Origin of the sequence: Flexivirga caeni (assembly GCF_003724155.1) — a bacterium.
Classification (GTDB): domain Bacteria; phylum Actinomycetota; class Actinomycetes; order Actinomycetales; family Dermatophilaceae; genus Flexivirga; species Flexivirga caeni.
This window is the reverse complement of sequence record NZ_RJJQ01000006.1, coordinates 1-53,740: the sequence shown is the minus strand read 5'-3', so window position 1 is coordinate 53,740 and position 53,740 is coordinate 1. Positions and strand designations below refer to the sequence as shown.

57 protein-coding genes, 1 tRNA gene and 2 pseudogenes are annotated in these 53,740 nt (G+C 68.4%); 21 read left to right on the top strand and 39 right to left on the bottom strand.

Translation table 11 applies throughout. The features are described 5' to 3' along the window. Positions 1–602 precede the first annotated feature (602 nt). The 4 genes and pseudogenes from EFY87_RS08000 to EFY87_RS21325 form a co-directional block, all read left to right on the top strand. Entirely contained in the window at positions 603–893 is a 291-nt protein-coding gene (locus tag EFY87_RS08000) for a type II toxin-antitoxin system VapB family antitoxin (RefSeq protein WP_123270954.1), read from the top strand. 196 nt (positions 894–1,089) lie between these two features. Continuing rightward, positions 1,090–1,476 (top strand): helix-turn-helix domain-containing protein, encoded by a 387-nt coding sequence (locus tag EFY87_RS07995; RefSeq protein ID WP_123270953.1) that lies wholly within the window; start codon positions 1,090–1,092, stop codon positions 1,474–1,476. A 28-nt stretch (positions 1,477–1,504) separates the two neighbouring features. Continuing rightward, positions 1,505–2,137, top strand: coding sequence for an ImmA/IrrE family metallo-endopeptidase (locus EFY87_RS07990; RefSeq protein WP_123270952.1), 633 nt, complete (start codon positions 1,505–1,507; stop codon positions 2,135–2,137). Then, positions 2,134–2,973, top strand: a pseudogene (locus EFY87_RS21325) (recombinase family protein); the annotation flags it as partial. The gene EFY87_RS07990 and the pseudogene EFY87_RS21325, both read left to right, overlap by 4 nt. Here the strand turns inward: EFY87_RS21325 and EFY87_RS07980 are convergent. From EFY87_RS07980 to EFY87_RS07965, 5 genes are all read right to left on the bottom strand, one after another. Beyond that, positions 2,887–3,117: a hypothetical protein gene (locus tag EFY87_RS07980; RefSeq protein ID WP_158607549.1), complete on the bottom strand. Its 231-nt coding sequence runs from the start codon at positions 3,115–3,117 to the stop codon at positions 2,887–2,889. The pseudogene EFY87_RS21325 and the gene EFY87_RS07980 overlap by 87 nt on opposite strands. 153 nt (positions 3,118–3,270) lie before the next feature. Beyond that, positions 3,271–3,480, bottom strand: coding sequence for a hypothetical protein (locus tag EFY87_RS07975; RefSeq protein WP_123270950.1), 210 nt, complete (start codon positions 3,478–3,480; stop codon positions 3,271–3,273). A 72-nt stretch (positions 3,481–3,552) separates the two neighbouring features. Continuing rightward, complete coding sequence (locus EFY87_RS20280) at positions 3,553–3,720, bottom strand: hypothetical protein (RefSeq protein WP_158607548.1); 168 nt, start codon at positions 3,718–3,720, stop codon at positions 3,553–3,555. A 163-nt stretch (positions 3,721–3,883) separates the two neighbouring features. Beyond that, a tRNA-Ala gene (locus EFY87_RS07970) sits at positions 3,884–3,959 on the bottom strand. 77 nt (positions 3,960–4,036) lie between these two features. Next, positions 4,037–4,852, bottom strand: a complete 816-nt coding sequence (locus EFY87_RS07965; protein WP_123270949.1) for a siderophore-interacting protein — start codon at positions 4,850–4,852, stop codon at positions 4,037–4,039. Between the two features lie 168 nt (positions 4,853–5,020). On the opposite strand from EFY87_RS07965, the gene EFY87_RS07960 reads away from it, so the two are divergent. Next, positions 5,021–5,752: a hypothetical protein gene (locus tag EFY87_RS07960; RefSeq protein WP_123270948.1), complete on the top strand. Its 732-nt coding sequence runs from the start codon at positions 5,021–5,023 to the stop codon at positions 5,750–5,752. 4 nt (positions 5,753–5,756) lie between these two features. On the opposite strand, the gene EFY87_RS07955 is transcribed toward EFY87_RS07960, so the two are convergent. The 6 genes from EFY87_RS07955 to EFY87_RS07930 form a co-directional block, all read right to left on the bottom strand. Next, positions 5,757–6,272 carry a DUF4442 domain-containing protein gene (locus EFY87_RS07955; protein WP_245988537.1) on the bottom strand — a complete coding sequence of 172 codons (516 nt, stop codon included), beginning with the start codon at positions 6,270–6,272 and terminating at the stop codon, positions 5,757–5,759. Next, on the bottom strand, positions 6,269–6,916 hold the full coding sequence (locus EFY87_RS07950) for a histidine phosphatase family protein (RefSeq protein ID WP_123270947.1): 648 nt from the start codon (positions 6,914–6,916) through the stop codon (positions 6,269–6,271). The genes EFY87_RS07955 and EFY87_RS07950 overlap by 4 nt, the downstream gene beginning before the upstream one ends. Continuing rightward, positions 6,913–7,269 carry a ribosome silencing factor gene (gene rsfS, locus EFY87_RS07945; RefSeq protein WP_123270959.1) on the bottom strand — a complete coding sequence of 119 codons (357 nt, stop codon included), beginning with the start codon at positions 7,267–7,269 and terminating at the stop codon, positions 6,913–6,915. Before rsfS ends, EFY87_RS07950 begins: the two co-directional genes overlap by 4 nt. Positions 7,270–7,271: 2 nt before the next feature. Continuing rightward, entirely contained in the window at positions 7,272–7,880 is a 609-nt protein-coding gene (gene nadD, locus EFY87_RS07940) for a nicotinate-nucleotide adenylyltransferase (RefSeq protein WP_281276180.1), read from the bottom strand. Then, positions 7,877–8,071, bottom strand: coding sequence for a hypothetical protein (locus EFY87_RS07935; RefSeq protein WP_123270945.1), 195 nt, complete (start codon positions 8,069–8,071; stop codon positions 7,877–7,879). The genes nadD and EFY87_RS07935 overlap by 4 nt, the downstream gene beginning before the upstream one ends. 68 nt (positions 8,072–8,139) lie before the next feature. Further along, positions 8,140–9,441, bottom strand: coding sequence for a glutamate-5-semialdehyde dehydrogenase (locus EFY87_RS07930; protein WP_123270944.1), 1,302 nt, complete (start codon positions 9,439–9,441; stop codon positions 8,140–8,142). 50 nt (positions 9,442–9,491) lie between these two features. Between EFY87_RS07930 and EFY87_RS07925 the strand changes: the two genes are divergently transcribed. From EFY87_RS07925 to EFY87_RS07915, 3 genes are all read left to right on the top strand, one after another. Further along, positions 9,492–9,731 carry a hypothetical protein gene (locus tag EFY87_RS07925; RefSeq protein WP_123270943.1) on the top strand — a complete coding sequence of 80 codons (240 nt, stop codon included), beginning with the start codon at positions 9,492–9,494 and terminating at the stop codon, positions 9,729–9,731. A gap of 165 nt (positions 9,732–9,896) precedes the next feature. Further along, positions 9,897–11,027 (top strand): flotillin family protein, encoded by a 1,131-nt coding sequence (locus EFY87_RS07920; RefSeq protein WP_220093559.1) that lies wholly within the window; start codon positions 9,897–9,899, stop codon positions 11,025–11,027. Positions 11,028–11,108: 81 nt separating this feature from the next. Next, the gene (locus EFY87_RS07915; protein ID WP_123270941.1) at positions 11,109–12,353 is read left to right on the top strand and encodes an MFS transporter; all 1,245 of its coding nucleotides are present in this window, start codon (positions 11,109–11,111) and stop codon (positions 12,351–12,353) included. A 113-nt stretch (positions 12,354–12,466) separates the two neighbouring features. Here EFY87_RS07915 and EFY87_RS07910 read toward each other — a convergent pair whose 3' ends face one another. The 8 genes from EFY87_RS07910 to EFY87_RS07875 all read right to left on the bottom strand — a co-directional run bounded on the left by EFY87_RS07910 (position 12,467) and on the right by EFY87_RS07875 (position 21,105). Continuing rightward, positions 12,467–13,258 (bottom strand): SDR family oxidoreductase, encoded by a 792-nt coding sequence (locus EFY87_RS07910; protein ID WP_220093558.1) that lies wholly within the window; start codon positions 13,256–13,258, stop codon positions 12,467–12,469. Next, complete coding sequence (locus EFY87_RS07905) at positions 13,255–14,052, bottom strand: DedA family protein (RefSeq protein ID WP_158607547.1); 798 nt, start codon at positions 14,050–14,052, stop codon at positions 13,255–13,257. Before EFY87_RS07905 ends, EFY87_RS07910 begins: the two co-directional genes overlap by 4 nt. Before the next feature lies 1 nt (position 14,053). Next, positions 14,054–15,235 carry a glutamate 5-kinase gene (gene proB, locus EFY87_RS07900; RefSeq protein WP_123270939.1) on the bottom strand — a complete coding sequence of 394 codons (1,182 nt, stop codon included), beginning with the start codon at positions 15,233–15,235 and terminating at the stop codon, positions 14,054–14,056. Next, complete coding sequence (gene obgE / locus EFY87_RS07895) at positions 15,228–16,763, bottom strand: GTPase ObgE (RefSeq protein ID WP_123270938.1); 1,536 nt, start codon at positions 16,761–16,763, stop codon at positions 15,228–15,230. The genes proB and obgE overlap by 8 nt, the downstream gene beginning before the upstream one ends. A 107-nt stretch (positions 16,764–16,870) precedes the next feature. Next, positions 16,871–17,137, bottom strand: a complete 267-nt coding sequence (rpmA, locus tag EFY87_RS07890; protein ID WP_123270937.1) for a 50S ribosomal protein L27 — start codon at positions 17,135–17,137, stop codon at positions 16,871–16,873. A gap of 44 nt (positions 17,138–17,181) precedes the next feature. Then, positions 17,182–17,490, bottom strand: coding sequence for a 50S ribosomal protein L21 (gene rplU, locus EFY87_RS07885; RefSeq protein WP_123270957.1), 309 nt, complete (start codon positions 17,488–17,490; stop codon positions 17,182–17,184). Between the two features lie 143 nt (positions 17,491–17,633). Then, positions 17,634–20,060 (bottom strand): ribonuclease E/G, encoded by a 2,427-nt coding sequence (locus EFY87_RS07880; protein WP_245988536.1) that lies wholly within the window; start codon positions 20,058–20,060, stop codon positions 17,634–17,636. Positions 20,061–20,394: 334 nt separating this feature from the next. Further along, positions 20,395–21,105, bottom strand: a complete 711-nt coding sequence (locus tag EFY87_RS07875; RefSeq protein ID WP_245988535.1) for a TIGR03936 family radical SAM-associated protein — start codon at positions 21,103–21,105, stop codon at positions 20,395–20,397. 43 nt (positions 21,106–21,148) lie between these two features. Between EFY87_RS07875 and EFY87_RS07870 the strand changes: the two genes are divergently transcribed. Further along, complete coding sequence (locus EFY87_RS07870; protein WP_123270934.1) at positions 21,149–22,270, top strand: glycosyltransferase family 39 protein; 1,122 nt, start codon at positions 21,149–21,151, stop codon at positions 22,268–22,270. A 58-nt stretch (positions 22,271–22,328) separates the two neighbouring features. Here the strand turns inward: EFY87_RS07870 and EFY87_RS07865 are convergent, their stop codons facing one another. Next, the gene (locus EFY87_RS07865; protein WP_123270933.1) at positions 22,329–23,831 is read right to left on the bottom strand and encodes an MFS transporter; all 1,503 of its coding nucleotides are present in this window, start codon (positions 23,829–23,831) and stop codon (positions 22,329–22,331) included. A gap of 89 nt (positions 23,832–23,920) precedes the next feature. Here EFY87_RS07865 and EFY87_RS07860 point away from each other — a divergent pair, with 89 nt between their 5' ends. Together EFY87_RS07860 and EFY87_RS07855 are read left to right on the top strand one after the other, a co-directional pair. After that, positions 23,921–24,553 (top strand): TetR/AcrR family transcriptional regulator, encoded by a 633-nt coding sequence (locus tag EFY87_RS07860; RefSeq protein WP_148043285.1) that lies wholly within the window; start codon positions 23,921–23,923, stop codon positions 24,551–24,553. Between the two features lie 101 nt (positions 24,554–24,654). Beyond that, positions 24,655–24,942 carry a DUF1905 domain-containing protein gene (locus EFY87_RS07855; RefSeq protein ID WP_123270931.1) on the top strand — a complete coding sequence of 96 codons (288 nt, stop codon included), beginning with the start codon at positions 24,655–24,657 and terminating at the stop codon, positions 24,940–24,942. A gap of 21 nt (positions 24,943–24,963) precedes the next feature. Here the strand turns inward: EFY87_RS07855 and EFY87_RS07850 are convergent, their stop codons facing one another. The 7 genes from EFY87_RS07850 to EFY87_RS07820 form a co-directional block, all read right to left on the bottom strand. Next, positions 24,964–26,919 (bottom strand): TIGR03960 family B12-binding radical SAM protein, encoded by a 1,956-nt coding sequence (locus tag EFY87_RS07850; protein WP_123270930.1) that lies wholly within the window; start codon positions 26,917–26,919, stop codon positions 24,964–24,966. Between the two features lie 148 nt (positions 26,920–27,067). Continuing rightward, positions 27,068–28,900 carry an AMP-dependent synthetase/ligase gene (locus tag EFY87_RS07845; RefSeq protein ID WP_123270929.1) on the bottom strand — a complete coding sequence of 611 codons (1,833 nt, stop codon included), beginning with the start codon at positions 28,898–28,900 and terminating at the stop codon, positions 27,068–27,070. Positions 28,901–28,945: 45 nt separating this feature from the next. Beyond that, on the bottom strand, positions 28,946–29,899 hold the full coding sequence (locus EFY87_RS07840) for a bifunctional riboflavin kinase/FAD synthetase (protein WP_123270928.1): 954 nt from the start codon (positions 29,897–29,899) through the stop codon (positions 28,946–28,948). A gap of 106 nt (positions 29,900–30,005) precedes the next feature. After that, on the bottom strand, positions 30,006–31,130 hold the full coding sequence (nicT, locus tag EFY87_RS07835; protein WP_245988534.1) for a Nickel transporter NicT: 1,125 nt from the start codon (positions 31,128–31,130) through the stop codon (positions 30,006–30,008). A 48-nt stretch (positions 31,131–31,178) separates the two neighbouring features. Next, positions 31,179–32,066: a tRNA pseudouridine(55) synthase TruB gene (gene truB, locus EFY87_RS07830; RefSeq protein WP_123270927.1), complete on the bottom strand. Its 888-nt coding sequence runs from the start codon at positions 32,064–32,066 to the stop codon at positions 31,179–31,181. After that, positions 32,063–32,491 (bottom strand): 30S ribosome-binding factor RbfA, encoded by a 429-nt coding sequence (gene rbfA / locus EFY87_RS07825; protein WP_123270926.1) that lies wholly within the window; start codon positions 32,489–32,491, stop codon positions 32,063–32,065. Before rbfA ends, truB begins: the two co-directional genes overlap by 4 nt. Before the next feature lie 52 nt (positions 32,492–32,543). Beyond that, a complete protein-coding gene (locus EFY87_RS07820; protein WP_123270925.1) occupies positions 32,544–33,572 on the bottom strand; it encodes a TRM11 family SAM-dependent methyltransferase in 1,029 nt (342 codons plus the stop codon). 195 nt (positions 33,573–33,767) lie between these two features. Here EFY87_RS07820 and EFY87_RS07815 point away from each other — a divergent pair, with 195 nt between their 5' ends. Together EFY87_RS07815 and EFY87_RS07810 are read left to right on the top strand one after the other, a co-directional pair. Beyond that, on the top strand, positions 33,768–35,588 hold the full coding sequence (locus EFY87_RS07815) for an amino acid permease (RefSeq protein ID WP_123270924.1): 1,821 nt from the start codon (positions 33,768–33,770) through the stop codon (positions 35,586–35,588). Beyond that, a complete protein-coding gene (locus tag EFY87_RS07810; RefSeq protein ID WP_123270923.1) occupies positions 35,585–36,478 on the top strand; it encodes a universal stress protein in 894 nt (297 codons plus the stop codon). The genes EFY87_RS07815 and EFY87_RS07810 overlap by 4 nt, the downstream gene beginning before the upstream one ends. Positions 36,479–36,484: 6 nt before the next feature. Here the strand turns inward: EFY87_RS07810 and EFY87_RS07805 are convergent, their stop codons facing one another. Continuing rightward, positions 36,485–37,324 (bottom strand): helix-turn-helix domain-containing protein, encoded by an 840-nt coding sequence (locus EFY87_RS07805; protein WP_123270922.1) that lies wholly within the window; start codon positions 37,322–37,324, stop codon positions 36,485–36,487. Between the two features lie 60 nt (positions 37,325–37,384). Here EFY87_RS07805 and EFY87_RS07800 point away from each other — a divergent pair, with 60 nt between their 5' ends. The 4 genes and pseudogenes from EFY87_RS07800 (at position 37,385) to EFY87_RS07790 (ending at position 39,372) form a co-directional block, all read left to right on the top strand. Continuing rightward, on the top strand, positions 37,385–37,768 hold the full coding sequence (locus EFY87_RS07800; protein ID WP_123270921.1) for a VOC family protein: 384 nt from the start codon (positions 37,385–37,387) through the stop codon (positions 37,766–37,768). Between the two features lie 60 nt (positions 37,769–37,828). After that, a pseudogene (locus tag EFY87_RS21320) lies at positions 37,829–37,915 on the top strand (benzoate/H(+) symporter BenE family transporter); the annotation flags it as partial. Between the two features lie 32 nt (positions 37,916–37,947). Continuing rightward, positions 37,948–38,388 carry a benzoate/H(+) symporter BenE family transporter gene (locus EFY87_RS07795; RefSeq protein ID WP_425459356.1) on the top strand — a complete coding sequence of 147 codons (441 nt, stop codon included), beginning with the start codon at positions 37,948–37,950 and terminating at the stop codon, positions 38,386–38,388. A gap of 9 nt (positions 38,389–38,397) precedes the next feature. Next, positions 38,398–39,372, top strand: a complete 975-nt coding sequence (locus tag EFY87_RS07790) for a zinc-binding dehydrogenase (RefSeq protein WP_123270920.1) — start codon at positions 38,398–38,400, stop codon at positions 39,370–39,372. Between the two features lie 3 nt (positions 39,373–39,375). On the opposite strand, the gene EFY87_RS07785 is transcribed toward EFY87_RS07790, so the two are convergent. From EFY87_RS07785 to EFY87_RS07740, 10 genes are all read right to left on the bottom strand, one after another. Then, positions 39,376–39,594, bottom strand: coding sequence for a hypothetical protein (locus EFY87_RS07785; RefSeq protein ID WP_123270919.1), 219 nt, complete (start codon positions 39,592–39,594; stop codon positions 39,376–39,378). Continuing rightward, on the bottom strand, positions 39,587–40,477 hold the full coding sequence (locus EFY87_RS07780; protein WP_123270918.1) for a Gfo/Idh/MocA family protein: 891 nt from the start codon (positions 40,475–40,477) through the stop codon (positions 39,587–39,589). Before EFY87_RS07780 ends, EFY87_RS07785 begins: the two co-directional genes overlap by 8 nt. Before the next feature lie 121 nt (positions 40,478–40,598). Then, the gene (gene infB / locus EFY87_RS07775; protein WP_123270917.1) at positions 40,599–43,463 is read right to left on the bottom strand and encodes a translation initiation factor IF-2; all 2,865 of its coding nucleotides are present in this window, start codon (positions 43,461–43,463) and stop codon (positions 40,599–40,601) included. A gap of 195 nt (positions 43,464–43,658) precedes the next feature. Beyond that, a complete protein-coding gene (locus EFY87_RS21315) occupies positions 43,659–43,982 on the bottom strand; it encodes a YlxR family protein (protein WP_123270916.1) in 324 nt (107 codons plus the stop codon). A 16-nt stretch (positions 43,983–43,998) separates the two neighbouring features. After that, on the bottom strand, positions 43,999–45,009 hold the full coding sequence (gene nusA, locus EFY87_RS07765) for a transcription termination factor NusA (RefSeq protein ID WP_123270915.1): 1,011 nt from the start codon (positions 45,007–45,009) through the stop codon (positions 43,999–44,001). Next, a complete protein-coding gene (gene rimP / locus EFY87_RS07760) occupies positions 45,009–45,548 on the bottom strand; it encodes a ribosome maturation factor RimP (protein ID WP_123270914.1) in 540 nt (179 codons plus the stop codon). Before rimP ends, nusA begins: the two co-directional genes overlap by 1 nt. 217 nt (positions 45,549–45,765) lie before the next feature. Beyond that, complete coding sequence (locus EFY87_RS07755; protein WP_123270913.1) at positions 45,766–47,049, bottom strand: sulfate adenylyltransferase subunit 1; 1,284 nt, start codon at positions 47,047–47,049, stop codon at positions 45,766–45,768. A 2-nt stretch (positions 47,050–47,051) separates the two neighbouring features. Further along, positions 47,052–47,966, bottom strand: coding sequence for a sulfate adenylyltransferase subunit CysD (gene cysD / locus EFY87_RS07750; protein ID WP_123270912.1), 915 nt, complete (start codon positions 47,964–47,966; stop codon positions 47,052–47,054). 15 nt (positions 47,967–47,981) lie between these two features. Beyond that, the gene (locus EFY87_RS07745) at positions 47,982–48,674 is read right to left on the bottom strand and encodes a phosphoadenylyl-sulfate reductase (RefSeq protein WP_123270911.1); all 693 of its coding nucleotides are present in this window, start codon (positions 48,672–48,674) and stop codon (positions 47,982–47,984) included. Beyond that, on the bottom strand, positions 48,671–50,314 hold the full coding sequence (locus EFY87_RS07740; RefSeq protein ID WP_245988532.1) for a nitrite/sulfite reductase: 1,644 nt from the start codon (positions 50,312–50,314) through the stop codon (positions 48,671–48,673). The genes EFY87_RS07745 and EFY87_RS07740 overlap by 4 nt, the downstream gene beginning before the upstream one ends. Before the next feature lie 115 nt (positions 50,315–50,429). Between EFY87_RS07740 and EFY87_RS07735 the strand changes: the two genes are divergently transcribed. The 4 genes from EFY87_RS07735 (at position 50,430) to EFY87_RS07720 (ending at position 53,507) form a co-directional block, all read left to right on the top strand. Next, positions 50,430–51,335, top strand: coding sequence for a DUF4439 domain-containing protein (locus EFY87_RS07735; RefSeq protein WP_123270910.1), 906 nt, complete (start codon positions 50,430–50,432; stop codon positions 51,333–51,335). 98 nt (positions 51,336–51,433) lie between these two features. Further along, a complete protein-coding gene (locus EFY87_RS07730) occupies positions 51,434–52,198 on the top strand; it encodes a DUF4185 domain-containing protein (RefSeq protein WP_123270909.1) in 765 nt (254 codons plus the stop codon). Next, the gene (locus EFY87_RS21120; protein ID WP_158607546.1) at positions 52,198–52,533 is read left to right on the top strand and encodes a DUF4185 domain-containing protein; all 336 of its coding nucleotides are present in this window, start codon (positions 52,198–52,200) and stop codon (positions 52,531–52,533) included. The genes EFY87_RS07730 and EFY87_RS21120 overlap by 1 nt, the downstream gene beginning before the upstream one ends. A gap of 53 nt (positions 52,534–52,586) precedes the next feature. Further along, a complete protein-coding gene (locus EFY87_RS07720; RefSeq protein ID WP_123270907.1) occupies positions 52,587–53,507 on the top strand; it encodes an aminoglycoside phosphotransferase family protein in 921 nt (306 codons plus the stop codon). A 10-nt stretch (positions 53,508–53,517) separates the two neighbouring features. On the opposite strand, the gene EFY87_RS07715 is transcribed toward EFY87_RS07720, so the two are convergent. Next, the coding region (locus EFY87_RS07715; protein WP_158607545.1) for a DsbA family protein at positions 53,518–53,740 on the bottom strand (223 nt) is incomplete at its 5' end.

Genomic DNA, 53,740 nt, shown 5'->3' with positions numbered 1-53,740 from the left:
CCGATTAGTGTGTCAACCCACCCCAGCCCACGCCGCTGACCAGCACAAACACAAACCGAACCCGCGATTCCTCACAAAGTGGCACGACTCAGGTGGAGCTACAGGCAAATTACACCCGTGTCATACCCAGCACAAGGGGTCGCGAGACCAAAAGCCCTCCCGCGGGAACAGGAGGGCCTAGGCACAGCCGGTAAGACTGCTAGTCGCTTCGGAGCCCGCAGCGCGGTTCCTGAGCACTCATATAAATTTGGCCGCCGATCGGCGGACCGAAGCAGCCTGCAAGCCGCCTCTGCGCGACAGGATGGCACATAACCGCCCGTTTGGGAAGCAGGCCAAGCTCCGATGGTCTATTCAGCCTCCTGGCACAGCTCCTCGTCGGCACAGCTCGACTGATCCGTCAGTTACCGCTGCAACTTGGTGGACTGCCGCGCATGTCGCGGCCAGCACCGGTGAGCGCTCGATGCCCGATTGCTACGGCTTCCTCGGGAATCTGCAACCACTTCACATCATCACGACGTGGAGGGCTGCACCACCCCGAGGACGGTGGGAACTTGCACCAATTGCTGCAAGTCGCAAGAACCCTCAGGAAGGAGAAGGTCGTCATGTCTGACGTGAAGACGCTGGCGATCCGCCTGGACGGTGACCTGCACAACCAGCTCACCATTCTGGCCAAGCTCACCGGCATCTCGATCACCGATGCGATCCGCACCGCGATCGAGAAGGAAGTCGAGGCGATGGCAGCCAACCCGGAAACCGCCGCCAAGGCGAGCAAGTTCCAGGACGCCATCGCCCGGCAAGCCGACGAGCAACGCGCGGCCATCGAGGCGCTGTTCGGCACCACGCCGGTGGAGCCGAGCAAGCCACGTACCGCACGCAAGTCCGCGACCAGCTGATCCGTTCAGCTGGCTCGCAACCTCCATCCACTCACCGGTCGGAGTCAGGTAGAGCATTCACGCTCCCTGACTCCGACCCCAACAAAATGGGCGAACGGAGGAGAGGAAATCCTTGGTTCAATAACGTTGTGGAATTTGCCAAAATCGTTCTATTCGCAAAACGGTGGGCGTATAATTGACAATGTAAGGAATTCCCATGAACCTAGACACCCCGCAACGAAACAAAAAACTTGCCAACCTCGTCAGCGAGGCTCGTACGGAGAAGCGATTATCGTACGGACAGTTAGCGGCTCTGACCAGCATCTCTAAGGGCACGCTCTTCAAGATCGAAGACGGCAGCACCGTGCAACCCGACCAATCATCACTGCAGCGACTCGCTCAAGCACTTGATCTGCCACTCGCCGATTTGTACCTCGCGGCTGGCTACGAACAGTCAGGTGATCTGCCGACCCTCACGATGTACTTCCGCAGCAAATACCCCAAGATGCCAGACACGGCCCTGCAACAAATCGCTGACATCACCAAAAAATACGGCATCGAGCCGAACAACTCCGGTCCTCGTCCCGGCGAAGACGAAATCTAACCAACCTGATAACCGAAAGGAGGCTCCCATGAACCAACCAGCACCACAATCGAAATCTATCCTGATGAGCCTCCGCAGCCTCACACCGTTCGGCCACATCGACTACGACGACGCCCGCACTCTTGCTGAACGGCAAGCCGTCCACCTCGTGGAGCTCCTTCACGCGAGCCACGACGGCATCCACGAACATGACCTGGCCGAACTGCCGTTCCTGACAATCGTGCGCGAACCACTGCCAACCAGCGGCCTCAGCTGCTGGGACGGCCACACGTGGATTATCGCGCTCAACGAGAGCGACAGCATGGCACGGCAACGCTTCACGTTGCTCCATGAACTGAAGCACATCATCGACCACGCCTCCGCTAAGCGTCTCTACCGCTCCGAATGGCAAGCCGAACGCGCTGCTGACTACTTCGCCGCCTGCGCCCTGATGCCGAAGCGGGATCTGAAACGCGTCTTCTGCACCGTCACCCAGCGGACCGATCAACTGGCCAGATACTTCGGCGTCAGCCAAGAAGCCGTGCGCGTGCGACTCGAACAGACCGGGCTCGTCGATCCACAGATTTTCACCCGTCCGCCACGCTGCGCCCGTCCGGTGTCGACGACACCCGGGCACGACCAACGCTTTCGTCCAGTTCACCTCACGAGGAGTCACGCATGAGCAGCCACCGGCAGTACCAGCGCCGCGCCCAAACCGCTGGGCTCACCGAAAAGAAGGACGGTGTGCACTACCTACGTGTGTCGTCAGTCCGGCAGACCCACACTGCCGCAGATATTGACCGCGACGGCAACTCCATCGCGACCCAGCGTGAGGAATGCGACCGCAAAGCCGCCAACATGAACGTCCCCATCGTCGAGGAGTTCGTCGAGCCCGGCAAGTCCGCGCAAACCATCGAGAAACGACCAGAGTTCCGCCGACTGCTCGCATACCTCGCCGAACACCCCAACGTCGGGTACGTCTTCGTCTACGCGCGCTCACGTGCCTTCCGCAACGTCGAAGACGCCGTGCTCACGCGCAAAACACTCCGCGCACTCGGCGTCCGCATCGTCTCGACCAAGGACGATTTCGGCGAAGGCATCCAAGCCGAAGCCATGGAAACGATGCAGGACGTCATGAACGACAGCCAGAACAAGCAGTCCGGGCAGGACATCAAGCTCAAGATGGCACACAAGGCCAAGAACGGCGGCACCATCTCCCGTGCGCCGATCGGCTACCTCAACGCCCGCATCGACATCGGCGACGGCAGACAGGTCAACACCGTCATCATCGACGAGCAGCGAGCACCTCTGGTGCGCCTCGCCTTCGAGCTCTACGCCACGGACAAGTACAGCATCGAAGCTCTTCAAGAGGCCATGGACGATCACGGCCTGCATGCTCGGCCCGCAGGCAGGTGGAAGGCCGAGCGGCCGCTATCCGCAAACACCCTCCATCGAGTGCTCACCGACCCGTACTACGCCGGATACACCTCCTATGAGGGCGAACTGTACGACGGCAACCACAAGCCAATCGTCGACCACGATCTGTTCGAGCGGGTTCAAGAAATCTACGAGCGCCGCTCCGCCAAGGGCAATCGTGACCGCATCCTCGAGCACTACCTCCGCGGTCAACTCCGCTGCCACCGCTGCCACACCGAGCGACACCGCGAAACCAGACTCGTTTACACCGAAGCCACCGGACGCAACGGCGACCGCTACGCCTACTACTTCTGTCGCGGACGGCAGATCGGCGACTGCGACCTGCCGTACCTGCCGGTACAACTCATCGAGCAGAAGCTCAGCGACATCTACCGCGAACTAGCACTCACCCAAGACTTCACCGACGGCTTCAAGGGCACCCTCGAAGACGCTGTTGCCAACCACGACGCAACAACGCGCCAGATGCGCAGCTCTCTGAACAGCGAACTCCAGAAGCTCGACGAGCGTGAGCGTAACCTCGTCGATGCCGTCATGGACGCCACCCTCGATCGCGTCATCGTTCGCCAGAAAATGAACGAGATCCGCCAACGCCGCGACAGCGTCGCCATACGCCTCACTGACATCGACACCGAACTGACGACCGGCGCACGCATCCTGACCTCAGCAGCGAGTCTGGCTTCTGACATCGACACCCTCTACGAAGGCACCATCGACGAGATCCGCCGCCACCTCAACTACGTCTTCTTCAAAGCCCTCTACGTCGACGATCACCACGGCGCCGATCAAGCAGTCGTCAACGACCCCTTCCTGACCCTCCTTGACGTCCACACGGAGTGGCTCCGCATCGAGGGCACCAAGATCCGAGGGGCAACCCCAACCACACGAAAGGGACAAAAAAGCGCCTCCGTGAGGGAGGCGCTCCTTGCTTGGGATGAACCAAACCGCACCACTCGCGACGTTCAGGACGTCGTTGGTTCGAGTAGGACGGTTCTGGTGGAGCATAGGGGATTCGAACCCCTGACCTCTTCCATGCCATGGAAGCGCGCTACCAACTGCGCCAATGCCCCAGAGTGGGTGATCACCGGAGAACCGGCGACCGCCATACTCTAGCCAGCCACGGGAGGCTGCACCAAATCGGCTGCCCTCAGGCGCTCTTCGCGTCCTGTTCGGCGAGGTCGCGCTTCCAGGTGCGGAAGGCTTCCTCGGTGCGGCCGTGCCGCCAGTAGCCCGAGATCGAGGCGAGCGCGGCCGGGACGTTGCGCTCCCCACGGAAGTAGGGGCGCAGGCCGCGCATGGTGAGTTCGGCCTCGCCGTGCGCGAACACGTGCACGGCCCCGTCGGGCCACGGGGCGGACACGACCGCGTCGCGCAGCGCACTGTGGTCCTCACCGGTGCGCCGCACGTAGTGCACCTCGAAACCGTCCGGCAACGGAAGCTCGACCTCGTCAGCGACATCACCGGTCTCGGCATACACAACGCCACGGGCGCCGGACGGCATCGCCTGCAGCGCGGCGCTGATCGCGGGCAGCGCGGTCTCGTCGCCGACCAGGAAGTGGAAGTCGGCATCCGCGCTCGGCGAATAGCCGCCGCCCGGGCCCATCATCGGCAGCCGGTCCCCCGGCTGTGCGGATGCCGCCCACGGTCCGGCGATCCCCTCGTCGCCGTGCACGACGAAATCGATGGCGAATCGGCGGTTTTCGTCATCCACCTGCTGGATCGTGTAGGTACGCAGCGTCGGCTGCGCCTCCGGCGGCAGCGTCTCCTGCACGACGCCCAGGTCGAGCGGTTGCGGGTAATCGAAACCGTCCGCGAGGAAGACCAGCTTCACGTAGGCGTCGGTCTCGGTGCGTGCCGCGATCGCGTCGAAACCCGGCCCGGTGAACCAGACCCGGGTCAGGTGCGGGGTGACGTTCTCGGTCGAGACGACGTGCAGTTCGTGCGGCATACGCGAACGGGGCATTGAGCACTCCTTGAGTTTAGGTAGACCTAACTTACCGGTGAGTCTGGAGCACGACGAGTCGCGGCACCTCCGACTGCGGAACGAGCGAAGTGTCAGGAACCGTCCATACGGTGTGCCCGTGCCCAAACCTGCCCGACCGTCAGACATCCTCTGCCCGGGCTCGGGCTGGTGATCGTGCTCGGAACGGCGGTCGACATACCCGACGCCACCACGCCGGTGCGGCTGCTCTTCGGAACGTGCCTGCTCTTCGTGATGTTCGCCACGGCGGGCATCTACCTGCTGCTGCTACCGCGACAGGTGCGCCGCATCGCGCTGGCCTGGCTGCTGTGGATTCCCGGGGCCGCATTCGTGCTCGTCGGTGCCAGTCCGATCGCCAACTGGCACCCCTGGGTGGTGCAGCACTCGTCGCGGGCCGGCAGCAAGGTCGTCACCTCGAGCCACAGCGAGCTCGTGGCCGAGGGCACCGTGCTGATCGCGATCGGCGCGTTCCTGCTCGCGACGTGGGCGGTGTTCGTGATCCGCGACCTCCGGAAACACCCAGGGCGGACACCGCGCCGAATCGTGTTTGCTACCAATGTGATTGCGCTCGTCGTACTCATCGCCTTCGGCGCCTGCGAGGTTGTCAGCCTGCGCCTGGCGAACCGCGAACCGGCCGGGCTAGCAACCTACGGACCGACCGTCGGACTGCAGCCAGGCGCGTCGATGTCGCGGGCCGCAGCCACGGCGGAGTTGAACCGCTATTACGGCGATTTCACGCCATTCACCCGCACGGGCGCCAGCAATGCGGACAGCATCCCGGCCAGCGCCACGCCCAACCAGCCCGCAACCCAGTTCTCCATGCCCGCAGGGCCGGTGCCGGTGGTGGTCGAGGGGCAAGGCCACTGGACCCTCACGCCGTGACCGCTCACCGCGAGTCGGAGCGCCTGCGCACGTAGACCTGTCGACGCACGTGTGCGACGACCGTGCCGTCGTCCAGGGTGAGGTCGGTTTCGAACCAGCGCAACACCTTGTCGCCGGATGCCGCTGCGGCGCGGACCTCCTCAGCCACCTCACGAGGCACTTCGAAACGGCCGTGCACCGTGCCGGTGCCGGGGCTGAGGTAGTCGATCTCGGCCTTGGTGTCCCAGACGTAGTAGCCCTTGCCGAGCTGGTTCCAGAGCAGCAGCGCGAAGAACGCGTCGGACATCGAGCCGATCGAGCCGCCGAACGCCGTGCCCTGCTGGTTGCGGTTGAGCCGGTTCAGCCGCAGCTCGGTGCGGCACACCGTCCAGTCGTCGGAGAACTCCACGACCCGGATGCCGGCACCTAGCAACGGCGGGTAGAGACTCATCGCCCGCGCGAACCAGCGCGGCGAAATCGTCCGGCGCGCAGCGAATTTCGACGATTTCACGCCTCGCGCCGCAGCGCCGATGCGGCTCATCGCGACCGAACTCCGGCCAACGCGTCCACCGGCTGCCGGAGGTTCCAGCCGGCGAGGTGCCAGCCTCCGGCATACTCCACGAGCATCGCCCAGTGACAGTTGCTCATGCCCTGCAGCGCGTCGATCGCGACCTGCTGCGGTATGCCGGTGAGCGCGGCGCAGAGCGCACGCCCGGCGAATCCGTGGGTCGCGATGACGGCGGTCTCCCCCGGCGCCATACCGGCGACGAGGTCGGACGCGCCCTCCTGCACCCGCTGCGCGACCTCGGCGACCGTCTCGCCGGTCTCCCCGCGTCGCAGATCCTCACCGGCGGTAATGCGATTGTGGACGTCTCCGAAGCGGGCGCGCACCTCGCCGCCGGTGAGCCCCTGCCAGATCCCTGCGTTGATCTCACGGAACCGCTCGTCGAAGCGCAGCGGCAGCTCGGCATACTCCGCGAGCGCCCGCGCGGTCTCCGCGGCCCGGCTCAGGTCGGATGCCACGATCTGCGAAATGCCATATGCCGCAAGGGCTTCCACCGCTTGGGCAGCCTGCTGCTTGCCGCGGTCGGACAGCGGGACGTCGAGCTGTCCCTGCCAGCGGCCGGTCGCGTTGTAGGTGGTTTCGCCGTGGCGCCATACGACCAGGCGACGCGGCTCGCTCATTGGGTGAGATCGATGGTCGGGCAGTCGCGCCACAGCCGGTCGAGGGCGTAGAACTCGCGCTCCTCGTCGTGCTGTACGTGCACCACGATGTCGCCGAAATCGAGCAGCACCCAACGGTCTTCGCGGTTGCCTTCCCGGCGGACCGGCTTGGCACCGAGCTCGTGCAGCCGCTCCAGCACCGCGTCCACGATCGCGGTGACCTGGCGGTCGGTTTCACCGGAGGCGACCACGAAGACGTCGGTCAGGGCGAGCTGATCGCTCACGTCGATCGCGATCACCGACGTGGCGAGCTTGTCCTCCGCTGCGGCGGCTGCGGCCTTGGCCAGATCGACGGCCCGGACGGTCGCGGTCACCTTCATGCCTCCTTCGTTGCGCCGGATTTCGGCTGGTAGAGCTGGTATTTCGCAATGTACTGGACGACGCCGTCGGGGACGAGGTACCAGACGGGCTCGCCGTCGACGACGCGCTGCCGGCAGTCGGTGGAGCTGATCGCCATCGCCGGCACCTCCATCAGCTGGACGTGTTCCCGCGGCAGTCCCTTGTCGGACAGCACGTGCCCCGGGCGCGTGACCCCGATGAAGTGCGCGAGCGGCCACATCTGCGCGACACCGTGCCAGGAGAGGATCTGCGCGAGCGCGTCGGCTCCGGTGATGAAGAAGAGCTCGGCGTCAGGACGCTCACGCCGCAGGTCGGTCAGCGTGTCGAGCGTGTAGGTCGGTCCCGGCCGGTCGATGTCGACGCGGCTGACGGTGAAGCGTGGGTTGGAGGCGGTCGCGATGACCGTCATGAGGTAGCGGTCCTCCGCCGGGGTGACGTTGCGGCCTTCCTTCTGCCACGGCTGGCCGGTCGGCACGAAGATGACCTCGTCCAGGCCCAGCTGGGTCTGGACCTCGCTGGCGGCGACCAGGTGGCCGTGGTGAATGGGGTCGAACGTGCCGCCCATCACGCCCAGCCGGACGGTCAGTGCTCCTTCTCCCCTTCGTCGGCGGAAGCCTGGTCCGCCGCCGTGTTGCGGAACGTCCACAGCACACCGAGCAACGCCAGGAAGACGATGAACGCCAGGCCGCCATACATCCAGTGCGGCATGGGCAGGTGGTGCTCCTCCAGCTTGGGCACGTTGGAGTCGGCAGCGAGCTTGACCAGGGACGACCTCATGGTGCACAGCCTATCGGGTATGACGTTCGCGGGCGCACCGACCGACCGAGTAACGGTGAGTTCCCCACTCAGCGGATCTGGCCGTCGCCCTCGACGACCCACTTGGTGCTGGTGAGCTCCTGCAGCCCCATCGGGCCGCGCGCGTGCAGCTTCTGCGTGGAGATGCCGATCTCGGCGCCGAAGCCGAACTCCCCGCCGTCGGTGAACCGCGACGACGCGTTGACCGCGACGACGGCCGCGTCGACCTCGGCGACGAACTTCCGGGCGGCGGAGCGGTCCTGCGTCACGATCACCTCGGTGTGCCCCGAACCGAAACGGTCGATGTGCGCGATCGCGGCAGCCAGGTCGTCGACGACGGCGACGCTCAGCTGCAGGTCGAGATATTCGGTCGCGAAGTCCTCCTCCGTCGCCGGAACGTATGGCGCCCCAACGCGTTCCGCAACCTGGGAGGCCCTGTCGTCGGCGTGCAGCGTGACCTGCGCGGCGGTGAGGGCGTCATACAGGACGGGCAGGATGCTGTCGGCGATGTCACGGTGCACCAGCAGCGACTCGGCGGCGTTGCAGACGCTCGGCCGGTCGGTCTTGGAGTTCAGTGCGATCGCGACAGCCTGCTGCGGATCGGCAGCGGCGTCGATATAGACATGACAATTGCCGACACCGGTCTCGATCACCGGCACCGTCGCACCCTGCACGACTGCCTGGATCAGCCGGTCGCTGCCGCGCGGGATCACCAGGTCGACCAGCCCGCGAGCGGTGATCAACGCGTCGACATCCTCGTGCCCGCCGTCGAGCAACTGCACCGCGTCCGGCGAAATGCCTTGGTGGGACAGCGCATCGCGCAGCACCTCGACGATCACCCGGTTGGTCTCGGCAGCCGCCGAACCGCCACGCAGGATCATTGCGTTGCCACTCTTGAGGCCAAGACCGGCAGCGTCGACCGTCACATTGGGGCGCGACTCATAGACCATCCCCACGACGCCCATCGGCACGCGAACCTGCCGCAACTGCAGGCCATTGGCCAGGGTCGAGCCGCGTACGACGTCCCCGACCGGGTCGGGCAGCGCGGCGAGCTGCCGCAGCGCGTCGGCGATCGAGGCGACGCGTTCGGGGGTCAGCCGCAGCCGGTCCTGCAAGCCTTCGGGCATCCCCGACCCGCGCCCGCGCGCCAGGTCGGACTCGTTAGCGGCCACGATCGACGCGGTCGCGGCGACCAGGGCGTCGGCCAGCGCGGCCAGCGCGGCGTCCTTGTCCGCCCGGGTGAGCACCGCGAGCTGCTTGGCGGCGACACGTGCCGCGCGCCCCGCGTGGTGGACGCGCTCCGCGGAGTCACTCGCGGCGCCGGATTGCAGGTGGTCGATCGTGCTCGTCATGGCACCAGGGTACGAGCGGAGCAGCCGCTGGCGTCGTACGATCCTGGGCTATGGACACCGCCGAGGCCTCGCCGATCGGCCGGCTCGGCTACCTGACGGTGGCGACCCGTGGTGAGGAGGGTCCAGGAGAGGTGGTCGTGCCCATCCGCGGCGGAAGCGAGACGTTCACGGCATACTCGGCACTGCCGTTGCCCAAGGATCAGCAGGTGTATGTCGTGGAGGATCTCGGCGGCCGGGAAGTGACCGTCGTCGCCTGGGGTGAACGCCGGGATTCGCTGCTCGTGCTCTAGGAACCACGAGCCGCGGACGGTGCGTCCATGATCACGCACCCGCTCGGGCACTCTGCACGCAGCGGTGGTATGCCAGTGTCACGACTCGCCGGGCGGACCGGCGAGCATTCGGGGAAGACAGGAACGAACATGTTTGGGTATCGGGTCCCGCAAGCCGATCAAGCGATGCTGATCTCAGGTGGGCGCGGCGGTGCGGCAGCACCGTTCAAGGTCGTCACCGGGCACGGCGCCTTCGTCGTGCCGGTCTTCCGCAAGGTGCAGTTCCTGTCGCTGTCGCTCTTCGAGTCCGAGGTCGAGGAGCCATGTGTGACCAAACAGGGGATCGCGCTCACCGTGCGCGCGGTGATTGCCGCCAAGGTCGGCAACGACACCGAGTCGATCGTGAACGCCGGCCAGCGATTCCTCTCCGACCAGCGGCAGATGCCGACCCTCACCGGGCGCATCTTCGCCGGACACCTGCGTTCGATCATCGGCTCGATGACCGTCGAGGAGATCATCACCGAGCGGCAGAAGCTGGCCACCGAGGTGCTCGACGGGTCCAAGGGCGAGATGGCCAAGATGGGCCTGATCGTCGACGCCCTGCAGATCCAGAACATCGACGATGGCGGACTCGGCTACATCCGGGCGATGGCTGCGCCGCACAACGCGCGCATCCAGCAGCAGGCCCAGATCGCGCAGGCGAACGCCGACCAGGCAGCTGCCGAAGCACAGCAGCAGTCGCTGCGGCAGCAGGCGCAGTATGAGCGCGACACCGCGATCACCCAGGCCGGCTTCGCGGCGGAAACCCAAGCGGCACAGGCGAAAGCGGCGCAGGCCGGTCCGCTCTCGGACGCCCAGGCACAGCAGGAAGTCATCAACGCCAAGACCGAGCTGGCCCAGCGGCAGGCATCGCTGCGTGAGGAGCAGCTGGTCGCCGAGGTGATCAAGCCGGCCGAGGCCGACGCGGAGAAGCTGCGCATCATGGCGCGCGCCGAAGCCGAGCGCACCCGCATCCAGGCCGAAGCCGCCGCCAGTAGCAATCGGGTCGCGCTCGACCAGGCGCTGATCAACCAGCTGCCGCTGATCGTCGAGAAGGCGGCACAGGGTCTGGCCGGAGCCAAGGTCACCATGCTGAACGGCTCGGACGGCCTCTCCGACATGATCTCCGGCCTGGCAGCGCAGGGTGTCGCGATCTTCGACACGCTGCGCGGCGAGGTCGGCTCGGACAAGCCGGCCCAGGACCTGCCTTCGCACTCGGAGCCCAAGGGCATTGCAGCCAAGGACGATCCGGCTCAGGGCGGCGACAACCAGCGCTGACGGGCCGGCCGGAGCTGCCCCGGGGCCAGCGGCCCGGAAAATGCCGCGACGTCCCCGGCATACGGATGGGAGCATACGACCGTGAGGCGCGGCGAACAGCTCAGATCGTTGCGCCACAAGAACTTTCGCTGGTTTTTCCTCGGCGAGACGATCAACACCGCGGGGTCGTCGATGTCGGGGATCGCACTGTCGTTCGCGGTTCTGCACATCGACAACTCACCAACTGCGCTCGGCTGGGTGGTCGCCGCGTGGACCGTGCCGATGGTGGCGTTCATGCTGATCGGCGGCGCCATCGCAGACCGCTTCCCGCGAGCGCTCGTGCTGCGCGGATGCAACCTGCTGGAAGGTGTGACGCAGGCAGCGAGCGCGTTCCTCGTCCTGAGCGGGACAGCCCACATCTGGCAGCTGATCCTGTTGCAGTTCGTCAGCGGCACCGCGGTGGCGATCAGCTATCCGGCGTTCCACGGCATGGTCCCCGTGCTGCTGCCGGAACCGGATCGCAAGAGCGCATATCTCCTGCTGAGTCAGGCGCAGAGCGCGTTGAGCATCTTCGGGCCGGCCGTCGCGGGCATCCTGGTCGCTGCGAGCAGTCCGGGCTGGGCATTGGCGATCGACGCGGGCACGTACGTCGCCGCCGCGTTCTTCCTGACCCTCTTGAAGCTGCCCGGGCGCCGGGTCGCCACCACCACGCCTCACATCCTCGCCGACTTTCGCCAGGGTTGGAGCTTCTCCCGCGCACTGGGCTGGGTGATTCCGGTGGCGTGCTGCTCGCTGGTCTTCAACGCCCTGATCAGCGGCGCCCTCAACGTGCTGGGACCGGTCATCGCAAAGGGCACGGTTGGCAGCACCGGCTGGGGATACGCGCGTGCCGCACAGGCGGTCGGGCTCTTCGTCTTCGCGTTCGTGCTCGCCCGCATCACCTTGCGCCGTCCGCTGCTGGCCTGCCAGGTCGGCTTCGTCACCACCGCGGTGCCGATGTTCGTCCTGGCGGTCTGGGCGCACACGATCCCGCTCTCGGTCGCCTTCTTCGTCAGCGGATGCGGCAGCGCGGTCATCAACCTGGCCTGGAGCATGACGGTCCAGGAGAAGGTGCCGGAGCACATGCTGTCGCGGGTCAACGCCATCGACGGATTCTTCAGTTTCGTCGCCATGCCGGTCGGGCAGCTGCTCGTCGGGCCGGCGGCGCACTTCCTCACTCCCCGGCAGGTCGAGCTCGGCGCAGCGGCCCTGTGCGTGCTGACCTTCCTCGTGGGCATCACCCGCGCGCCGCTGCGACATCTGCGCCTCGGCGAGCAGGCAGCAGACGCGGTGCAGTCGAGCGGGTAGATCTGCCGGTTCCGGAGGCCTTCCTCGTCCCCACCCAGCAACCGTTGCCGGTTGTGCATTGAAACCCAAGGTATGACGTCCCGAAACCTCGACCGTCGAAGCCTTCGGGACGCTCAGAGAAACTCCCGCGCGCCCCGCAACCGGGTGCGCAACAACCCCTGCGTATGCCGGGAGTCCAGCCGCAGGTCCAGCTGCTGACCGGGGCCGAAGCTGGCGCGTGACCCGATGCGGATCCGGTCGAACGCCAGCCCGTCCCGGCGCGCGATGAGCCGCCCGATGTCGGCTCGGCTGATCGCGTCCGGACCGCCGCAGTGGAACATCCCGGCCGGACGCTCGGCGGCAAGTTCGAGCACCGCCGCCGCCAGGTCGTCGCGGTGCACCGGGCAGCGGATGTCGTCGGCGAACAGCACGCCGTCCGCTCCCCCGGCGAGATTGTGCACCAGCCGTTCCATGAACGAATCCGGGCCGAGGATCAGCGACGTGCGCACGATCGTCGCGGCCGGCAGAACGGCCCGGACCGCCACTTCCGCGGCGGCCTTCGCCGCGCCGTAGCGATTCACCGGGTCGGGAATGGCGCTCTCGTCATACGCCGGCGCCTGCCCGGAGAAGACGGCGTCGCTCGACACGTGCACCAGATGCGCGCCGCTCTCCCCGGCCGCGATCGCCACGTGGGCGGCACCTTCCGCCGTCGTACGCCAGTCATCCTGGCCGTATGCCGTGTGGATCACGACGTCCGGCGCCACCTGAGCAACCACCCGTCGGCACTCCGCGAGTTCGGCGACATCGAGCCGCACCGCGGCGCTGCGCGAGACCCCCATCACGTCGTGCCCGGCAGCCGCAGCCTGGGATGCCGCCGCCGAACCGAGGTAACCGGTGCCGCCGGTGACGAGGATGCGCAGACTCACCGGTGCTGCGCCGCGAAACGCCGCTGCTGCCGGAAGACCCCGATGAAGACGACGATCACGCCGGCAATCGTGAGATACATGCTGTATTTCGCAAGCTGGCTGACCAGGTCCTTGGCGGGTGTGCCCATCTCGTAGCCGGCATACATCCACAGGCCGCGATAGGTCAGGCCGGCCAGGAAATCGATGAACAGGAAGCGCCGCAACGACATTCGGGCGTCGCCGACGAATGCGTAGATGATCGAGCTGGGCAGCAGGGGGATGAACCAGACGAGGAAGACCGCCGGCCCGCCGAAGCGCCGCGCAATGGCCTCGGCGTAGTAGGCGGTGCGCGCCGCCCACTTGGAGCGGGACGCGATCATGTCGATGACGCCGCGACCCCACAGGCGCCCGGCCCACCACCACAGCCAGTCGAACTTGATCGATGTCAGGGACGCCGCGATGATGGCGGCCCACCACATCGGCAGGTGCTGGCCGACCCCGATCCGCGCGCCGATGTCGACCATCGCGATGTTGGAGCCGTTGAAACAGGCCAGGATGTAGTCACGGGTCGGCGCACCCCACTGCCCGAGGATCCACGGCCGCACCGGCAGCGTGAGCAGACCGTAGGCACCCGTGGCGATGATCAGCCCGATGCACCACAGCTCGGCACGGCTCGGCCTGCCCCTCCACGGCATGCGTGGGTCGTCCCACCACTCCTTGGTGGGCGGTTGCGCCTCCTGCGCTTCCCCGGCGAGTTCCTCGACCTCTGCCTCGGTCTCCGGAACGGGCCGCACGGGCTCCCCAGCTGTGCTCACGTCATACATCCTCGTTCATTGCCTTGACGGCCCGGTCACCGACCGCACGTCGCGGGAAGACAGCGAGATGGTCGCGGTGGATCACTTCGCGTTCGTATGCCGGGCCGAGCGTACGCGCGAGTTCGTGGGTGGTGTGGCCGAGCAGATCGGGCAGCTCCTTGGCGTCGTAGTTGACTAGCCCGCGAGCGATCACGTGGCCGGACTCGTCGATCAGGTCAACGGCATCGCCGGCCGAGAAGTGCCCGCTGACCCAGCGAATCCCAGCCGGTAGCAAGGACTTTCCGCGTTTGGTCACAGCTTCGACGGCGCCCGGGTCGAGCATGAGCCGGCCCTGGGGTGAGGTCGCATAGCGCAGCCACAGCTGCCGTGCACTCGGCCGGTGACCTCGTGGCGCGAAGATCGTGCCGACGTCCTCACCGGCGAGGGCCGGCCTGGCCAGCGCCGCCGAGGTGAGCAGGGTAGGCACCCCGGCAGCGGTCGCGATCTGGGCCGCTTCGATCTTGGTGATCATGCCGCCGGTGCCGACCGACGAGCCGACGCCGCCGATGTCCACGGTGTCCAGCACCGACGGGTCCCGCACGACGCCGATGCGGGCGGCACCCGGGTGCGTGGGCGGCGCGTCATATAGGGCGTCGACGTCGGACAGCAACACCAGCGCGGTGGCGTCGATGAGGTGGGCGACCAGTGCGGCCAGCCGGTCGTTGTCGCCGAAGCGGATCTCGTGCGTGGCGACCGTGTCGTTCTCGTTGATCACCGGCACGACGCCCAGGGCGAGCAGTCGCTCGATGGTGCGGCGCGCGTTGAGGTAGTGGCCGCGCCGCGTGACGTCGTCGGCGGTCAGCAGCACCTGGCCGGTGGTCAGCCCGTGCTGACCGAACGCCAGGTTGTATGCCGCCAGCAGCGCTCCCTGCCCGACGCTCGCCGCTGCCTGCTGGGTGGCCAGGTCACGCGGCCGGCGCTGCAGTCGCAGCGGCACCATGCCGGCGGCGATCGCACCGGACGAGACGAGCACGACCCCGCTGCCGGCGAGCCGTCGCTGGGCGAGCGTGTCGACGAGCGCCCCGAGCCGCTGCGGGTCGAGGCCACCGTGCGGGCCGGTGAGCGAACTGGAGCCGACCTTGACGACCACGGTCCCGGCAGTCGCAACCGCGGACCGTAGTCGAGCCGTCGGCTCGTCAGTCATCGCCGTCGATCTCGACCGGGTCGCGGTCGGTCCACAGCCCGGCCTTGCGCTCGGCGTCCAGCTCTTCGCGAGCTTCGCGTTGCGCGTCCTTGCGACGGTGGAACTCCTCACGCTTCTCGGCGCGAGTGGCGCGACCGCCGTCGTCCAGGCGCAGGTCGGTGCCACGCGGGCCGAGCAGCTCAGCGCCGGTGGTCAGCGTCGGCTCCCAGTCGAAGACGACGGCGTTGTCGGCCGGGCCGATCAGCACGGTCGAGCCGGGCACGGCGCCCGCCTTGAAGAGCTCGTCCTCGACACCGAGCCGGTTCAGCCGGTCGGCGAGGTAGCCGACCGCCTCGTCGTTGGTGAAGTCGGTCTGCCGCACCCACCGGGTCGGCCGTTCGCCGACGATGCGGAAGACGTCTTCGTCGCCCTGACGCTCCTTGCGGATGGAGAAGCCGGAATCGTCAACGGCCTTGGGACGCACCACGATCCGCTGCGGTGCGATCGCCGCCTCGATCTCCTCACGCGCGTGCTGCACGTGCCTGGCCAGAGAGAAGCTGAGGTCCTTCAGCCCGGTGTGCGCGACCGCCGAGACGATGTGCACCTCCAGACCGCGGGCCTCCAGGTCGGGCTTGACCATCTCGGCCAGCTCCAGCGCGTCCGGGACGTCCGCCTTGTTCAGCACGACGATGCGCGTGCGCTCGGCGAGCGGCTTGCCACCGAGAGACTCGTCTGCGACATACTCTGCGAGCTCCTGCTCGATGACGTCCAAGTCGCTCATCGGGTCACGTCCGGGCTCGAGCGTCGCGCAGTCGACGACGTGCACCAGCACCGAGCAGCGCTCGACGTGCCGCAGGAACTCCAGCCCGAGGCCCTTGCCCTGGCTCGCCCCGGGGATGAGTCCCGGCACGTCGGCGATGGTGTAGCGCATCGAACCCGCAGTGACCACACCGAGATTGGGCACCAGGGTGGTGAAGGGGTAGTCGGCGATCTTCGGCTTCGCCGCGGACATCACCGAGACCAGACTGGACTTGCCGGCCGACGGATAACCGATCAGCGCGACGTCGGCGAGTGTCTTCAGCTCCAGGGTGATGTCGGACTCGTCCCCGGGCTCCCCCAGCAACGCGAAACCGGGCGCCTTACGCCGCGGCGAGGCGAGCGCCTTGTTGCCCAGGCCGCCGCGACCCCCGGCTGCGGCGACGAACGTCCTACCGGCACCGACGAGGTCGGCGAGGATCTCGCCGCGGGAGTCCTTGACGACAGTGCCCTCCGGCACGGGCAGCACCAGGTCGGCACCGTCCGCGCCGTTGCGCTCATCGCCGGCGCCCGGCCTGCCATTGGGTGCGCTGCGCAGCGGACTGTGGTGGTATTCCAGCAAAGTCGTCGACTGCGGGTCGACCTGCAGGATGACACTGCCGCCCTTGCCGCCGTTGCCGCCATCGGGTCCGCCGAGCGGCTTGAACTTCTCACGGTGCACGGACGCGACGCCGTGGCCACCGTGCCCGCCGCGCACGTGCAGCACGACGCGATCGACGAAGTTGGTCGCCACGGTCTGTCTCCTTCGAGGTGGTTCTATGACGGCGAAAGGGGCGGATCCGTAGTTGTCGGACCCGCCCCTTCACCGCTGTCGGTGATGCCGGCTGTTGCAGCCGTCGATCAGGCGTCGGCGCTCTCGGTCAGCACGATGTTGACGGTCTTGCGGCCGCGCTTGGCGCCGAACTGGACCGCACCCGCGCGCAGCGCGAACAGCGTGTCGTCCTTGCCGCGTCCCACGCCCTCACCGGGGTGGAAGTGCGTGCCGCGCTGGCGGACGATGATCTCGCCGGCGTTGACGACCTCGCCGCCGAAGCGCTTCACGCCGAGTCGCTGTGCGTTGGAGTCACGACCGTTGCGAGTCGAGGACGCACCCTTCTTGTGTGCCATGTCTGAGCCTTCTTACGTGGAGAACGAAATGATCGGGGTGAGGATCAGGCGTTGATCTCGGTGACCTTGACCTGGGTCAGCGGCTGACGGTGACCTTGCCGCTTGCGGTAGCCGGTCTTGTTCTTGTACTTCACGATGGTGATCTTCGGGCCCTTGGCGGCCTTGACGACCTCGGCCTTCACGGAGACCTTCGCCAGCTTCGCGGCGTCGGAGGTGACGGTGGCGCCGTCCACCACCAGCAGCGGCTGCAGCTCGATGCTCTCGCCCGGCTTGGCAGTCTGCTTGTCAATGATCAGGACGTCGCCCACGGAGACCTTCTCCTGGCGTCCGCCCGCGCGAACAATCGCGTACACGTCGGAACTCTCTTTCGTCATGGATGCGCACTTGTCTGTCGAGACCGGCAGGCAGCTACCCCGGCAACCGGGACGCCCGCTCGGTGGGCACACCGAGAATCAAGTTTACGGGCCCGCCCGGTGTTGCTCCAAATCGATTGGGTTCAGTCTGCAGTTGGCGGGCCGGCGGGTGCGACGACCCGGGCACGCTTCTTGCGCTTGGGCGCGGCCTGCGTCTCGACGGGCGCGACGGACACCCCAGCGGGCGCGGCCGGCGCATCGAGAGCAGCGCCCTGCGACGATTCGGAGCCGTCGGTCGCCGGTATGGCGGGAGCCTCCTGCGCGGATGCTGGCTGCGTCGCGGGCGGCGGCGTGACGTGCTGCGCCGCACCGGCGGCCGAGGTCGCCCGGCGACGGGCCCGGCCGGTCAGCTTGCGGGTCGCCTGCGGTGCTTCGGCCGACAATGCCGGCTCCGTGACGGCCTGCTCGGCGCTCTCATGGCTCTTGGCCGGCGATTGCGCGGCGGCGTGCGCGGCGGCGGCAATCTGCGCAGCCGTCGGGCCACCGGTCGGCTTCACCGGCTCCTCGACCGTCTTCTTGGCGCGACCCTTGCGGGACTTGCCACCGGACGCACCGGTGTTCGACGTGCCACCACCGGACGGCTTGTCGACCGGGTCGGCGTGCACGATGATGCCGCGCCCGCCACAGTGCTCACACGGCTCGGAGAAGACCTCCACCAGGCCGGACCCGACACGCTTGCGGGTCATCTGGACCAGACCGAGCGAGGTGACCTCGGCGACCTGGTGCTTGGTGCGGTCGCGGCCTAGACACTCCAGCAGCCGTCGTACGACCAGGTCACGGTTGGACTCCAGCACCATGTCGATGAAGTCGACCACGATGATGCCGCCGATGTCCCGCAACCGCAGCTGCCGCACGATCTCCTCGGCGGCCTCGAGGTTGTTCTTGGTGACGGTCTCCTCGAGGTTGCCGCCGGAGCCGACGAACTTGCCGGTGTTGACGTCGATCACGGTCATCGCCTCGGTGCGGTCGATGATCAGCGAACCGCCGCTCGGCAGCCAGACCTTGCGGTCCATTGCCTTGGCCAGCTGCTCGTCGATGCGGTGCACGCTGAAGACGTCGGTTTCGCCGGTCCACTTCTCCAGACGTTCGGCGAGGTCCGGTGCGACCGACGTGACATAGCTGTGCACTTCGGACCACGCCTTGTCGCCGGCAACGACAAGCTTGCTGAAGTCCTCGTTGAAGACGTCACGAATCACGCGGACGGTCAGGTCCGGCTCACCATGCAGCAAGCTCGGCGCGTTCGCCGAGGTGGCGTCGGAGCGGATCTGCTCCCACTGCGCCTGCAGCCGCTCGACGTCCGCCCGCAGGTCCTCCTCGCTCGCGCCTTCGGCTGCGGTCCGCACGATCACGCCGGCATCGCCGGGCACGATCTCCTTGAGGATCCGCTTCAGCCGGGCGCGTTCGGTGTCGGGCAGTTTGCGGGAAATGCCGGTCATCGAGTTGCCGGGCACGTAGACCAGGAAACGGCCGGGGAGCGAGACCTGGCTGGTCAGCCGGGCACCCTTGTGACCGATCGGGTCCTTGGTCACCTGCACCAGGACCGTGTCGCCGGACTTGAGGGCGTTCTCGATGCGCTTGGCCTGGCCGTTCTCGAGCCCCGCGGCATCCCAGTTGACCTCACCGGCATACAGGACCGCGTTGCGGCCACGGCCGATGTCGACGAACGCCGCCTCCATGCTCGGCAGGACGTTCTGGACCTTGCCGAGGTAGACGTTGCCGGCCATCGAGGCCTGCTGCACTTCGCGGGAGACGTAGTGCTCGACGAGCACACCGTCCTCGAGCACGCCGATCTGGGTGCGGCCGCCGCGCTCGCGGACGATCATCTGCCGGTCGACGCTCTCGCGGCGGGCGAGGAACTCGGCCTCGGTGATGACGGTGCGGCGGCGGCCGGCCTCGCGGCCTTCGCGGCGACGCTGCTTCTTGGCCTCCAGCCGGGTGGATCCCTTGATGGCCGTGACCTCGTCGCGGTCCTTGCGCGGCTCGCGGACCTTGGTGACGGTGCCCGGCGGGTCGTCGTTGTCACCCGTCGCGCCGCTGCGGCGACGGCGCCGGGTGCGGCGGCGGCCGTTGCCCTCGGGCTGGCCGTCGGACTCGTTGTCATCCGCCTGGTCGGCGCCGGACGTCTCCTCGTCGTCTGCCGGGGCCTCGCCCGTGGTGTCGCCGGCTCCCTTGCCGGCGGCCTTGTCCTCCGGCTGCTTGCCATCGCCGCTATCAGCGTCGTCCTTGGCGCGCCGGCCACGGCCACCGCGACGGCGCGAGCGGGGACTGCCGCCCTGGGCGTCGGTGTCGTCCTCGGCCTGCGTCGCGGCGGGTACGTCGGCGCTGTCCTCCTGCGGCGCCTTCTCCTGATCGCGGCGCGGGGCTCGCGTCTCCAGGTCGGGCGCCTGGAAGAGCAGGCCGAAGTTCATCGCCGGGGATGCCGTGGCGGGAGCCGCGTCCCTCCCCGAGGCGGTGGTCGCGTCGCCGTTCGAAGCCGGTGCGAGGAAAGGCGTGGTGTCTTGCGGGGCCATGGCCCTCATTTCTGTGTCAGCATGCGGGCGACCCACAACGAGGCAATGCCTGCGCACCCGCATGTCGCGGCTCGGCCGTCGCCTGCGCTCGGAAAACCCGACGCGGCAACGCGAAGTCATCTGTTACGTCACGACCATGGTTCGCGTGTTGTCGCGTCACCGTCCGGCCGGACGCCGTCGGCCGAACCACTCGGCTGATCGCGAGATCTCGCGGGCTCAAGTGTCTGTCGACGGGGCATCAAACAGGTTGTGGCGCTGCTGACGACCGGTGCCATTGTCGCACACAATCGGTCGCAGTTCGGTCAGGGTGGGTCTGCGGCACGAAGCCTCTCGTTCAGCGCAGTGGGTCGCCGATCGAGCCATCCGGCAGCAACGGCCCCTGCGTCACTCGCGTGATCAGCGGCGGACGGGAGGGGCGGAAGTCGCCATACGACCCGAGGGCGGTGAGTATGTCGTCGGGTCGCACCAACGGGGTCAGGTGTCGCAGCGTCAGCGTGAGCACCGGCCCATCCGTGGTGAGTGCGGCGAGCGCGCCACGGACGTCGAACTCGCGCTCCCCGCGCTTGGTCATCCGCGTCACGCTCGCCTCGGTCCTTGCCAGCAGCGTGTCGACCGCCGCACCGAGCCGGTCGGCATCGTCCGGCGCGAGGTCGATGCGCCATACGCTCGCCTGCAGACGGTCCGCGAGCGCCTCGGGGAGCGCTGCAGCGACGTCGAGCACGACGAGTTCGGCCGGCAGTGCGGCGTCGAGATCGGCACGCAGCCGCTCCGGCTCGCACTCCCGAGTGAGCTGGACCTCGAAATACTCGGCCTCACTCGCCGTGCCGGTCGGCGCGGCGTTCGCGTAGCTGATCCGCGGGTGCGGGTGGAAACCCGCCGAGAACGCCACAGGCACCGCCGCACGGCGCAGCGCTCGCTCCAGCGCGCGCTGAAAGTCGCGGGTCGAGGAGAACCGCAGCCGGCCGCGCTTGGCATAGCGCACCCGGAGCCGCTGCACAGCGGGATCGGGCGCCGGTCCCTCGGGAACGCGTTGTCTGGTGGCCACCGGGTCACGGTAGTCGGTGAACGGTCGCTCCTATGCTGGCGCAGTGGCGATCAGCGGGAAGGTGTCGGCGTGGCGCCCCGTGCTCGCTGCGGTCGGGCTGTTCCTCGCAGTTCGCGTGCTCGGGGTGATCGTGCTGGGCGGCATACTCCGCCTGCGGCACGACGGCGGACTGCACCACATGCTCACGCGGTATGACGGTCAGTGGTACCGCCGCATCGCCGAACACGGCTACGGCACCACGATCTCGGCGCATGACGGGCTGCACTCCGACTACGCGTTCTTCCCGCTGCTGCCGCTGGCGGAGCGGGCGCTGCACCCCCTGCTGGGGCTGTCATTCGTCGACAGCGGACTGGTCGTCAACTGGTGCGCATCCGCGGTCGCGGCGGCCGGGATCTTCGCGGTGACCGCGCGGGTGACCTCTCGGCGAGTCGCGATGATCACGCTGCTGCTCTGGGCGGTCTATCCCTACGCGGTCGTGCTGTCGATGTCCTACACCGAGGGCTTGCTCTGCGCGCTCGCAGCGTGGGCGCTCTATGCGGTGGTGGGTCGTCGGTGGCTGTTGGCCGGCGTGCTCACCGCGCTGGCCGGTCTCACCCGCCCGACCGGCGCTGCCGTCGTCGCGGCCGTGTGCGTGTCGGCGCTGCTGGCCGGAATCCAGGGGCGGGACAGGTGGCGGCGCGTGGTGCCGGCAGTCGTGGTGGCGCCGCTCGGACTGCTCGGTTACCTGGCGTATGTCGGTGTGCGGCAACGCAATCCGATGGGTTACTTCCACGCCACCGAGGGTTGGCAGCGCACCTGGGACGACGGTCGCTATTTCGCGCACTGGACGTGGCGGCTGGTCCGCACCGGGGGGCTCGATACCGTCGGCGGCGTCGGCCTGATCGTCCTGATCCTGGCCATGGTGTGGCTCGTCGTGCTCGGCATCCGCGACGGCCTGCCGGTCGGGTTCACCGTCTTCAGTGTGGTGCTGCTGGCGATGACCTTCGGGACGTCTGGATATTTCGGCTCGCGGCCGCGCTACCTGGTGCCGGCGTTCACGCTGCTGGTGCCACTGGCGGCTCGCCTGGCTCACTGGCGGGCGCCGACGCGGATCGCACTTGGGGTCCTGCTCGCCGTCAGTATGGCGTGCCTCGGTGGCTACGTGCTCACGACCGGAGCACCCTGACACGCCGCTCGATCGGCCATTGACGGCCGAAACGGTCGCTGACGGCGCAGCTGCGCCGTCAGCGGTGGTTTCGAGCGTCAATGGCGACGGGACGCTGCGGTCCGCGGTCCCGTCGCCGCGGACCGATCACGAGCGCGACAGTCACCGCGCACACCGCGAGCAGCGCAGCGGCAATGCTCAGTCCGTCGCCGAGACCGTCGACGAATGCCACACGCGCCATCAAGCGGATCGGCTCCGGGAAGCCGGTCGCCGCCGCCACTGACTCGCGGGCAGCCGCCGCCATGGGCTGCGGCACACCAGTCAGGTCGAGCGCGCGCCGGTAGCCATTGCTGAGGATGCTGCCCAGCACGGCGATCCCGAGCGCGCCACCGACCTCCCGGGCAACGTCGTTCATCGCGGAGGCGACACCCTGCTCGTGTGCCGGCAGCGAGTCGGTGATGCTGGTCGTTGCCGGAGTCATCGCCCAGCCCATGCCGGTGCCGGCAACCCAGAGCAGCACTGCGATCACCCAGTAGTGGGTGTGCACGCTCACCGTCGCCAGCCCGCCGATGGCGAGCGCTACCAGCGCCATACCGGCGACGCAGAGCCGGCGGATGCCGACCTTGCCGGCCAGGTGGGGCGCGACCCGTGCACCGGGCAGCAGCCCGAGCGCGACCGGTGCTGCAGCGCAAGCCGCGATCAGTGCGGACCAGCCGCGGACGAACTGCAGATACTGCATGAAGACGAAGATGAAGCCGAAGAACACGAAGAAGAGCGACGACACTGTCAGCATTCCCGCCGCGAAACCGCGACGCGCGAAGAGCCGGACATCCAGCAATGGCGCGACTGTTCGCAGCTCCCAGGCGGCGAACACCGCGAACAGGACGACGCCGGCGACCAGGCCGGTGACGGTCCGTGTGCTCCCCCAGCCCTCGATCGGCGCCTCGATGATCGAGTAGACCAGCGCTCCGAGTCCGGCGACCGACAGGATTGCTCCGCCGGCGTCGAAGGCGCCCATCTCGCTCGCACGCGACTCCGGAACCAGGCGCATCGTCAGGGCCGTGGCGATCAGTGCCATGGCGGCGGTGAACCAGAAGATCGACTGCCAGGAGAACCATTCGAGCAGCAGCCCGGAGGCGAACAGCCCGAGCACCGCGCTGCCGCCGGCGAGCCCGGCCCAGATCGCGACGCCGCGCACGCGCTGGGCCGGCGGGAAGGTCGCCGTGATCGTCGACAGCGTCGCGGGCATGATCAGCGCGGCGGCGACGCCCATCAGCACCCGCACCGCGATGAGCGCTGCGGGGTCGGTGACGAGCGCTCCGCACGCGGCGGCGAGCGTGATCAGGCCCAGGCCCGCGAGCAGCACCCGGCGCCGCCCGAGCCGGTCGCCGAGGTATCCGCCCGGCAGGAGGAGCGCGGCGAAGGTGAGCGCGTATCCGTCGACGATCCAGGACAATTGGGTCTGTGCCGCCCCGGTATGGCGGGCCACGTCCGGCAGCGCCGCCATCAAGGACGACACGGCCGACACGACGGTGGCGAGCCCGACGCAGACGGCCACCAGCGTCCCTCTGCTGCGATCCATGACCGAACCTCTCTCCCGTGGGCGTGACCTCCTTCGGATCACGCGATGGCTCCTACGGTCCGGTCGCCGGCGGCGTAGATTCAACGCTGATGAATAAATCGAGAGGCCGTCGCGTCGGACATCCGGACACCCGTGCCCAGATCCTGGCCGTGGCCCGGACCCGCTTCCTGGCCGGTGGTTATGCGCACACCTCGATGCGCAGCATCGCGGCCGACGCGGGTGTGGACGTCGCGCTGCTCAGCTACCACTTCGCCTCGAAACAGGGGCTTTTCACGGCTGCGATGGCGATCCCAGTGCGCCCGGGCGAGCTGCTCGACCGAGTGCTGGACACCCCGGTCGAGCAGTGGCCGGAGGGCATCCTGCGGACCGTGCTGCGCGTCTGGGACGACCCCCGGACCGGTCCGGCTCTCGTCCAGACGGTGGTCGCCGGCGCGACGCAGGACAGTCGAACGGGCGGTTTCGATGAATTCCTGGAGACCGAGCTGCTCGGACGGCTAACGGCGCGGCTGGCCGGTCGGGACGCCGAGGCGCGAGCTCTCGGTGTGCTGCTCGCGATCGCCGGCGTGCTGGCGACCCGCTATCTGGTCCGAGTGCCGTCGGTTGTCGCCGCATCCTCGGAGTCGCTGGTCCGCATCGCCGCGCCGAGCATCGCCGTGCACTTGCGCGGCGCCCGGCTGGCGCGGCCGGCAGCACGCGCCATTGACGGCCGAAGCCGTCGCTGACGGCGCAGCTGCGCCGTCAGCGACGGTTTCGCGCGTCAGCAGTGGCTTCGAGCGTCAATGGGCGGTCTTGCGCGCGGTCGCGGCGCCGTAGGCTGATCACCGTGGAGTTCGACTTCGACGCGGAGATCATCGAATGGCGCGGGCCCTCGCCATACCTCTTCGCGGCGCTGCCGCCGGAGCTGGCGGACGAACTCGCCCTCGCCGCAAAGGATTTCACCTACGGGTGGGGTTGCATCCCGGCGTCCGGCCGGCTCGGCCGGACCGATTTCACGACGTCGCTCTTCCCCCGGAACGGCGGCTACCTGGTGCCGATCAAGCGGGCGGTGCAGCGCGCGGAGCAGGTCGGGCTCGGGGACGTCATCCACCTGGAGCTGCGGGTCGGCGACTGATCCGTCGACCGCGGCAGCCGCTCAGACGACAGTGAGCGGCAGCAGCTTCTTGCCGGTCGGGCCGACCTGGATCTCGGTGTTCAGCTGCGGGCAGACGCCGCAGTCGAAGCACGGCGTCCAGCGGCAGTCGTCGAGTTCCTTCTCGTCGATCGCGTCCTGCCAGTCGTCCCAGAGCCAGTCCTTGTCCAGGCCGGAGTCGAGGTGATCCCACGGGAGCACTTCGTGCTCGCCGCGCTCGCGGGTGGTGAACCAGTCGACCGACAGCGGCGTACCCTCGAACACCGTTGCAGCACAGTCCATCCAGCGGTCGAAGCTGAAGTGCTCGCTCCAGCCGTCGAAGCGGCCGCCGTCGCGCCATACGGCCTCGATGACCGCACCCACGCGGCGGTCGCCACGGCTGAGCAAGCCTTCGACGATGCCGGGCTTCCCATCGTGATAGCGCATCCCGATCGACGACCCGAGCCGACGGTCGGAGCGGATGGCGTCCCGCAGTTTGGCCAGCCGCGCGTCGGTCTCGTCAGCCCCCAGCTGCGCGGCCCACTGGAACGGCGTGTGCGGCTTGGGCACGAAGCCGCCGATGGACACGGTGCAGCGAACGTCCTTGCGGCCACTGACTTTCCGGCCGGTCTCGATGACCCGCTTGGCCAGCTCGGCGATCTGCAGCACGTCTTCGTCGGTCTCGGTCGGCAGGCCGCACATGAAGTAGAGCTTCACCTGCCGCCAGCCCGCGGAGAACGCCGCGGCAACGGTGTTGATCAGGTCGTCCTCGCTGACCATCTTGTTGATGACCTTGCGGATGCGCTCCGAACCGCCCTCCGGCGCGAAGGTCAGCCCGGACCGCCGGCCGCCGCGGGTCAGCTCGTTCGCCAGGTCGATGTTGAACGCGTCAACTCGGGTGGACGGCAGCGACAGACCGGTCTGGCTTCCCTCGTAGCGATCGGCCAGGCCCTTGGTGATGTCGGCGATCTCGGAGTGGTCGGCCGACGACAGCGAGAGCAGCCCGACCTCCTCGAATCCCGTTGCGGCCAGGCCGCGTTCGACCATCTCCCCGATGCCGGTGATGGATCGCTCGCGCACTGGGCGGGTGATCATGCCGGCCTGGCAGAAACGGCAGCCGCGGGTGCAGCCGCGGAAGATCTCCACCGACATACGCTCGTGGACGGTCTCCGCCAGCGGGACGAGCGGCTGCTTCGGGTAGGGCCAGGCGTCCAGGTCCATGACGGTGTGCTTGGCCACCCGCCACGGCACACCGTGCGCGTCGGGAGCCGGCGCGACACGCTGGATGCGCCCGTCCGCCAGGTAGTCGACGTCGTAGAACGCGGGCACGTAGACGCCGCCGGTGCGCGCAAGCCGGAGTAGCAACTCGCGGCGGCCACCGGGCCGGCCATGTGCCTTCCAGTCCTTGATGATGTCGGTGATCCGCAGCAGGGCTTCTTCCCCGTCGCCGAGCACGGCCGCGTCGAGGAAGTCGGCTACCGGCTCGGGGTTGAACGACGCGTGCCCGCCCATCAGCACGATCGGGTCGTCGTCGGTGCGGTCGGCCGCGTGCAGCGGTATGCCGGCCAGGTCGATCGCGGTGAGCATGTTGGTGTAGCCGAGCTCGGTGGACATCGAGAGGCCGAAGACGTCGAAGTCGCGGATCGCGCGGTGCGCGTCCACGGTGAACTGCGGGACGCCGGCCTTGCGCATCGCGGTTTCCAGGTCGGGCCACACGGCATACGACCGCTCGGCGATGGTGTCCGGGCGCTCGTTGAGCACCTCGTAGAGGATCATCACGCCCTGGTTGGGCAGTCCGACCTCGTAGGCGTCGGGATACATCAGCGCCCACCGGACGGTCTGCTCCTGGCCGCCCGGCCCGAAACCGCCACAGTCCCAGTCCTTGACGGTGGAGTTGAGTTCACCGCCGACATACTGGATGGGTTTGCTGACCCGCTCCAGCAACGGCTCCAGCGCGGGAAAGAGTGACTCACCTGCCATGGAGTCCAGGGTATGGCGAGAGCCCTCCCGGACGAAACGCCACGTGCCCAAGCGGACCCCCGCGAGACGACGGCCACGGCAGCCGGGCGCCCCGCGAGCTTGCGAGCGTCGGCGCCCAGCTGCCGTGCGAGAAGTCGAGCCAAAAGACTCAGTCGTAGAGACCGTCGAGCTCGTCCTTGAACTTGCGGATGACAACGGGGCGCTTGAGCTTGAGGCTGGGCGTGATCTCGCCGTCTTCGACGGTCAGGTCGCGGGGCAGGATGATGAACTTCTTGATCTGCTCCCAGCGGTTGAGCCCGAGGTTGAGTTCGTCGACGTAGCCCTGCACGAGTTCACGCACGGCGTCGGACGTGACGATCGTGCGGTAGTCGGCGCCCTGCATGCCGTGGGTGGCCGCCCACTCGGTCACCGCCTCCTCGTCGAGGGTGATCAGCGCGGAGACGAACTTGCGGCCGTCGCCTTCGACCACGAACTGCGAGGCGAAGGGGCAGATGCCCTTGAAGGTCGCCTCGATCAGGCTCGGCGCGACATACTTTCCGTTGGACGTCTTGAAGAGGTCCTTCTTGCGGTCGGTGAGGCGCAGGTGCCCGGTCGGCAGCACTTCACCGATGTCGCCGGTGTGGAACCATCCGTCGACCAGGGTCTCGGCGGTGACGTCGTCCAGGCCGCGGTAGCCCTGCATGACGCCGGGGCCTTTGATCAGCACCTCGCCGTCGTCGGCGATCTTCACCTGTGTGCCGGGCACCGGCCACCCAACGGTGCCGACCACGTTGGCGTCCGGCCGGTTCACGCAACTGGCCGCCGATGTCTCGGTGAGGCCGTAGCCCTCGAGGATCGGCATACCCATCGCGTCGAACCAGCGTGCGACATCCTGGTTGAGCGCGGCGGAGCCGGAAATGAAGAAGCGCACCCGGTCGCCGAAGCGTGCCCGGATCTTGTGGACGACGAGCTTGTCGCCGATCGCGTGCTGTGCGGCGAGCAGCGGGCTCACCGAGTGACCGGCCGCCTGGGCAGCCGCGACCTTGCGGGCATTGCCGCTGGCCCAGTCGAAGAGTTTGGCTTTCACGCCGCCTTCGCCGGCCATCATCATGGTGATCCGGCCGTAGACCTTCTCGAAGATGCGCGGCGCGGCACCCATCCAGGTGGGTCGCACGATCGGCAGGTTCTCGACGATCTTGTCGACGCGACCGTCGATGGCGGTCGGAAAACCGATCTGCAACGGCAGCGTCAGCAGCACCTTGCCGAAGACGTGCGCGAGCGGCAGCCACAGATATTGCAGGTCGTCCTCGGTCAGGATGCGCACCGAGTCGACGGCGGCGGCCTCGTAGGTCCACGCGTCGTGTGGCAACCGGACGCCCTTGGGCCGCCCGGTGGTGCCCGACGTGTAGATGAGCGTCGCGAGCGAGTCCGGCGTCAGCCCGGCGATCCGCTCCTCGATGATCGTGCCGTGCTCGGCGAGGTATGCCGCCCCCGCCCGCTCGAGTTCCGCCAGACCGACGACCCAGTCGCCGTCACCGTCGCCGTCGAACAGCACGACCTTCGTCACGTTCGGTATGACGTCGCGGCCGCCGCGCAGCTTGGCCACCTGCTCGTCGTTCTCGGCGAAGACGACCACACTGCCCGAGTCGGAGGTGATGAACAGCACCTCGTCCGCCGTCGTGGACGGGTAGATCGTCGTCGTCGCGGCGCCGCAGAGCATGACCGCCAGGTCGGCCAGCGCCCACTCCAGGCGCGTCGAACTCGCCACGGCGACCCGGTCCTCCGGTGCAACGCCGAGCGCGACGAGACCGGCGGCCATGTCGCGGGCGCGGCGATCGACCTCGCTCCAGGTGATCGACTTCCACTGCTCCCCCACCGGATAGCGGTAGGCCTCCCGGGTCGGAGTCTTGGCTACGCGGTCGACGAAGAGGTGCGCGACGGAGGTGGCGCGGCCTTCGACGACGGCCAGGTCAGGGTGCTCTTCGGTGAGCGACTTGGTCATGGCAGCGAGACTACCCGCCGGTTCGGATCCACCCGACGCAACGGGTCAGCGGGTCCGGCAGATCTCCCTCGCCTGTGCCACGTCGCGACGCATCTGGGTGATCAGCGCGTCGATCGAGTCGAACTTGGTGTTGCCGCGCAGCCGCCGGACGAACTCGATGCGGACCGTCTCGTCATACAGGTCGAGGTCGTCCCGGTCCAGCACGTAGGCCTCGACCGTGCGCTCCGGCACGTCGTCGAAGGTCGGGTTGGTGCCGACCGAGATCGCCGCGGGCATCCGGTGCTCGGCGTCGTCGCGCGCCGTGTCCTCCCGCACGAGCCACCCGACATACACGCCGTCGGCGGGCACCAGGCCCTCCGGTTTCGGGCCGAGGTTGGCCGTCGGGAAGCCGAGTTCGCGGCCGCGTTGCAGACCGCGCACGACGACACCACGCACGTCGTGCACGTGCCCGAGCGCGCGTGCGGCCACGTCGACCGCGCCGTCGGCGAGCGCGCGCCGCACGTCGGTCGAAGAGATACGGTGGTCCTCGCCGACATCGGGCAGCACGTCCACGGCGAAGCCGAACTGCTGACCGAGTTGCCGCAGGGTGTCGACGTCGCCGGAGTTCTTGACGCCGAAGCGGGTGTCCCGCCCGACCACGACCTCGGCCGCGTGCAGTCCATCGACGAAGACATCGCGCACGAACTCCTCGGGGGTCATTGCCGCGAGTTCGGCGGTGAACTCCAGGACCAGGACGGCGTCCAGACCCGTTGCGGCGAGCCGCTCGTAGCGGCTGGTCGTGGAGGCGATGAGTTCGGGCGCCCGGTCCGGGTGCAGCACCTGCAGCGGGTGCGGCTCAAAGGTCACCGCGCAGGACCGTATGCCGCGAGCCGTCGCGCGCTGCACGACCTCGTGCAGCAATGCCGCGTGGCCGCGGTGAACCCCGTCGAAGTTGCCAACGGTGACCACGCTCGCGCCGAAGTCGGCGGGGATGTCGGTCAGCGTGGAGAAGCTCAGCACGGCCGGGGCTTACTCTGCGCCCGCGGCGCCGGTCGCAAGCTCCCTGCGACGCGAACGCATCCCAAGCCCGCCGTGCCTGTTCTGAATGAGAATCACGGCCGCAACTTTAGCCCGCGGCGAAATCCTTCTCCGACAGGCGCATGACGCGCCACCCGACGAGGGCGAGCAGCCAGGTCACCACGAAGACACCGACGATCACGAAACCGACGCCGTCCAGGTTGACCGAGCCAATGGCGGCAATCGGTCCGTGCGTCAGGTCGAAGCGGTCGGACAGCACCGAGCACAACTCGATGCTGCCGATGACGAGCGCCACGAACACCGACAGCCAGGTCACCGTGGCGTTGTAGTAGAGCCGGCGCAGCGGCTTCGCGAACGCCCAGCGGTATGCCTTGGCCATGAAGACGCCGTCTGCGGCATCGAGGAGGCTCATGCCCGCGGCGAACAGCACCGGCAGCGTGAGGATGGCGTACCAGGGCAGCGACACCGCCGCTCCCCCGGCGAGCACCAGCAGGCTCACCTCGGTGGCGGTGTCGAAGCCCAGCCCGAAGAGGAAGCCGATCGGGTACATGTTCCACGGCTTGGTGACCGACTTGGTCAGGCCGCCGAGGATGCGGTTGACGAACCCGCGGGAGTTGAGGTGCCGCTCCAGCGCGTCCTCGTCGAAGTCACCCTGCCGGGCCCGGCGCCACACCTTGACGATGCCGACGAGGGCGATCAGGTTGAGGATGCCGATGATCCACAGGAACGCGCCCGACACGGACGTGCCGATCACCCCGGTGATCGCGTGCAGGGTCGAGTTGTCGTTCTCGACGGGGCCGGCGAGCGCCTTCATGCCGAGGGCGAGCAGGAAGCACAGGCCGAAGACGACGCTGGAGTGGCCGAGGGAGAACCAGAAGCCGACCGAGATCGGCCGCTTGCCGTCCGAGAGCAGCTTGCGGGTGGTGTTGTCGATTGCGGCGATGTGGTCGGCGTCGAAGGCGTGCCGCATCCCGAGGGTGTATGCCGTGATGCCCAGCCCGACCCCGTAGGCCTGCGCGTGTGCGGTGTCGGCGCCGATCGACAGGTGCTGCGGCGCGATGACGAAGAGCAGCGTGCCCCAGCCGAGCACGTGCAGTGCGGCGACAGCCATCGCCATACCGAAGACCGAACGGCGTTCTGCCGGTGTGAAATCGGCGAGCATCGCGCGTACGCGGCCCATGCCGGTGGCCTCGGATGACGTGACGGTTGCCATGGTGCCCGAGCATAGACCTATCCGCGACTCAGTCGCATGTGGTCTCGGTCAGAAAGGAAAGACTACGCGCGATTTCGCCAGCGGCCCGGTCTCGTCCAGTAACGCGACCAGCTCGTTGCCGCAGATCGCGGCCGAGAGGTCCGGATGCTCGGGCTCCGCCGCCAGCCGCTTGCCGTGCCGCAGGTCCACCGCCTCCTGCTCGGTGATCCGGCGAACCGGGAACTGCCGCGCGGCGGCGTCGGCCATCGGCTGGATCGGCAGCGCTTCCTCGCGCTCCGCGAGCGCGGTCAGCTCGTCGAGCGAGTGCGTCATCGACAGCGTGTAGCTGCCGACCCGCGTGCGCCGCAGCGCCGTCAAGTGGCCGCCGACGCCGAGCGCCTCGCCCAGATCGCGGGCGAGCGCCCGCACGTAGGTGCCAGAGGAGACCTCCACCTCGACGTCGAGATCGCGCAGCTCGCCCACCGCGCGCTCGGCCTGTATGGCGAAACGGCTCACCCGCACCGGCCGCGCCGCCAGCTTCACCTCGTCGCCACCGCGCACCCGCGCGTAGGACCGCACCCCGTCGACCTTGATCGCGCTGACCGCGCTCGGGACCTGCAGGATGTCGCCGGTCAGCCGTCCAGCAGCGGCCGAAATCGCTTGGGACGAAAGACCGCTCGCGTCATACACCTGGGTGATCTCACCCTCTGCGTCGTCGGTGACGGTCGACTGCCCGAGCCTGATCGTCGCGGTGTAGGTCTTGTCGCAACCCACCAGGTAGGTCAGCAATTTCGTCGCCCGGTTGATGCCGAGCACGAGCACCCCGGTGGCCATCGGGTCCAGCGTGCCCGCGTGCCCGACGCGGCGGGTCCGCGTGAGCCGCCGCGTGCGGGCCACCACGTCGTGACTGGTCCAGCCGGCCGGCTTGTCAACCAGCAGCAGGCCATCGGCCGTCATTCGGCGTCGTCGGCCTTCTTGTAGGGATCGGCGTCCCCGGCGTATGACGCGCCGGCCTTGCTCTGCGCGAGTTCTTCGTCGCGTTCGCGAGCCGCCTTGAGCGCTTCCTCGATGTGGGCGGCACCCTCGGGGATGGCGTCGGGGATGAACTCCAGCGACGGCGTCAGCCGGATGCCGAGGCCCTTGCCGACGTGCGACCGGATGCGACCACGCCAATCCTCAAGCGCTGCAGCGGTGTTCGCGCGTTCTTCGTCGGATCCGAAAACGGTGTAGAAGACCGACGCGTGCTGCAGGTCACCGGTGACCCGCACGTCGGTGATGGTGACGAAGCCGAGGCGTTCGTCCTTGACGCGTCGCTCGACGAAGTCGGCCACAAGGGTCTTGGTGCGCTCGGCGATCTTGCGGGCGCGTGCCGGGTCAGCCATCGTCGTCCTCCTGGCGTGGTGTGTCGTCATGTGGCAACGCACCACCCTAAGGTCACCGGCCTTTGCGGGCGACGAGCAGGTCGCGGTCGATCGACGCGTCGACGCGGTGCCGGAACGCGTCGGGGTCGCCGTCCACCAGTGTCAGACCGTGCGTGACGAGCAGCGCGGCGAGTTCATCGCGCGGAGCGACATGCCGGTTGTAGGACAGTCCGACGGCGCCACCGGTGCGCAAGGTCCGCACCCACTCGGGCAGTGCGCGGTCGAGCAGATCGAGCGGGCTGCGCGCGAGCCGGTCACCGTGCGAGCCGTGCTGCACGCCGTACGGCGTGTCGGTCACGATCACGTCGACGCTGCGCGGCCGGATCAGCCCGTCCAGGTCGGTGGTGTCGGTCGACAGGTAGATGACGCGCTGCGTCCGCCCCGCCTTGTGGTCGTCCTTGGACGCCGCCACCTCGATCCGCAGCTGCCGCCCACGCCCCCGCCCATCGGTGCGCAAGCTGCTCTCGTCGGCGGAGTGTTTCAGCCGGTGCTGCCGCATCCAGGTCTTGATGAACGCCGAATATGCCTGGAAGTCCTTGCTGTCCAGGTCGACACCGGTGACGTCCAGCCCGAGCGACAGGGCGATGTTGAGCGTCGTGCCGCGGCCGCACATCGGGTCGAGCACCCGCAGCGTGCCGTCCAGCAGCCGGTCGGGGGTGGCGGTCGCCGCGGCGGTGACGTTGAGCAGCAGCCGGGTCCACTGCTCGTTGGTCTTGCCCTGGTATTTCTGAATGGTCACCAGGTCGCTCGGGTAGCGGTCGGGATGCTGCAGCGCGACCGGGGCCAGCAGGTCACCCTCCCGCCGGTAGAGGGCGTATGCCGCAGACAGTTGGGACAGCACGCGCACCTCCCACGAGGTCAGCTCGTCCCCCGTACGCAGCGACAGGTAGTCGACCCCTGCGATGCAGGTCGTCAGGACATCGGGCTCAGCAAGCCCGAAACCCACTGTCAAAGCTCGGAGTTCGGCCGCAGCAAGTCGTGGCGCGTCGGCGGCATACACCCGGTTGCCGGAGGGCGCGAGCAGCATCAGGTGTTCGGTCACCCCGGCAACGGTAGTCGGCGCCGTCCGCCGCGGCCGCGCTCCCCAACGGTTTGGTAACGGTTGTGCCTAAATCGATTGACATTCTGCCGAGGCAGGGAATTCTCGGCAATCACGACGCCGTCACGTCGTGCGCTGTTCATCGCATACATCGAATCCGGTCCGCTACCCCGGGCGGTCCGTACCGAGGAGGGTCCGATGGCGGAATCGCCAGCACTGAAGAAAGCCCTGAGCCAACGCCAGCTCACCATGATCGCGATCGGTGGTGTCATCGGAGCAGGTCTGTTCGTCGGCTCGAAGACCGTGATCGGCGCGACCGGGCCGGGCACCTTCATCACCTATGCACTGGCCGGCGTGCTGGTCATCATGGTGATGCGGATGCTTGCCGAGATGGCGGTTGCCAACCCGTCGACGGGCTCATTCTCCGACTATGCCCGCGCGGCGCTCGGCAACTGGGCCGGTTTCTCCATGGGCTGGCTGTACTGGTATTTCTGGGTGGTCGTCTGTGGCTTCGAGGCCATCGCGGGCGCGAAGATCGTGCAGTTCTGGCTCCCCGACGCACCATTGTGGCTGACCTCCCTGCTGTTGCTGTTCGCGATGACCACGACGAATCTGTTCTCGGTCTCCTCGTTCGGTGAATTCGAATACTGGTTCGCCAGCATCAAGGTGGCGACCATCCTGGTGTTCATCGCGCTCGGCGCGTTCTTCGTGATCGGCCTGTGGCCGGGTCACTCGATGGACTTCTCCAACCTCACCTCCCACGGCGGCTTCTTCCCCAAGGGGCCGATGGCCGTCACCGTGGGCGTCGTGACGGTGATCTTCTCCATGGTCGGCGCCGAGATCGCCACCATCGCCGCAGCCGAGTCGGAGGACCCCGAGCGTGCCGTCGCCCGGGCCGCGAACTCGGTGATCGCGCGCATCGCGGTGTTCTTCGTGGGCTCGTCGTTCCTGCTCGTCACCATCCTGCCGTGGAACTCGATCGGTGACGCGTCGCCGTTCGTCGCGGCGATGCAAGAGATGGGCATCCCCTACGCCGACCACATCATGAACGCCGTCGTCCTCACCGCTGTCCTCAGCTGCCTCAACTCGGGCATGTACACCGCCTCCCGCATGCTGTTCGTCCTGGCCGCCCGGCGCGAGGCGCCGGCCAAACTGGTGGAGGTGACTCGGCGCGGAGTGCCCGCGATGGCGATCATCTCCTCCTCGGCCATCGGGTTTGTCTGCGTGATCGCGGCGGCCTTCTGGGAGAGCACGATCTTCGCGTTCCTGCTCAACTCCTCCGGCGCCATCATTCTGTTCGTCTACCTGCTCATCTGCATCTCGCAGACGGTGCTCCGGTTCCGCAGCGGCGGCGCAGATCTCACGGTGAAGATGTGGCTCTTCCCGGTCCTGTCGATCCTGACGATCGTGGCGATCCTCGCGATCCTCATCCAGATGGGGGTCGAGTCCGAGACTCGATCGCAACTGTTCCTGAGCCTTGGCGCCTGGGTCGTGGTCATCGTGCTCTTCTTCGCGAACAAGTTCTTCATCGCTTCGCGGCCCGCCCCGCCGGATGCGACGCTTCCGGAGACGGCTGCGGAGCGTGTGCTCGTGCTCGCAAACCAGACGGTCGAGTCCGAAGAACTGCGCACCGAGTTGCGCCGGATCGGCGCGGACGGCAATACCCGGTTCCAGGTCGTGGTGCCTGTCAGCCCCATCGAAACGGGCGCAGCCGGAACGCATGGCCCGCTCGACGTCTGGGACGAGACGACGCGCATCGCGACGGAGCGCCTTGCACGCACGCTCGCCGTGTTGCACGACGAGAACTTCACCGCCGAAGGGGCGCTCGGCGACTACCGCCCCTTGCACGCGCTCGCCGAGGCTGTCTCGGCCTTCGGCCCCGACCGGATCGTCATCGCCACGCTGCCCCCGGAGGACTCCGTCTGGGAGCGCTTCGACGTGGTGGACCGGGCCCGCGCTGAGCATCGCCTCCCGGTGACGCACGTCGTGGCTCGGGCGAACGCGGAGCTGACGTCGTGACGATCCTCGCCGGATTCAGCGCCAGCAGGCAGAATCCGGCGCCGGTCGAACTCGCGACGCAGATCGCGCGGACCACTGGCGAGGACATCCTTGCGGTGGCCGTGCTGGAACGGCGGCTGCCCGCCAAGGCCGACCCGATCGAGGACGAATACATCGACTACCTCGCGGTGCAGGCGGACCAGGCGCTGCACCACGCGACCGACCGGCTGGCTACCGCCGCTGCGGTGCGTACTCAGGTGGAACAGGCAAGGTCGATCCCCGAGGGGCTTGCCCTGGCAGCACAGGAGCATCGCCCGAGCGTGATCACCGTGGGGTCGTCGTCGTCCGGACTGCTGGGACGAGTGACTCTCGGCAGCGTGACCGAACGGCTCGTGCACACTGCCGCCATACCGGTTGCGATCGCCCCGCGCGGCTATCGCGCCGGTTCGCTGGGGATCACCCGCCTCACCGTGGCGTATGGCGGACGGGCGGACCGGAGCGGGCTGATCGAGTCGGCCGCCGGCCTCGCCGACTCGTGGGGCGTGCCGTTGCGGATCGTCTCCTTCGCGGTGCGGGACGTGTCGGCCTTCACCGGGACGATCGAATCGAATGACGCCGAGCACCTCGTGGTGCACAACTGGTGGCTGCGCACTCGCGGCCGCATCGAGGAACAGCTCACCGAGGTCTGCGAGACACTCCGCACGCGTGTCCCCGTCGAGGTGGGTCTCGGATCCGGCACCGACTGGCCGACCACCGTCGAGAGCGTCGGGTGGGACCCGGGAGATCTGATGCTCTTCGGTTCCGGTGCCGCCGCGATCCACCAGCAGGTGTTCCTCGGCTCGGCAGCGTCGCGGATCATGCGCGCCTCTCCCGTCCCGGTGATGATCATGCCGCGGATCGACAGCGCCTGAGCCGGGCTACGGGTCTCGGCCGGCCCGTCGACGGTAGGTAGCAGGCGGCTCGCCGACCAGCGCCGCGAAGTCCCTGCCCATGTGTGCCTGGTCGAACCAGCCCAGCTCGACCGCGAGACCGGCGAGCGTGCCGACGTCGCCGGCGTGCAGGCGGGCGATCGCGGTGTGCACGCGTGCCCGGGCGACCAGCCACTGCGGACCCACACCGACGTAGTGCCGGCAGAGCCGTTGCAGCGAACGCAGCCCGATCCCACACCGATCGGCCAGATCCGCTGCGGACATTGACGGTTCGGACGCCTCGAGGGTCGCGATGACCGCCGCCAGCGTGTCCAGCTCGGCGGGATCGGCCCGGCGCGCCAACGGCATGAGAAAGCCGTCGAACCGCTCGGCCAGCTCCGCCGAGCCGGCTCGCACATCGGCAAGTTGGTCCACGTCGGCCAGGAAGACGCGGGCGGGCACAACCCGGTCCCTTAATCGGGTCGCATCGACACCGGTGAGCGCTGTCAGGGCACCCGGCCGGAACTTCACCCCGGCAATACCACCGGTGCCCGACAGGTGCACGTCGAAGCGGCGGGCGCTGACCACCCCGGTCAGGAAGACGCCCGGGCCGTCGGCCCCGACCCGGGTGCTACCGCCGGACTCCACCGTGAGGTTCGCCTGGGCGATCGGCACCAGCGACGGGCTGTATGACGCACCCGCGCGCAGCGTCCACCGGACGGTCCAGTAGTTCTCGACCCAGGTGTTCAGTGCCGGATGGCACGAGGGCCGGGACAACGCCGCGTGCTCGGCGAACCGCTGCGGATCCAGCAGGATCCCGTCGCGTGTCGCGTTTGTCCTAGTCGGCATACGAGCAGCGTAGGAGCATGGTCGGACAGGCCAGACCGGCAACGACCCAGGAGCACGCAGATGACCGAGAACGCCACACCGACCGCCGCCATCGGCATGGTCAGCATCGACTGCGACGACGCCGCGACGATGGCGACCTTCTACAGCGCCGTACTTGGCTGGCCGATCGCCTACCAGGGCGATGGCTACGCCATGCTGCAGCAGGACGGCCGGCGGCTCGGCTTCGGCCAGACACCCGACTACCGGCGGCCGTCCTGGCCCGACGACGGACACAAGCAGTTCCACCTCGACCTCGCCGCGACGGACGTCGAGGCCACAGCGGCCCGGTGCGTGGAGCTCGGTGCGACCCGGCCGGAGGAGCAGCCCGGCGGGGACCGGTGGACCGTGCTGCTCGATCCGGCGGGTCATCCGTTCTGCATCACCGATCTGGCGAACTGGGGCTGATCAGTTGATGAAGTAGGCTGTGCCACGGCACACCGGATCCTGCCGACCGTCGCACCCGTCGTGCCGCACCTGTCGGTCCAGGCGGTGCCGAGCATCGCGCTCCCGCTCTTCGTCGTGACGATGGCATCCCAGAACATTCCCGGGGTCGCTGTCATGCGTGGTTTCGGCTACACCGTGCAGTGGCGGCCCAGCATGCTGGTGACCGGGCCGGGACGGTGCTCGCTGCCCCGGCCGGCGGTCACGCGATCAACCTGGCAGCAATCAGTGCGGCGCTCGCCGCCGGCCCGGATACCGCACGCCGCTGGATCGCCGCCGCCTCCAGCGGCGGGACCTACCTGGTGCTCGGGTTGTCGTCGGCGGCGCTCACCACGCTGGTCACGCTGGCACCGAACGGCGTCGTCGAGACGGTCGCCGGGCTGGCGTTGCTCGGGGCGCTGACCGGCGCGCTGCGGGGCGCACTCACCGGCGCGACCCGTCCGGCGGAGGCGACAGCAGCTGTCATCACCCTGGTGATCACCGCGTCCGGCACGACGATCGCCGGCATCGAGTCGGCCTTCTGGGCGCTGCTCGCCGGCCTTGTCGCCCGCTGGTGGCTGCTGCGCGGAACGCCGGCCTCGTAAGCTGCTGTCATGCTCGCTGCGTATGCCGCCCGGATCTCCCCCGACGACCCACTGTCCGCGCTGGAGATCGGGGAACGCCCCGACCCCCAAGTGCCCGACGGCTGGACCCGGGTGCGGCTGCGGGCCGCCGCCCTCAACCACCACGACGTCTGGTCGCTGCGCGGGGTCGGTCTGTCGGCCGACCGGCTGCCGATGATCCTCGGCTGCGACGGCGCCGGAGTGACCGATGACGGCCGGGAAGTCATCCTGCACAGCGTGATTGCGAGCCCCGGCTGGTCCGGCGACGAGACGCTAGACCCGCGTCGGTCCCTGCTTTCGGAACTGTATGACGGGACGTGCGCCGAGCAGGTGGTGCTGCCCAGCAGCAATCTCGTCCCCAAGCCCGAGGGGATGTCCTGGGCGACGGCGGGATCGCTGTCGACGGCATGGCTCACGGCATACCGGATGCTCTTCAGCAACGCCGGCGTCTCCCCCGGTGACACGGTGCTGGTGCAGGGCGCCGGCGGCGGAGTGGCGACCGCGCTGGTGCAGCTCGGGTCGGCCGCCGGGCTGCGCATGTGGGTCACGTCGCGCGATGCGGAGCGCGGTCAGCGCGCCGTCGCCCTCGGGGCCGATCGCGCATTCGCCAGCGGGGAGCGGCTGCCCGAACGCGTCAGCGCCGTTATGGAGTCGGTGGGAGCGGCGACCTGGTCGCACTCGGTCAATTCGCTCAACCCCGGCGGCACGATCGTCATCTGCGGGGCGACCTCCGGGGACGCGCCCGCGAGGGCCGAGCTGACCAAGATCTTCTTCAAGCAGCTGCGCGTGGTCGGCTCCACCATGGGGACGATCGGCGAACTGCGACGGCTGGTGGATTTGGTGGACCGGCAAGGCATTTCGCCGGTCATCGACGCAGAACTCGCACTTGCCGAAGCACGCGACGGGTTCGCCCGGGTGGCAGCCGGCGAGAGCTTCGGCAAGATCGTGCTGACGATGGGCGCTTGAGGCTCAGATGATCCCGCTGTCGCGATGCTGCGACGCCTCCTGCTGGATCTCCGACGTCAGTTCGTCCTTGCGCACCCGCTCGGTCATCTCGAATTTGTGATGAACCGGGCAGCGCTGAATACGCTTGGGTCCCAGGCGAATTGCCTTAAAAGACCCCCAGACGAACCACTTCGTCTCGTAGTAGGCGCCACCTGAGCACCGCACGACCGACCAATCAGTCACGACTGTCCTCCTGCCGTCCCAGCTGCGCCGCCGCGTCGGCGAGCAGTTCGACGATCTGCACTCCGAAGTCCAGGCCGAGCGGATGTTCAGCGCTCTCCGCGACGGTGGTGACGAGCTCACGGGCCGCCACCTCCAGCGCCGTCACGGCCGGAGTGGTCGAGTTGGGAGCCGGGCTGACGCCCTCGTCACCCCAGACCCGCATCCCCCAGGTGCATGCCGCGGGCGGTCCCCACAGCGCCAGCGTCGCCGTGCTGACCGCTCCCTGCCGATGGGTGAGCGTCAGGTGAACGCCGTCCCCGACACCCGGCACCGCGACCAGCGACACCACCGGGCCGAGTGCGGGGATCAGCGTCGCCAGCAGATGCGGGCCGATGTCCCAGAGAGCTCCCTCCCGCTGCCGCCACGGCGAGTCCTTGTAGGGACTGTCCGGACGCTGATTGGCCACGACCCACTCGGTCCAGGACCCACGCCAGTCGTCGCGAGTTGCCAATTTGTCGAGCCACGAACGGGTTTCGTCGGTGAAGCGGGCGGTGAAGAACACCACGGATCGTGCTCCGGAGGCGTGCGCAGCGGAGCGCAACTCCCGTGCGGCAGCCACGTCGAGCGCGACCGGCTTGTCCAGGAGCAGGTGCTTGCCAGCCTCGGCGGCACGCAGCGCCCGGGGTGCCTGCACATCGGGCGGCACGGCATACGACACCGCGTCGACGGCCTCCAGCAACGCTTCGTAGCTCGGAAACGCTTCGATGCCAAGGTGTTCCGCAAGTTGCGCCGTCTTCGCCGGGTCCCTGCCCCAGACCCCGGTCAGGTCCTCACCCGCTGCCCGTATGCCGGGGCCGTGCGTCTCGCGTGCCCAATATCCGGTGCCCACCAGTCCGAATCGCATGGTCCCAGCCTGGCAGACCGCCGATCCTTTGATCGACCGGCACACCAATGCATCGAGCGGTACACAAAATCCGGTCGATTTTGTGTACCGCTCGATGCGGAAGTGTGCCGCTCGATCAGGCTTACGCCCGCGGCTTCTCGCGCATCTCGTAGGTCGCGATCAGATCACCGATCTGCAGATCGTTGAACGAACCGAGGTTGATACCGCACTCGTAGCCCTCGCGGACCTCGGTGACGTCGTCCTTGAAACGCCGCAGCCCGGCGACCTCGACGTTCTCGGACACGACCGTGCCGCCCCGGGTGATCCGCGCCTTCGAGCCGCGCTTGATCTCCCCGGACTGGACCAGCGAACCGGCGATGTTGCCGAACTTGCTGGACCGGAAGATCTCGCGGATCTCCGCCGTGCCGAGCTCGACCTCTTCGAACTCCGGCTTGAGCATGCCCTTCAGCGCCTGCTCGATCTCCTCGATGGCCTGGTAGATCACCGAGTAGTAACGGATCTCGACACCCTCCTTGTCGGCATACTCGGCGTTCTGACCCTCGGCTCGCACGTTGAAGCCGATGATCACCGCGTCCGAGGCGACCGCAAGATTGATGTTGTTCATCGTGATGGCACCGACACCGCGGTCGATGATCCGCAGGTCCACGCCGTCGCCGACGTCGATCTGCAGCAACGCGTCCTCGAGCGCCTCGACCGAACCCGACACGTCACCCTTGAGGATGAGGTTGAGGGTCTCGATCTTGCCCGCCTCGAGCTGCTGGTTAAGGTCTTCCAGGCTGATCCGCTTGCGCACCTTCGCCAGCGCAGCCTGCCGGTCGGCGGCCTCCCGCTTCTCGGCGATCTGGCGCGCGGTGCGGTCGTCGGGGGCCACCACGAAGGTGTCACCCGCCCGGGGAACGGACGCCAGACCCATGACCTGGACCGGACGCGACGGTGTTGCCTCCGCGACGTTGTTGCCGTGCTCGTCGAGCATTGCGCGGACCCGGCCGTGCGCCGTGCCGGCGACGATGCCGTCACCGATGCGCAGTGTGCCCTGCTGGACCAGCACCGTGGCCACCGCACCGCGACCGCGGTCCAGGTTGGCCTCGATCGCGACGCCTTGCGCGTCCCGGTCGGGGTTGGCCCGAAGGTCGAGCGCCGCGTCGGCGGTCAGCAGGACTGCCTCGAGCAGGCCGTCGATGTTCTTACCCTGCTTGGCCGAGACCTCGACGAACATGGTGTCGCCGCCATACTCCTCGGCGATCAGGTTGTACTCGGTCAGCTGCTGGCGCACCTTGTCCGGGTTGGCACCGTCGACGTCGATCTTGTTGACGGCCACCACGATCGGCAGGTCGGCGGCCTGCGCGTGGTTGAGCGCTTCCACCGTCTGTGGCATGACACCGTCGTCGGCGGCCACCACCAGGATGGCGATGTCGGTGACCTTCGCACCACGAGCACGCATGGCGGTGAACGCCTCGTGACCCGGCGTGTCGATGAAGGTGATCGCTCGATCGTTGCCCTCGTGCTCGACGTGCACCTGGTAGGCGCCGATGTGCTGGGTGATGCCGCCGGCCTCGCCGGACTGCACGTCCGCGTGCCGTATGGCGTCCAGCAGTCGCGTCTTACCGTGGTCGACGTGCCCCATCACGGTCACCACCGGCGGCCGCGGCTGCAGGTTCTCCTCGTCCTCCACCGCTTCGAGGTCGATGTTGAAAGAGTTGAACAGCTCCTTCTCCTCGTCCTCGGGCGAGACGATCTGGATGTCGTAGCCCAGCTCGGACCCGAGCAACGCGAAGGTGTCCTCGTCCAGCGACTGGGTGGCCGTAGCCATCTCGCCGAGGTGGAAGAGCACCGTCACCAGCGACGCCGGGTTGGCGTCGATGCGGTCGGCGAAATCGGTGAGCGACGCACCGCGGCGCATGCGCACCACGGTGGTGCCGTCGCCACGCGGCACCTGCACACCACCGATGGTGGGTGCTTGCATCTGCTCGAACTCCTGACGCTTGGCGCGCTTGGACTTGCGGCCGCGGACCTTTCCGCCGCCTCGTCCGAACGCTCCCTGCGTGCCGCCGCGCCCACCGGGCCCACGGCCGCCGCCACCGGGACGGCCGCTGAAGCCACCCCGCGGGCCGCCGCCACCTGCACCGGGCGCGCCGCCGGGGCCACCGCGGCCACGGGCCGGGCGCTCACCGGGACGAACCGCCGAGCGGTCGGGCATCATGCCGGGGTTGGGGCGTGGCCCACCGGGACGCGGCGCTGCCGGGCGGGGTCCGCCCGGACGCGGCGCTGCTGCACCCGGGCGCGGGCCGGCCGCACCGGCGTTGCCGCCGCGAGGTGCGGGGCGAGGCATACCCTGGCTCGGCGCGAAGGGGTTGTTCCCCGGACGTGCCGGACCACCCTGGCGCATGCCCTGGCTGGACGAGAACGGATTGTTGCCCGGGCGCGGTGCGCCCGGACGCGGCGCGTTGCTGCGACCGCCACCGGGGCGCTGGCTGCCACCGCTGGGCTGAGCGCTCGGGCGGGGGCCGGGTGCCGACGGGCGTGGCGCTGCCTTGCCCGGCGCCTCCGGTGCCTGCGCTGCCGGTGCCTGAGTCACGGGCGCCTGAGCTGCCGGTGCCTGAGGTGCACGCGCCGCGGCCGGCGATGCCGCCGGCGTCTCGACCGGAGCCGGCTGCGGGGCGGCCTTGGGGCCGGGCTTCGGCGCCGTGGTGGTAGCCGACGAACGCGGGCCAGGTGTCGGCGCCGTCGTCGTGGTAGTGGAGGTCGACTTCTGGGCGGTCGGCGGCTGTGGTGCCGCCGTCTTCGCCGGAGCCTTCGCCTCCGCGGACCCGCCGTTGCCGGATGTTGCGCCGGCTGGCGGGTTCTCCTTGATCTTGCGCACCACCGGAGCCTCGATGGTCGAGCTCGCCGTCTTGACGAACTCGCCCTGCTCCTTCAGGTAGGCAAGCAGATCCTTGCTTGGCATTCCGAGCTCTTTCGCGAGCTCATGAACCCGAACCTTAGCCACACTTCTCCTTGTCGGAATTTGCGGCGATCCGGGTCCGCCGGCCAGGTCAGCCGGGCAGCACGAACCGCCAGTTTGGGTGCTTCATCGCTGAGTACTCATCGGGTGCTCATCAGCGTCAAAACCCGCCTTCGGTCGTTGGTGCCAGCCCCGACGTCTCCGTCCGAGCCGTGTCGTCATACGGATGTATGACGGACGTCAGTGCTGCACGATCCACTCCCGCACCTGCGTGAGGTCCACCGCACGGGTGAGCCGCAGAGCGCGCGGAAATGCCCGCCGCTGGTCCGCCAGATCCAGGCAGTCCGGCCGGGGATGCAACCAGGCCCCTCGACCCGGCAGCCGGCCACGCTCGTCGGGGACCAGCACCGCAACCACCGGTTGCGAGGCGTTCCCCACGAGTGCGACCACCCGCAGCAATGCTGATCGTTCGTCGCGAGTCCGGCAGCCCACGCAGGTCCGCAGCCCGGCATGCCGGGGGGAGGATACGGGTAGATTGCGGCGGCCTCGCGAGCGACCGCTCATCACAAGCCTACCGCAGTCAGTCCGGGGCTCCGGCATCGCCGGGTGCCGCGGTGTCCGCACGGATGTCGATGCGCCAACCGGTCAGCTTCGCCGCGAGGCGGGCGTTCTGGCCTTCCTTGCCGATTGCCAGGCTGAGCTGGAAGTCGGGCACGACGACTCGCGCGGAGCGTGCCCGGTCGTCGACGATCTCCACGGACTCGACACGGGAGGGCGACAAGGCTGCGGCGATGAACTGCGCTGGGTCGTCGGAGTAGTCGACGATGTCGATCTTCTCGCCGCGCAGCTCGGTCATCACCGCACGCACCCGCGAACCCATCGGGCCGATGCACGCGCCCTTGGCGTTGACACCCTGCCGTGACGCGTGCACCGCGATCTTGCTGCGGTGGCCGGCCTCACGCGCGAGCGCGGAGATCTCCACGGTGCCGTCGGCGATCTCGGGCACCTCCAGCGCGAACAGTTTGCGGACCAGGTTGGGATGTTTGCGCGACAGCATGATCTGCGGCCCCTTCGGCCCGCGCTTCACGCTGACGACGTAGCAGCGCAGCCGCTCCCCATGCACGTAGCGCTCACCGGGCACCTGCTCGGCCGACGGCAGCAGCCCCTCGACGGTGCCGAAGTCGACGTGCACGGCGTGCGGGTCGCTCGACTGCTGGATGACGCCGGCGACGACATCACCCTCGCGGCCGCGGAAGTCGCCGAGGATCGCCTCGTCCTCGACGTCGCGCATGCGCTGCACGATCACCTGGCGCGCGGTGGCGGCGGCGACCCGGCCGAAGTCGGTCGGGGTGTCGTCGAACTCCGGGCCCGGCTCCCCGCGATTGCCTTCGTCGTCGACCGGCGCGTCCTCGCGCGCCCAGACGACCACGTGGCCGCTCTTGCGGTCGAGTTCGACACGAGCGGTGCGGTAGGTGCCGTCCTCCCGGTGGTATGCCGTCAGCAGCGCCTGCTCGATCGCCGGCACGATCACGTCCATCGGGATGTCCCGCTCGCGTTCCAGCGCTCGCAACGCGGCCATGTCGATGTCCATCAGTCGTCCTCTCCTTGTGCCTCGCTGCTGCGGTTGAACTCCACGTGCACGGTGCCGCGCAGGCCCTCGTCATACCCGAAGGACTGCTCGGTCACGGCGCCCTTCTTCCCGGTGATTTCGAGCGCGAACCCCTCAACGTCGGCGCGGGTGATCCGCCCGGTGACAGCCGCCTGACCCGGCACTGTGACCTCGACCAGCCGGCCGACGTTGCGGCGGAAGTGGCGGGGATCGGTCAGCGGACGGTCGGTGCCCGGTGAGCTGACCTCGAGCACGTAGGGCTGCTCCCCCATCGCGTCGGTCTCGTCGAGCCGGTCACTGACCGCCCGGGTCACCTCGGCGACCTGGTCCAGGTCGAGCGGCGGTATGACGTCCGTCGGGTCGCCGTTCGCCGGCAACGCTCGGTCGACCAGCACGCGCACGAGGCGTCGCTTGCCGGCCGGCATCACGGTGACGTCCTCGACGACGAGATCCAGCGGAGCCAGGAGCGCGGCCAGGTCGGCGGTGATGCGCTCGGTGCGGGCGGATTGCGGTTCGCTCATACTTCGCCTGCTCCTGCTGTTCTCGATGGGGAGGTCTCACCATACCCGGCTGGTGTGGGACAGGGCATCCGCGCAGGTCGGGGCGTTGCGCGCGGGTGGTGGCGCCGGCGTGTGCGTCCCGAAAGCTCGACCGTCGCGCCTTCGGGACACCCCCGGCGCGGTTTCCCGTCCCGAACCCTCGACCGTCGCGCCTTCGGGACACCCCGGCCCGGCGAGCTCAGCCGGCGAGCGCGCCCAACTCGGAGCCGGTGAGCCCGGCCGCCAAGGTCGAGCCCGTGTCCGGGTCGATCACGAGGAAGGCACCGGTCCCGCGATGCGTCGCGTACTCATCCACCGCAACCGGCTCGGCGAGCTGGACCTGCACGCGCCCGATGTCGTTGAGCTGCAACGGTGCCGAACTGTCCTGCCACTCCAGTTCGTCCACGTGCCACACCGCGTGCGGCGGCGCGAGCAACCCGCGAGTCGTGCGGGTGCCGACTTTGACCAGCACCCGCTGCCGGGGCGAAGTCGGTCGCTCGTCGAGCCAGGTGAGGACCGAGTCCAGATGCTGCGTGGTGCGAATGGGCGACCCGGTGACCAGCACCTCACCGCGCCCGACGTCGAGCTCGTCGGCCATCCGAACGGTCACCGAGTCGCCGACCGTCGCAAGCGACTGCTCCCCGGTGGCGCCGTCGATGGCGACGACCGTCGAACTCCTGCCGCTCGGGTATGCCGTGACGGTCTCCCCGACGTGCACCGTGCCCGAGGCGACCCGGCCGGCCAGACCGCGATAGTCCGGGTAATCCGTGGTGCGTGGCCGGATCACGAGTTGCACTGGGAACCGGAAGGGTTCGCCGTCGGAAGCCTGGTGCGCCGGCAGCGTTTCCAGCACGTCGAGGAGGGGGCTCCCGGCATACCAGTCCGGGCCGGGCGCCGCGACGTTGTCGCCGGTCAGCGCACTGACCGGGATGATGTGCGTGGCCGTGAGACCTACCCGCTCGGCGACCTGCCGCACGTCGTCGGCGACGGCGGCGAAGCGCTCCTCCGACCAGTCGACGGCGTCCATCTTGTTGATCGCGAAGACGACCTGCGGCACGCGCAACAGGGCGAGCACGGCCGCATGCCGCCGCGTCTGCGGCGACACGCCGCGGCGTACGTCGACCAGCACGACGGCCGCCTCTGCAGTGGAGGCGCCGGTGACCGTGTTGCGGGTGTATTGCACGTGACCCGGGGTGTCAGCGAGGACGAAATTCCTTCGGGGAGTTGCGAAGTAGCGGTAGGCGACATCGATGGTGATGCCCTGCTCCCGCTCCGCGCGCAACCCGTCGGTGAGGAGCGCGAAATCGAACTCGGTCGCGCCACGACCCTGGCTCGCGTGCAGGGTCGCCTCGAACTGATCGGCCAGGATCGACTTGGTGTCGTGCAGCAGTCGCCCCACGAGAGTGGACTTCCCGTCATCGACCGAGCCGGTGATGACCAGCCGCAGCTGGTCACGTTCGGAGGTCCGGGTGTCGGTCGTCATCTTTAGAAGTAGCCTTCCCGCTTGCGATCCTCCATGGCAGCCTCAGACAGCCGGTCGTCGGCGCGCGTTGCGCCGCGCTCGGTCAACGTGCTGACCGAGATCTCCTCGATCACCCCGGACACGGTCGTCGCCGTGCTCAGCACGGCCCCCGTGCACGAACCGTCACCGACCGTGCGGTAGCGAACGCTCAATGTTTCCAACGATTCTCCGTCACGCGGACCACCCCACGGGCCGGGGGTGAGCCACATGCCATCGCGGTGGAAGACGTCCCTCTGGTGGGCGTAGTAGATGCTCGGCAGCGCGACGTCCTCGGCCTGGATATAGCGCCACACGTCGAGCTCGGTCCAGTTGGAGATCGGGAATACCCGGGTGTGCTCGCCCGGGGCGTGCCGGCCGTTGTAGATGCGCCAGAGTTCCGGCCGCTGCTTGCGCGGGTCCCAGCCGCCGAACGCGTCCCGCACGGAGAAGATGCGCTCCTTGGCCCGCGCACGGTCCTCGTCGCGACGGGCGCCACCGAGCAGCGCGTCGAACTTCTCCGACGCGATGGTGTCCAGCAATGGCACTGTTTGCAACGGGTTTCGGGTGCCGTCCGGGCGTTCGGTGAGCCGGCCGTCGGCCAGCCAGTCCTCGACGGACGCCACGACCAGGCGGTGGTTTCCCTCCGCGACGACACGGTCGCGGAAATCGATGACCTCGGGCAGGTTGTGCCCGGTGTCCACGTGCAGCAGCGCGATCGGCAGCGGCGCCGGCCAGATCGCCTTGCGCGCGAGATGCAACAGCACAGCGGAGTCCTTGCCACCACTGAAAAGCAGTGCCGGACGGTCGAATTCAGCGATCACCTCGCGGATGATCTCGATCGATTCCGCCTCCAGCGACCGCAGCGACACGTCGGTCGCGGGCAGATCGGTGATGGTCATCGGTGCTCCTTCGGCTCACACATGGATTCCGCACTCGGTCTTGGCCGTGCCCGCCCAGCGTCCCGATCGAGCATCGGCGCCGGCAGCGACCCGTCGAGTGCAGGGCGCGCACCCGATCGACGGATAACCCTGGGACAACAAGGGATTGGCAATGAGGTCGTGCGCCTCGGCAAACGCCGCGACCTGCTCGTCGCTCCATGCCGCGAGCGGAGCGAGTTTGATCTTGTCGCGCCGTTCGTCATACGACACGATGGGCGTGTCACGCCGCGACTCGGACTCCGCACGGCGCAAACCCGTTGCCCACGCGTCGTATTCGCCGAGTACCTCGTCCAGCGGCTGCGTCTTGCGGAGCGCACAGCACAGGTCGGGGTCGCGCTCGTGCAGCGCGACCCCGTAGTCGGCGTCCTGCTCGGCGACTGTCTGGCGCGGTGTGATGCTCCGCACCCGCACGGAGTATGCCGCCGCGACGCGATCCCGCGTCTGCAGGGTCTCGCGGAAGTGGTAGCCGGTGTCGAGGAAGAGCACGTCGACGCCGGGCAGCGCCGTGCTGGCCAGGTGCACGAGCACGGTGTCCTGCATCGACCCAGCGATGGCGAGTCGCAGCCCGGAGTTGACGGCCCACTGCAGAACCTCGGTTGCCGGCGAACCCGTAAGCGCTGCAGCACCTTCGGCTGCGAGCGCCCGCAGTTCTCGCTCCGTGAAACTCATCGGAGCACCGCTTCGTCCGCGCGCACGGCCCACTCCGAGAAGTTCTCGCCGTCGGCGCGTCCGGCCAGGAAGTTGCGCGTCACCCGCTCGATGTAGTCGCCGAGTTCGGCAGACGTCACCTTGTGCCCACGCAGCTTGCGGCCGAAGTCGGCCCGCTGCCCGAGCCGGCCGCCGAGGTGCACCTGGAACCCTTCCACCTGATTTCCCTCGGCATCCGTGACGATCTGGCCTTTGAGCCCGATGTCGGCGACCTGGATGCGCGCGCACGAGTTGGCGCAGCCGTTGAGGTGCACCGAGATCGCGTCGTCCGGAGCGAGGTTGGCGAGCTTGCGCTCGAGTTCGGGGAGCAGCGAGTGTGCGCGCTCCTTGGTTTCCACGATCGCGAGCTTGCAGAACTCCACACCGGTGCACGCCATGATAGTGCGCCGCCACGGAGTCGGATTCGCGCTCAGGCCAACGGCTTCCAACCGTTCGACCAGTGCGTCGACCGCGTCGTCGCGGACGTCGGCGACGATCAGCTTCTGGTATGGCGTCAGGCGGATCCGCTGCGACCCGGCCGCTTCGGCCGCATCCGCGACTTCGGCGAGCTTGGTGCCACTGAGCCGGCCGGCGACGACGGTCAGGCCGACATACTTTCCGCCACCGCGCTGCTCGTGGATGCCGACGTGGTCCATCGTGACCGTGGGCTGCGGGGCGGCCGGTCCGTCGGGCAGTGCTGCCTTGAGGTATTCGGTCTCGAGCACCTCGCGGAACTTGGCGGTCCCCCAGTCCGCGACGAGGAACTTCATCCGAGCACGGTTGCGCGACCGGCGGTAGCCGTAGTCGCGGAAGATGCGCACGACCGAAACCCACACGTCGGGCAGCTGTTCCAGGGTGACGAATACTCCGAGCCGTTCGGCGAGGAACGGGTTGGTCGACAAACCGCCACCGACCAGCAGGTCGAATCCCGGGCCGAGCCGCGGGTGCTCGACGCCGACGAAAGCCACGTCGTTGATCTCCGGCGCCGCGTCGGGCAGCCAGGCGATCGAGGTCTTGAACTTGCGCGGGAGGTTGGACAGGTCGGGGTCTCCGACATACCGGCGGTTGATCTCGGCGATGGCGGGCGACACGTCGATCACCTCGTCGACACTGAGTCCGGCGACCGGCGACCCCAGCAGCACCCGGGTGCAGTCGCCACACGCCTCGGTCGTCTCAAGCCCGACCGCTTCGAGCCGCCGCCAGATCTCCGGGACGTCCTCGATGCGGATCCAGTGGAACTGCACGTTGCCCCGGTCGGTGAGGTCCGCGGTGTCGCGGCCGAACTCCTGCGCGATGCTGGCGATCACGCGCACCTGCTCGGTGCTCAGCTGGCCGCCGTCGATGCGCACCCGCATCATGAAGTACGGCGCCTCGAGCTCCTCGGGCGTCAGGGTGGCGGTGCGGCCACCGGGGATCCCCTCGCGCCGCTGCGTGTAGAGACCCCACCACCGCATCCGGCCGCGCAGGTCGTCAGCCGGGATCGAATCCCAGCCGCCCTTCGCATAGATCTCCTCGATGCGGGTGCGGACGTTGAGTCCGTCGTCGTCGCGCTTCATCACCTCGTTGGCGTTGAGCGGCTCGTGCTCACCCAGGGCCCACTGCCCGTTACTTCGCGCTGCCACATTGCATAACGTTTCATTTGGTGACACAAAACGTCAAATGATGTTCACAGTGTGGCGCCCTCGCCGCCCGCCCGGCCGCAGCGGTCGCCGGCGCCCCGCATGCGAAGATGCGAGCATGCCTCCGGACGAACGACGCGCCCACCTGCGCCGGCGCACCGTCCTGTCCGCCGCCGTCGCGGCGGCGGCGGCATTCGGGCTGACCGGGTGCGACATACGGCTGAAGAAGGGCGCGCCGCACGTCCCGGGCATCAAGACCCAGTCACCGCCGCCCGACCAGCCGGTGCTGCGCCAATTGCTCCTGCAGCTCGATATGGCCGCCCATTTGCAGGCGAAGGGCAAGCCCGCGCTCTCGCAGAGCCTGACCCGGATGCACCGCGCGCAGCGCACCCGTCTCATCGCCGTGATGGCGACGCAGGGTATGACGCCGGCGCCGCAGCCCACGAGCGCCGCGTCCCCAGCGCCTTTGGGCCTGTTCGAGGCCGGGGCCGCCCAGGGGGTCGGCACGCTCGCGTCACTGACGGCCCGGAACCTGCCGATGGCCGCGGCGATCGGCGTGACGTTCGGGGCGGCGGCCCAAATGCTCGGCACCGCGCAGCCGACGCCGAACCCGACCGTGCCGAAACCCGCTGAGACCACAGCGATTCTGCCCGCGCTGCAGGCGGCGATCTATGCGTTCGAGGTAATCGTCGCGAAGACGCCCGTCACGGCACGCGCCAGGGCCAAAGCAACGCTGACCGCGTTGAGCCCGACCCGCAGCGCCTGGGAAGCGGCCCTCGGCACGAACGCGCCGGGCCAGCCGGACGGCTACGCACTCCCGGTGCAGCCGACGACCGACGCAGTGCGCCGGCAGCTCGCCCAGCAGGTGCTGACCGACCTGGCCGACGCATGCGCCGGCCAGATTGCCGCGACCCGGGGCGACGCCGGGTCGTTCCTCGCGGTCGTGCACCTGTGGACCGACGCCACTGCCCAGCTGTGGCGGTGGGGTGCAACCCCGAGTGCCTTTCCCGGACTCGCCGACTGACGGCAGCACCGCCCGGACCCTTGACGCCTCACGGCAGCTCGCGGCAGTCTTGCAAGAAATCGTTTTCTCGCTCGACTACGACGACAAGGAATCAGCAGATGTTCCAGCGCACATCACTGTCCGGCTCGATCACCAGCCGGCGCGCCCTGCTCGGCAGCCTGGGCGCGGCCGCGATCACCGCGTCGCTTGCCCCGGCTGCCCGCGCCGACGACACCGTCCCGACTTCGTTGCGAGTCACCAAGATTGGCGACCTGACCGACCCGGACCGAACCGGCAGGTGGAATGTCGACTACGCCGATCTCGGCATACCGGCTCGCTGTCCGGACGGACGCACACTCTTCGTCTTCGGCGACACGTTCGGACCGAAATGGGGTGAGGACTGGCGCTCCCCCACCGGTCTGTGGGGTCGCCGGCTGCGTCCTGACCGGCTCACCGAGATCATCGGCGCGCCAGGTGGCACGAGCGCCAAGCAGCTCATTCCGTATACGCATGGTGCCGACATCTCAACGATCATCCCCAGCGACGTGATCACCCTGGGTCGCACGATCTACCTGCATGGCGTGGTCAACCGCGGCTTCGGCAACGTGATCTGGTCGGGCATCTGGACTTCCACGGACAACGGTGAGACGTGGACGGATTCGGGTGCTCGCTTCGCTCCGGATGCGTGTGACGAGAAGTTCCAGATGGTCTCGTGGGACCTCGGCCCGGACGGCTGGATCTACGTCTACTCGACCAAGTTCCTGCGCAACTCGGGCATGATCCTGCACCGCGTCCGGCCCTGGAACCTGACCCGACCGGAGCTGTACCAGCCGTGGGGATTGGCCAACGGCAGATGGCAGTGGGGTGTCGCGCCGACGAGGTGATGAGTGAACTCGTCGGCGAGATGTCGCTGCGCTATCTGCATGGCCGATGGGTGTGGGCGTGGTTCAACGGCCCGAAGTACCGCATCGAAGCGAGCGTCCTGCATCATCCGACAGCGGACCTGTCCACAGTGCGCCGCGTGCCGCTGCTGCTCGGCGCCTCGTCCTGGGACAACCAGGACACGACACACGTCGCGCAACTCTACGGCAGCTTCGTCATGCCGGGGTCGACGATCAACGACCTGTCGCTGACCGTGAGCCAGTGGAAGACCGATGACAACAGCATCTATCACGTCATGCAATATCGCTTCCAGGGTCTGGGCTGCCTGTGTCGCTGAGTCCGCACGTCCAGCGTTTCGGCGGTCGGGTGCTGGTGACGTAACGTGGCGCGGTGACCGATCTGCACGACATTGCGCCGAGCATTCCACCGGAGTTCCGGGAGGTCGTGCAAGGACGGCCGCCCGAGCCGGAGTTGGGCGGAGACGACTGGCTGCGATTGCTGCCGCGCTGGGCCAGGGAGTGCGCCGATCACTGGGGGCTGCGCGCCGACGGTCCGGTGTGGCACGGCGTGTGCGCTGTCGTCATACCGTGTCATCGCGACGGCGAGCAGGTGGTACTGAAGCTTTCCTGGCCGCACGAGGAGGCCCGTCAGGAACACCTCGCCCTGCAGTACTGGGCCGGGCGTGGGGCGGTCCGGCTGCACGCGGCGGACCCTGCCCGGTGGGCTCTCCTGCTCGAGCCGTTGCAGCACGACCGCAACCTGAATGACCTCGCGTTGCTCGACGCGTGCGAGGTGATTGGCGGGCTGATGCGCCGCCTCGACCGGCCCGCGTCTCCCCAGTTCACTCGCCTGAGCGACGCGATCGATCGCTGGACAACGTTGTGCCGCAAGGGTTCTCCCCTGGTCCCACGGCGTATGACGGAGCAGGCTGCCAGCGCGCTCAGCTCGCTGCGTGACGGGTGCGATGGCCGGCTCGTCCACCAGGATCTGCACTTCGAGAACGTCCTGGCGGGCGATCGCGAGCCGTGGCTGGCAATCGACCCGAAGCCGGTGTCCGGCGAGTGGGCGTTCGCGGTCGCGCCGGTGCTGTGGAACCGGTGGGACGAGGCGGCGCGCGCACACAGCCTGCGCACCCACCTGCGGTTACGGGCGGGTGTCGTGGCCGAGGCGGCCGGGCTCGACGAGGACCGGGTGCTCGCGTGGAGCTTCGTGCGGCTCGTCACTAATGCGCTATGGGAGGCGGAGGAACCGCAGCCTGGGCAGCCCGAACTGTCCCGCTGGATCACCGCGGCGAAGGCGATGACGGACTGACCCGCTCAGTTCACTTCGTGTACTTCGCCAGGATGGTGTTCCAGCTGTTCTTGGTCTGCAGCAAGGTGCTGTAGTCGGTGGACGTGTTCTTGATTTCCTTGCCGTTGATGAAGATCGTCGGGGTGCCGGTGACGCCCGCCTTGCCGGCGTTGGTCATCGTCGCCTTGACATACTTCGCATAGCTGCGGTCGTCGACGCAGGTGTTGAACTTGGTCAGCGCGGCACCGGTGATG

Excerpts from the sequence above, each read along its gene's own strand:
- EFY87_RS08000 (WP_123270954.1), top strand. The coding sequence starts at position 603 with ATGTCTGACGTGAAGACGCTGGCGATCCGCCTGGACGGTGACCTGCAC.
- EFY87_RS07995 (WP_123270953.1), top strand. The coding sequence starts at position 1,090 with ATGAACCTAGACACCCCGCAACGAAACAAAAAACTTGCCAACCTCGTC.
- EFY87_RS07990 (WP_123270952.1), top strand. The coding sequence starts at position 1,505 with ATGAACCAACCAGCACCACAATCGAAATCTATCCTGATGAGCCTCCGC.
- EFY87_RS07965 (WP_123270949.1), bottom strand. The coding sequence starts at position 4,852 with ATGCCCCGTTCGCGTATGCCGCACGAACTGCACGTCGTCTCGACCGAG.
- EFY87_RS07955 (WP_245988537.1), bottom strand. The coding sequence starts at position 6,272 with ATGAGCCGCATCGGCGCTGCGGCGCGAGGCGTGAAATCGTCGAAATTC.
- EFY87_RS07950 (WP_123270947.1), bottom strand. The coding sequence starts at position 6,916 with ATGAGCGAGCCGCGTCGCCTGGTCGTATGGCGCCACGGCGAAACCACC.
- EFY87_RS07935 (WP_123270945.1), bottom strand. The coding sequence starts at position 8,071 with ATGAGGTCGTCCCTGGTCAAGCTCGCTGCCGACTCCAACGTGCCCAAG.
- EFY87_RS07930 (WP_123270944.1), bottom strand. The coding sequence starts at position 9,441 with ATGACGAGCACGATCGACCACCTGCAATCCGGCGCCGCGAGTGACTCC.
- EFY87_RS07925 (WP_123270943.1), top strand. The coding sequence starts at position 9,492 with ATGGACACCGCCGAGGCCTCGCCGATCGGCCGGCTCGGCTACCTGACG.
- EFY87_RS07920 (WP_220093559.1), top strand. The coding sequence starts at position 9,897 with ATGCTGATCTCAGGTGGGCGCGGCGGTGCGGCAGCACCGTTCAAGGTC.
- proB (WP_123270939.1), bottom strand. The coding sequence starts at position 15,235 with ATGACTGACGAGCCGACGGCTCGACTACGGTCCGCGGTTGCGACTGCC.
- rpmA (WP_123270937.1), bottom strand. The coding sequence starts at position 17,137 with ATGGCACACAAGAAGGGTGCGTCCTCGACTCGCAACGGTCGTGACTCC.
- EFY87_RS07880 (WP_245988536.1), bottom strand. The coding sequence starts at position 20,060 with ATGGCCCCGCAAGACACCACGCCTTTCCTCGCACCGGCTTCGAACGGC.
- EFY87_RS07865 (WP_123270933.1), bottom strand. The coding sequence starts at position 23,831 with ATGGATCGCAGCAGAGGGACGCTGGTGGCCGTCTGCGTCGGGCTCGCC.
- EFY87_RS07860 (WP_148043285.1), top strand. The coding sequence starts at position 23,921 with ATGAATAAATCGAGAGGCCGTCGCGTCGGACATCCGGACACCCGTGCC.
- EFY87_RS07850 (WP_123270930.1), bottom strand. The coding sequence starts at position 26,919 with ATGGCAGGTGAGTCACTCTTTCCCGCGCTGGAGCCGTTGCTGGAGCGG.
- EFY87_RS07845 (WP_123270929.1), bottom strand. The coding sequence starts at position 28,900 with ATGACCAAGTCGCTCACCGAAGAGCACCCTGACCTGGCCGTCGTCGAA.
- nicT (WP_245988534.1), bottom strand. The coding sequence starts at position 31,130 with ATGGCAACCGTCACGTCATCCGAGGCCACCGGCATGGGCCGCGTACGC.
- truB (WP_123270927.1), bottom strand. The coding sequence starts at position 32,066 with ATGACGGCCGATGGCCTGCTGCTGGTTGACAAGCCGGCCGGCTGGACC.
- rbfA (WP_123270926.1), bottom strand. The coding sequence starts at position 32,491 with ATGGCTGACCCGGCACGCGCCCGCAAGATCGCCGAGCGCACCAAGACC.
- EFY87_RS07815 (WP_123270924.1), top strand. The coding sequence starts at position 33,768 with ATGGCGGAATCGCCAGCACTGAAGAAAGCCCTGAGCCAACGCCAGCTC.
- EFY87_RS07805 (WP_123270922.1), bottom strand. The coding sequence starts at position 37,324 with ATGCCGACTAGGACAAACGCGACACGCGACGGGATCCTGCTGGATCCG.
- EFY87_RS07800 (WP_123270921.1), top strand. The coding sequence starts at position 37,385 with ATGACCGAGAACGCCACACCGACCGCCGCCATCGGCATGGTCAGCATC.
- EFY87_RS07790 (WP_123270920.1), top strand. The coding sequence starts at position 38,398 with ATGCTCGCTGCGTATGCCGCCCGGATCTCCCCCGACGACCCACTGTCC.
- EFY87_RS07780 (WP_123270918.1), bottom strand. The coding sequence starts at position 40,477 with ATGCGATTCGGACTGGTGGGCACCGGATATTGGGCACGCGAGACGCAC.
- EFY87_RS21315 (WP_123270916.1), bottom strand. The coding sequence starts at position 43,982 with ATGAGCGGTCGCTCGCGAGGCCGCCGCAATCTACCCGTATCCTCCCCC.
- nusA (WP_123270915.1), bottom strand. The coding sequence starts at position 45,009 with ATGGACATCGACATGGCCGCGTTGCGAGCGCTGGAACGCGAGCGGGAC.
- rimP (WP_123270914.1), bottom strand. The coding sequence starts at position 45,548 with ATGAGCGAACCGCAATCCGCCCGCACCGAGCGCATCACCGCCGACCTG.
- EFY87_RS07755 (WP_123270913.1), bottom strand. The coding sequence starts at position 47,049 with ATGACGACCGACACCCGGACCTCCGAACGTGACCAGCTGCGGCTGGTC.
- cysD (WP_123270912.1), bottom strand. The coding sequence starts at position 47,966 with ATGACCATCACCGATCTGCCCGCGACCGACGTGTCGCTGCGGTCGCTG.
- EFY87_RS07745 (WP_123270911.1), bottom strand. The coding sequence starts at position 48,674 with ATGAGTTTCACGGAGCGAGAACTGCGGGCGCTCGCAGCCGAAGGTGCT.
- EFY87_RS07735 (WP_123270910.1), top strand. The coding sequence starts at position 50,430 with ATGCCTCCGGACGAACGACGCGCCCACCTGCGCCGGCGCACCGTCCTG.
- EFY87_RS07730 (WP_123270909.1), top strand. The coding sequence starts at position 51,434 with ATGTTCCAGCGCACATCACTGTCCGGCTCGATCACCAGCCGGCGCGCC.
- EFY87_RS21120 (WP_158607546.1), top strand. The coding sequence starts at position 52,198 with ATGAGTGAACTCGTCGGCGAGATGTCGCTGCGCTATCTGCATGGCCGA.